Genomic DNA, 57,186 nt, shown 5'->3' with positions numbered 1-57,186 from the left:
CTGGCACGCAAGCGTCCAGTTTACCCATGGCCGCGGGACTCAATTGAGGGTCCTCGTCGATTTCGAGCCCCACGCCGTGTCCGGTCAGGACCGTGAGGCCCTCCGTGTACCCCGCGGAGTCCAGGACCTGACGGGCGGCGCGGTCGACGTCCCGGCAGGCGGCGCCGGGTACCAGGCTCTCACGCCCGGCCCGCTGGGCCGCGAAGACCAGGTTGTACAGCTCGATCTGCCAGTCCGCGGGAGCGGTGCCGATGACGAAGGTGCGGCCGATCTCGCAACGGTAGCCGCGGTACGTCGCGCCGAGGCAGACGGAGAGGAAGTCGCCCTCCTCGACCCGGCGGTCGGTGGGCCGGTGGCCGGGACGGCCGGCGTTCGGTCCGGTGCCGACGGACGTCGGGAAGGCGGGCCCGTCCGCCCCGTGGTCCACAAGTCGTCTCTCGAGCTCCAGGGCGAGATGGCGCTCGGTGCGGCCGACGAGGATCGACTCCAGCAGTTCGCCGAGGGCCTGGTCGGCGATCTCGGCGCCGATGCGCAGACAGGAGATCTCCTCCTCGTCCTTGACGACCCTGAGCTGCTCGACGGCGTTGCCGAGGTCGGCCAGGCGGAGCCGGGGTGCCACCGAGCCGAGGGCGCGGTGGCGGGCCACGGTGAGGTGGTGCTCCTCCACGGCGAGCGAGTCGGCGCCCTGGCCCGCGGCGAATCCTGCGGCCGCGACGGCCGGGTCACCGCCGCCGACTGCGGGCAGGGTCTGTACCCGCAGGGCCTCGTCGGGTCGCTCCTGCGTGGGGCGGTCGGCCGCCGTGACGGCACTGACCAGGAGGTCGTGCTCCTCGGTCCTGCCCAGCAGCAGAACGGCGCCCCGCGGGGCGGCGCCCGCGAGATAGCGCACGTTGGCGGGGCGGGAGACCAGCGCCGCCGCGCTGCCGCCCGCGTTGCAGTATTCCCTCAGACGCGTCCGGCGGGCCGCGTACACCTCTGACATGACCCGAGCGTATGAGCTCCGCCGGTTTGGCGCCGGTTGAGGGCGTCTGAGTGGGCGGTGCCTGGTGCAGCGTGCCGTTCGGGAGACGGGGTGCCGCGCGGGGTCGTATGCCGTCCGCGGCTGTGTGGGGGCTTGTCGCGCAGTTCCCCGCGCCCCTATGGGGCGCTCGGCTGAGGGGGGCTCACCACTGGGGCGGGCTGGCGATCGACCTGGCCAGGACGTCGTCCAGGATCCGCGCCGTCTCCGGGACGTCCAGCTGGGAGTTGTCGATGATCGGCAGCCCCGAGCCGTACCACCCGGCCATGCGGCCGTGGATGCGGGCGACCTCCTCGTCGGACAGCCGTCGGTTGCCCGAGCGCTCCGCGTTGCGCTCCAGGACGATCTCCAGGCCCGGCAGCAGCACGACCGGCAGCAGGCCCGGCCCCACGTGGCGCTTCCAGCCGCCGAGGCCGACGACCGGGCGGTCGGGGAAGACCGCGTCGTCGAGGATGCACGAGATGCCGTTGGCCAGGAAGTTCCGCGCGGCGAAGCCGCAGGTGCGGCGGGCCAGGCGGTACTGCGCTTCGGAGTTGTCGTTCCACCCGGACTGGGGGTCGGCGAAGCCGGAGCGGACCCACTCGCGTACGTCGTCGAGGCTGATGTGGGCCGTGGGGACCCGGCGGTGGTCCGCCCAGTACTTGGCGACGCTGGTCTTGCCCGCACCCGCGGGTCCGATGAGCAGCACCGCGAGCGTCGTGCCGGCGGGGTCGGGAACCGTCGCGGCGGGCGGAGCCATCGGCATGGCGACCGGGCCGCCGGGCGGCAGCGGCACGTGCCCGGTGGTCTCCGGCATCGACGGGGCGGAGACCGGGGCCGGTCCGGGGCCGGGCGGGGGCGCCGGATATCCCGGTGCCGGGGGCGGCGGGGGCACGGGCACGGAGCCCTGATGCGCACCCGCGTTCCGCGGGCCCGGGTGATGTGCGGCCGGCGACCAGCCCGTGGCCGGTCCGTGCCCCGGCTGATGGGGCGGCGGCAGCGGAGAACCCACTGCGTGCTGCATCCGGTGCCACTCCGTCTCGTACAGGCGATGGGCGCTGACAGCGGGGCGGGGCCCGCTTGCTACCGAACGGTACCGCCCCCGGTCGTCGATGTGTGAACGGCCGGGGGCGGCCCGAAGTGCCCGGCCCCGTAAGGCGATTTCGGGCGGAAGACGCGCCGGAGGACTTACTGCCCCACTTCGCCGTACGCGGCGAGCAGCACGGCCGGGTCGGGTCCCTCCAGGACGGTGGGCTTGGCCAGACCGTCGAGGACGATGAAGCGCAGCAGGTTGCCGCGGGACTTCTTGTCGACCTTCATGGTCTCCAGCAGCTTGGGCCACTGGTCGTACCGGTAGTGCAGGGGCAACCCGACCGCTTCGAGGATCGTGCGGTGGCGGTCGGCCGTCGCGTCGTCCAGCCTGCCCGCCAGGCGCCCCAGTTCGGCGGCGAAGTGCATGCCGACCGCGACCGCCGCGCCGTGGCGCCACTTGTAGCGCTCGTTCTTCTCGATGGCGTGGCCCAGCGTGTGGCCGTAGTTGAGGATCTCGCGCAGGCCGGACTCCTTCAGGTCCGACGACACGACGTCCGCCTTGACCCGGATGGAGCGCTCGATGAGCTCGGCGGTGTGCGGGCCGGCCGGGGTGCGGGCGGCCTCGACGTCGGACTCGATGAGTTCGAGGATCACCGGGTCGGCGATGAAACCGGCCTTGATGACCTCCGCGAGCCCGGAGACATAGTCGTTGACCGGCAGGGAGTCCAGTGCGGCCAGGTCGCAGAGCACCCCGGCGGGCGGGTGGAAGGCGCCGACGAGGTTCTTGCCCTCGGCGGTGTTGATGCCGGTCTTGCCGCCGACGGCCGCGTCGACCATGGCGAGCACGGTGGTCGGGATGGCGATCCAGCGCACCCCGCGCAGCCAGGTCGCGGCGACGAACCCGGCGAGGTCGGTGGTCGCGCCACCGCCGACGCCGACGATGACGTCGGTACGCGTGAACCCGGACCGGCCGAGCGCCTTCCAGCAGTAGGCGGCGACCTCGGCGGTCTTGGCCTCCTCCGCGTTGGGCACCTGGACGGCGACCACCTCGTAGCCCTGCTCGGCCAGGTCGGCACGGAGCGCGTCGCCGGTCTCGGCCAACGCCTCGGGGTGGAGGATCGCGACCCGCTGGGCCTTCTCGCCGATCAGCCCGCCGAGTTCACCCAGCAGTTGCCGGCCCACCAGGACCTCGTACGGGTCGGTCCCCGCGGTGCCGCCGACCTGGATCCGCGTCACTGCCTCGCTCATGCTTCCTTCAACTCCAGTGCGTCCAGGGCGGCTTCGGTGACCTCTTCGGGGGTCCGGCCGTCGGTGGCGACCACGGCTGTGGCGACCTCCTCGTACAGGTGGCGGCGGGCCTCCATGAGCTCGCGCCACTGCTTGCGCGGGTTGACCGCGAGCAGCGGGCGGGCCGCGTTGAGGCCGGTGCGCTTGACCGCCTCCTCGACGTCCATCGACAGGTACGCCACGCGCTGCCCGGCGAGCAGTGCGCGCGTGTCGGCGTCGAGGATCGCGCCGCCGCCGAGGGCCAGGACGCCGTCGTGCTCGCCGAGCGCCCGCCGCACCGCCGCCTTCTCGATCGCGCGGAAGGCGGACTCGCCCTCGTCGACGAAGATCTCGGCGATGGTCCTGCCCTGCTCGGCGACGATGTCGTCGTCGGTGTCCCGGTAGGAGACGCCGAGCCGCTCGGCCAGCAGCTGCCCCACGGTGGACTTGCCCACGCCCATCGGCCCGACCAGGACGACCAGCGGGCCGCTCATCGGATGGCGAGGTTGTCGAGGTACGACGTCACGTTGCGGCGGGTCTCGGCCACCGAGTCGCCGCCGAACTTCTCCGCCACCGCGTCCGCCAGCACCAGGGCCACCATGGCCTCGGCCACGATGCCCGCGGCCGGGACCGCGGACACGTCGGAGCGCTGGTGGTGGGCCTGCGCGGCCTCGCCGGTGGTGACGTCCACGGTCTGCAGGGCGCGCGGGACGGTCGCGATCGGCTTCATCGCGGCGCGGACGCGCAGCAGCTCACCGGTGGTCAGGCCGCCCTCGGTGCCGCCGGAGCGGCCGGTGGTGCGGCGGATGCCGTCGTCGGTCTTCACGATCTCGTCGTGCGCCTTGGAACCGGGCACCCGTGCCAGCTCGAAACCGTCACCGATCTCGACGCCCTTGATCGCCTGGATGCCCATGAGGGCACCGGCGAGGCGGGCGTCCAGCTTGCGGTCCCAGTGCACATGCGAACCGAGGCCGACGGGCACGCCGTACGCCAGGATCTCGACCACACCGCCGAGGGTGTCGCCGTCCTTGTGGGCCTGGTCGATCTCGGCGACCATCGCCTTCGACGCGTCCGCGTCCAGGCAGCGCACCGGGTCCTCGTCCAGCCGCGCGACATCGGCCGGGGTCGGGTAGACGCCCTTCGGCGCCTTGGCCGCGGCCAGCTCGACGACGTGGCTGACGATCTCGACGCCGGTCGTCTCCTTGAGGTACGACCGGGCCACAGCGCCCAGGGCGACGCGAGCGGCCGTCTCACGCGCCGAGGCACGCTCCAGGATCGGCCGGGCCTCGTCGAACCCGTACTTCTGCATGCCCGCCAGGTCGGCGTGACCGGGCCGGGGCCGCGTCAGCGGGGCGTTGCGGGCCAGCCCGTCGAGGATCTCCGGGTCGACCGGGTCGGCGGCCATGACCTGTTCCCACTTGGGCCACTCGGTGTTGCCCACCATGATCGCGACCGGGGAGCCGAGGGTGAGGCCGTGCCGGACGCCGCCCAGGAAGGTGACCTCGTCGCGCTCGAACTTCATCCGGGCACCGCGCCCATAGCCCAGGCGCCGCCTCGCGAGATGGTCCGCCACCATGTCCGTGGTGATCGGCACGCCGGCGGGAAGGCCCTCCAGCGTCGCGACGAGTGCGGGACCGTGGGACTCCCCCGCGGTCAGCCAGCGCAACCTGCTCAACGGTGCTCCTCAGTGCTCGCGCTCTGGTACTGCCCTGCGTACGCGCCTCGTCGCGTACGGCGACGGCGCGACCGGGTGCGCGGCCCGGTCCGCCATCTCCGATCCTCCCACGCCAGGGCCGTTCGCCCGGCGGCCGGTCCATCAAGCGGACGCGTTCGCGGACGGTCCGTCGCCCTGGCGCTGCTGGGGCGCGTACGCCCCGAGGAAGTCGGCACCGCTCGGCTGCTGCGCGGGCTCGGCCTGCCGCTGCGGGGCGTACGCCCCCAGGTGGTCGGCCCCGGTGCCCTGCTGCTGAGCCGGCTGCGTCTGCTGCGGTGCGTACTGGCCCAGGTAGTCCGCACCGCGTCCCTGCCCGTACTGGGCGGCGGCGTGGACCGGCTGCCCGGTGCGGACGGCGCGCCGGTAGGCGATCTTGCGCTTGATCTTGACGACCCAGGACGCCACGACGGCGAGCACGATCAGGGCGAGCACCGTGATCTGCACCCAGTCGGGCAGGAATCCGAGCAGGGACTCGAATATCTGGGACTTGACGGACGCCTGAGGCAGGCCTGCGGACATGACGGACGTTCCCCTCCCCTGTTCCGCCCCCTGCGGAACCGAGAGCGGATACTAGCGTTCGGCGAGCGCCTGTTCGCCCGCTTTTCGCATGGCCTCCAGGGGCGCCGGGGCCAGCCCCGTCATCTGCTCGACCTGGAGCACGGCCTGGTGCACCAGCAAGTCGAGACCGCTGACGACGGCACCGCCGTACGCCGACCAGCGGGCGGCCAGGTCGGTCGGCCAGGGGTCGTAGAGGACGTCGAACAGGGCCGCCGGGCGCTCCGGCACGGACCGGGCGAGGGCGTCGGTGACACCGGCCGGCGTCGTGCTGATCACCAGAGGGGCGCGCAGGGCCTGCTCGGCATCGGCCCAGTCGGCGATCCGGACGGCGACGTCGAGCCGCTCGGCCCACTGCCGCATCTCGGTGGCCCGGGCCTCGCTGCGCACGTACACGGCGATCTCTCCCGGGCAGATCCGGGACAGCGCGGCCAGCGCGGAGGAGGCGGTGGCACCCGCGCCGAGGACGGCGGCGGCGTCGACCTTGTCGATGCCGTGCTCGCGCAGCGCGGCCACCATGCCGGGGATGTCGGTGTTGTCGCCGACGCTGCGGCCGTCCTCGGTGCGGACGACGGTGTTGACGGCGTCGACCGAGGCGGCGGTCTCGCTGATCTCGTCCAGCAGCGGGATCACGGCCCGTTTCAGCGGCATGGTCAGCGAGAGCCCCGCCCACTCGGGGCCGAGCGTCTCGAAGAACGCGGGCAGCCCGGACTCGTCGACCTCGAACCTTTCGTACGTCCAGCCGGTCAGGCCCAACTCCCGGTAGGCGGTGCGGTGCAGGACCGGGGAGAGCGAGTGGGCGATCGGGGAGCCGAGTACGGCGGCCCGGCGTGGTGCGGCCATCAGGTTTTCCTCAGTTGTTCCGCGAGGCGTTGAACTGGTCGACCAGCTTCTGGTGTTCGGCGTTCGTCTTCGTGAACTTGCTGGTCTTGCCGTCGAGCGAGATGAAGTAGTACCAGCCGTCGTCCGTCGGCTTGAGAGCGCCCTTGATCGCGTCCTCACCCGGGTTGTCGATCGGGCCGGGCGGCAGGCCCTTGTGGAAGTACGTGTTGTACGGGTTGTCGTAGTTCCGCAGTTCGCTCAGGCTCAGGTCGATCTTGCTCTGGTTCTTGATGTAGTTGTAGGTGGAGTCGAACTCCAGCATGCCGTTGGTCTGCGGGTTGCCGGGCTTCATCCGGTTGTAGATGACCTCGGCCATTTTGCGGAAGTCACTGTGGCTCGTGCCTTCGGCCTGAACCAGGCTGGCGATGGTGACCAGTTGCCACGGGTCCTCGAGTCCGAGGCTCGCGGCCTTCTTCTCGACCCCGAGCTTCTCGTACGTCGCGGTGGCCCGGTTGACCATCTGCTTCAGGACGGCTTCGGGCTTCTGCCCCTCACTCACGCCGTAGCTGGAGGGGTAGAGGAAGCCCTCCAACGGGTCCTTGACGTCGGCGCGGTTCTGCGCCCAGGCAGGCAGTCCGAGCTGCTTGTAGTCCTTCTTGGCCACGGCGGCAGTGGTGCCTTCCTTGACCTTGAGGCGCTTGTCGATGAGCCGGTAGATGTCGGCGTTGCGTCGGCCCTCGGCGATGATCAGGTTGTCGCGGCTCTTCGGACTGAGCATCAGTTCGACCGCACTCGCGGCCGACATTTGCTTCTGCAGCGTGTAGACGCCGTCCTGGATGCCCTTGCCGTTCGGGTTGTCCTCCTGGGCGGCGACGAACGCGTCGACGCTCTTGACGACCCCCGCGTTCTTCAGCACCTGGCCGATCTTGTAGCCGAGCGCTCCCTCGGGGATCTCGACGGACACCTGCTGCCCGTTGCCGTCGCCCGCGAAGTCCGGGGCGTCGCCGAAACGATCCTGGTAGAACTGGTAGCCGAAGTAGCCCGCACCGGCCAGACCGCCGCCGAGGAGCACGACGACCAGCAGGCAGGCCATGCCACTGCGGCGCTTCTTCGGTTTGCCGCCCCCGCGCCCCCGCTTGTCCTCGCGCCCGCGACGCTCCCCCGGCTCGTCGCCGTCGTCATCGTCGTCGCCGCCCGCGAAGAAGGCGTGCTCGCCCTGATCGGGACCGGGGTCCCAGTCGGTCGCCGGTTCCTGCGCGGGCTCGACCCCGCGCCGGCCGGGCGGCTCGGGGGGTGGATACGCCTCGGGCGTGCCGTAGTAGTCCTGCTGACCGCCGCCGTAGGCACCGGCCTGCTGACCGTAGGGGTCTGCCGGGTCGCCGGGGTACGAGACCTGCTGGTGCGGGTCGTTGACCCAGCCGCCGGTGTCGTACTGCTGCTGCTGGTAGCCCTGGGACTGCTGATGTCCGGGGTCCTGCTGCCCCGGGTACTGCTGATGGCCGTGTGCCTGAGCCGCGTACTGCTGGTCGTACGGGTACTGCTGCTGCGCCTGACCGTATCCGGCCTGCTCACCGGTGCCCCAGTCGCCGTACTGCTGCTGCGGCTGCTGCGGCTGCTGCGGCTGCTCTGGATAGTGCTGCGGCTGGCCGCCGTAGGGGGACTGCTGACCCTGATGGGCCTGCTGTCCGTCCCATCCGCCGTCCCCGTACAACGGGTCCTCCGGATGCCACGGTTCGGAGCCCTGGCCCCGGCCATACTCAGTCATCGATCCCCTAGAGCCGCGAGGCGGCGGTCGCGCGGCTTCCGGCCCGGCTCCCGTCCCGCCTCTTGTTGTGCGGTGGCTGTTCGAATGCCGCCACATCGCGCGGAACGTTACCGTATCGCGATCAGATGACCACTTCGACGCCTTCGCCGGGTGCTTTACCTGACACCCGTTCGGATTCGAGGGCTTGTTGCAGGATGACCACGGCCGCTGCCTGGTCGATGACGGACCGGCCCTTCTTGGATTTCACGCCCGAGGCGCGCAGTCCCTGGCTGGCCGTCACCGTCGTCATGCGTTCGTCGAGGAGTCTCACCGGAACCGGTGAGATCATGCGGGCCAGCTCCTGGGTGAAGCCCCGGACCTTGACCGCGGCCGGGCCCTCGCCCCCCTTGAGGGAGCGCGGGAGACCGACCACGACCTCCAGCGGCTCGTACTCCTCGACGAGTTGCTTCAACCGTCGCTGAGCTGCGGGGATGTCACGCCCCGGGACCGTCTCCACCGGGGTGGCGAGGATCCCGTCGGGGTCGCACGAGGCGACCCCGATGCGGGCGTCCCCGACGTCGATCGCGAGTCGACGTCCTCTGCGCATGCTGTTCGACCCGTCTCTTACTTGGCCGTCTCGGTGACCAGGCGCTCCACGGCGTCCACGGCGTCACCGATGGCGGCCGGGTTCTGGCCGCCGCCCTGGGCGACGTCCGGCTTGCCCCCACCGCCGCCCCCGAGGGTCTTGGCGGCCGTGCGGACCAGGTCGCCGGCCTTCAGGCCACGCTCGCGGGCGGCCTCGTTGGTGGCGATGACCGTGAGCGGCTTGCCGTTCGCCACTGTGAACAGGGCGACCACCGCGGCCCGTCCGCCCTGGATGCGTCCACGCACGTCGAGGACCAGCTTGCGCAGGTCGTCGGCGCTCGTGCCGTCCGGGACCTGACCGGTCACGACAGCAACGCCGCGGATGTCCTTGGCGGACTCGGCGAGACCGGCGGCGGCCTGGAGGACCTTCTCGGCGCGGAACTTCTCGATCTCCTTCTCGGCGTCCTTCAGCTTGCCGAGCATGGCGGAGACCTTCTCCGGGAGTTCCTCCGGGCGCCCCTTGATCAGCTCCTGGAGCTGGGCGACGACCGTGTGCTCCCGGGCGAGGAAGTTGTAGGCGTCGACGCCGACGAGGGCCTCGATCCGGCGGACACCGGAGCCGATGGACGATTCGCCGAGCAGCTTGACCAGGCCGAGCTGGGCGGTGTTGTGCACGTGGGTGCCACCGCACAGCTCCTTGGAGAAGTCGCCGATGGTGACCACCCGGACGCGCTCGCCATACTTCTCGCCGAACTCGGCGATGGCGCCCTGCTTCTTGGCCTCGTCGATGCCCATGACGTCGGCGCGGACGTCGAGGTCGCGGGCGAGCACCTCGTTGATCTTCTGCTCGACGTCGGTCATCACGGCCGTCGGGACGGCGGACGGGGAGCCGAAGTCGAAGCGGAAGCGGCCGGGCTGGTTCTCGGAACCGGCCTGGGCGGCCGTCGGGCCGAGGGCGTCGCGCAGGGCCTGGTGGGTCAGGTGCGTGGCCGAGTGGGCGCGGGCGATGGCCTTGCGGCGGCGGTCGTCGATCGAGGCGTGGGCCTTGGCGCCGACGGTGACCTCGCCGACCTGGACGACGCCCTTGTGGACGTACACGCCCGGGACCGGCTTCTGGCAGTCGCGGATCTCGATGACGGCACCGGTGTCGACCTTGATCTTGCCGGTGTCGCCGATCTGGCCGCCGCCCTCGGCGTAGAAGGGGGTGCGGTCGAGGACGATCTCGACCTCGTCGCCCTCGGTGGCGGCCGGGGAGGAGGCGCCGTCGACGAGGATGCCGACGATCGTGGACTCGCTCTCGGTGTCGGTGTAGCCGATGAAGTCGGTGGCACCGGCCTGGTCGGCGATCTCACGGTAGGCGCCGGCGCCGGCGTGCCCGGTCTTCTTGGCCTGGGCGTCGGCCTTGGCGCGCTCCCGCTGCTCCTTCATCAGGCGGCGGAAGCCGTCCTCGTCCACGGAGAGGCCCTGCTCGGCGGCCATCTCCAGGGTGAGGTCGATCGGGAAGCCCCAGGTGTCGTGGAGCAGGAACGCCTTGTCGCCGGGCAGGACGGTGCCGCCGGTGGCCTTGGTGTCGGTGACGGCCGTGTCGAGGATGTTGGTGCCGGCCTTCAGCGTCTTGAGGAAGGCGTTCTCCTCGGCGAGAGCGACCTTCTCGATGCGCTCGCGGTCGGTGATGAGCTCGGGGTACTGCTGGCCCATCATCTCGATCACGGTGTCGATCAGGTCCTTCACGACCGGACCGGTGGCGCCGAGCAGACGCATGTTGCGGATGGCGCGGCGCATGATGCGGCGCAGCACGTAGCCGCGGCCCTCGTTGCCGGGGGTGACGCCGTCGCCGATCAGCATCACCGAGGTGCGCATGTGGTCGGTGACCACGCGCAGGGAGACGTCCGAGTCGTGGGCGTCGCCGTAACGGACGCCGGTCAGCTCGGTGGCCTTGTTGATGACGGCCATCGAGGTGTCGATCTCGTACATGTTCTGCACGCCCTGCAGAATCATGGCGAGGCGCTCGAGGCCGAGGCCGGTGTCGATGTTCTTGCTGGGCAGGTCGCCGAGGATCTCGAAGTTGTCCTTGCCGATGCCCTCGCCCCGCTCGTACTGCATGAAGACGAGGTTCCAGATCTCCACGTACCGCTCGTCGTTGACGGCGGGGCCGCCCTCGGCGCCGAACTCGGGGCCGCGGTCGTAGTTGATCTCGGAGCAGGGGCCGCAGGGGCCGGGGACGCCCATGGACCAGTAGTTGTCCTTCATGCCGAGGCGCTGGATGCGCTCCTTCGGCACGCCGACGACCTCGTGCCAGATGCGCTCGGCCTCGTCGTCGTCCTTGTAGACAGTGATCCACAGGCGCTCGGGGTCGAGTCCGTAACCGCCCTTGTCCTGGGCGCTGGTGAGCAGCTCCCAGGCGTACTTGATGGCGCCTTCCTTGAAGTAGTCGCCGAAGGAGAAGTTGCCGCACATCTGGAAGAACGTGCCGTGGCGGGTGGTCTTGCCGACCTCTTCGATGTCGGGCGTGCGCACGCACTTCTGCACGCTGGTGGCGCGCGAGAAGGGCGGCTTGACCTCACCCAGGAAGTAGGGCTTGAAGGGCACCATGCCGGCCGGGACGAGGAGCAGAGTCGGGTCGTCCGCGATGAGCGACGCCGAAGGGACGACGGTGTGACCGCGCTCCTCGAAGAAGCTCAACCAGCGGCGGCGAATCTCAGCCGACTCCATCAGTGGTCCTCATTCCGGTTGTACGGGTACGTCTGGTACGCCGAACCCTCGACGTACTTCGGGTTGTTGCGGTTCTCGATGGCGGCGAACCGCCGGGGCGCGGGGAGTTCGGGATTCTCGTTGATCCCGAGGGCGTCGCCCAGTTCGGCCTCCCGCACGGCCATGTTGTCCCGGACGTCGAGCGCGAAGCCGACCGCACGGTCCTTGATGCGGTGACCGGCCTCGATCGCCTTGTTGCCGGCGGTTCTGGCGAGGCTCTCGGGGGTCAGCTGCTTCAGCTTGCGATTGACCTTGGTGGTGGCCCACACACCGGCGGCGACGCCCGTGGTGAACCAGAAGGTGCGGCGGAACATCGCTGGCTCTCAGTCCCTCTTCCCTCGGGCGCTGCGCCGGGTGACCGTGCGGCCCACGATCACGGTACGCCTGGACGCCTTGGCGGGCACGTCCTCCTTGCGGCCGCCGAGGGCCCGGCGCACGCCGTAGCCGAAGGCCGCGACCTTGACCAGGGGGCCGCCGAAGGTGGAGGCGACGGTCGTCGACAGCGCCGAGGCGTTCGACGTGACCTCCTGGACGTCGGAGGCGATCGAGTCGACCCGGTCGATCTGGGTCTGCGCGGAGCGCACCGCCGTGGAGGCGTCTGCCAGCAGCGGGACGGCCTGGTCGGTCACGTCCGCCACGAGCTTGGTGGTCGCCTTGAGCGTCTGGGCCACCCTCGCCAGCGCGACGGCGAGGAAGGAGACCAGGATCGCCCAGAAGACGGCCACCAGGATCCCGGCAACCTCTCCACCGGACACTGTGTGCACCCGCTCCCTGAAACGTGCCTGAACATCGAAAAAGTCGTGCGACGAGCCTATCGCGACCACGACGGCACTCCGTACCGGATTTGGCTCCGGCGAGCGGGCGCGGCGCGGATTGTCCGGGGCGGGTCGGGGAAGCCGCCGGGCGTGAAAAACCCGCTGCCTCCCACCGTGGCGGTGGGAGGCAGCGGGCTCGGCGCGAGGCCGGTGGTACCGCGTCGCCGAGGAGGATCAGCGGGCGTAGTACTCGACGACGAGCTGCTCGTCGCAGATCACCGGGATCTCCTTGCGGTTCGGCTCACGGTCCAGGCGGAACGCCAGGCCCTTGAGGTTCACCTGGAGGTAGCGCGGGGTCTCACCGTCGGGGGCGAAGCCACCTTCACGAGCGATCGTGAAGAGGGTCTTCTCCTTGGAGCGCTCGCGGACCTGCACGACGTCGTCCGGACGGACACGGAAGGAGGGCTTGTCGACCTTCTTGCCGTTGACCGCGATGTGGCCGTGCACGACCATCTGGCGGGCCTGGTAGATCGTGCGGGCGATGCCCGAACGCAGAACCAGGGCGTCGAGACGGCGCTCCAGCTCGATGATCAGGGCCTCACCGGTCTTGCCCTGGACCTTGGAGGCACGCTCGTAGGCGCGGACGAGCTGGCGCTCGGACACGTCGTACTGCGCGCGCAGACGCTGCTTCTCGAGCAGACGGACCTTGTAGTCCGAGTTCTGCTTGCGGCCGCGGCCGTGCTCACCCGGCGGGTAGGGGCGGGCCTCGAAGTACTTGACGGCCTTCGGGGTCAGCGCGATGCCGAGGGCACGCGACTTCTTGACCTTGGGGCGGGACTGGTTCGCCACTGTTTTTCGCTTTCCTTGTATCGGCTTGTCAGGGTTGAGGGAGGTCGCATCCGCAGCCGGGGAAACCCGCCTCACGCCCTGATGGGCCTGGGGTGGGCAGCCGCTCCCCTGGTCTGGGCACATACGTGCAGCACGCGAGTGGCCCACCGACCGTTCCCGTAAGCGCCGGGTGGTGGTGGGCTGCCCGCGACACCGTTCGACGGTGCGCGACGCTCCTGGAGCCGATCCCGGGGGGTCGGGCTCCGGCCGACTGCCCCGTTCTGACTGCACGGGACGCGGCACTCCGGTCGAGTTTACAGGGTGCTCAGGACCGCTTTCGACCGAGGTTCTTCCGGGTCCACTCCACCGCGTCCGCGTAGCGGGCCTCCGCGCCGTGCCGGGTCGGCTCGTAGTACTCGCGGTCCTTCAGCTCGTCCGGGGCGTACTGCTGGGCCGCGATGCCCTCGGGCAGGTCGTGCGGGTAGACGTAGCCCTGGCCGTGGCCGAGCTTGGTCGCGCCCTTGTAGTGGCTGTCGCGCAGGTGGGCGGGGACGGGTCCGGCCAGGCCCTTGCGGACGTCCTCCAGGGCGGCGCCGATCGCGGTGGTCGCGGCGTTGGACTTGGGTGCCAGGGCGAGGGCGATCGTGGCGTGGCTGAGGGTGAGGGCGGCTTCGGGGAAGCCGATCATGGCGACGGCCTGGGCGGCGGCGACCGCCGTCTGCAGTGCGGTCGGGTCGGCCAGACCGATGTCCTCGCTGGCGGAGATCATCAGGCGGCGGGCGATGAAGCGGGGGTCCTCGCCGGCCTCGATCATCCGGGCCAGGTAGTGCAGGGCGGCGTCGACGTCGGAGCCGCGGATGGACTTGATCAGGGCGCTGGCCACGTCGTAGTGCTGGTCGCCGTCCCGGTCGTACTTCACGGCGGCCCGGTCGACCGTCTCCTCCAGGGTGGTCAGGCCGATCTCCGCCTCACCCTTGTCGAGGGCGGCTCCGGCGGCCGCCTCCAGGGCGGTGAGGGCGCGGCGGGCGTCACCGCCGGCGATGCGCAGGAGGTGGTTCTCTGTCTCCTCGGGGAGGGTGACGGCGTCCTTGAGGCCACGCTCGTCGGTGAGGGCGCGGCGGACGAGGCTTCTGATGTCCTCGTCCGTGAGCGGTTCGAGGGTGAGCAGCAGGGAGCGGGACAGCAGGGGGGAGATCACCGAGAAGTACGGGTTCTCCGTCGTCGCCGCGATGAGCGTCACCCAGCGGTTCTCGACGGCCGGGAGCAGTGAGTCCTGCTGGGCCTTGCTGAAGCGGTGGATCTCGTCGAGGAAGAGGACGGTCTCCTTGCCGTAGCCGCCGGCGGCGCGGCGGGCCCCGTCGATGACCGCGCGGACCTCCTTCACGCCGGCGGTGATCGCGGACAGCTCCACGAAGCGGGCGTCGGTCGCCTTGGAGACGACGTAGGCGAGGGTGGTCTTGCCGGTGCCGGGCGGGCCCCAGAGGAGTACCGAGGAGGGGCCGGCCGGGCCGGAGGCCTCCCCGACCAGTCTGCGCAGGGGTGAGCCCGGCTTCAGCAGATGCTGCTGGCCCACGACCTCGTCGAGGGTGCGCGGGCGCATCCGCACCGCCAGGGGGCTGCTGGACGGCTCCTTCTCCTGGCGTTCTTCGGCGGCTGCGGTGAAAAGGTCGGGCTCCACGTCAGAAACCCTAGTTCACGGCACCGACAGTCCGGCCGGGGCCGGGGACGGCCGGGCTCAGCTGAGCCAGAAGTCCCACCAGCGGGTCAGGATCAGCATGCCGATGATGCCGATGTGCAGCACGGGCATGACCCAGGTGAACTCGCCGAAGAAGCTCTTGAGCCAGTTCGGGGCGGGCAGGAAGCCCTTGCGGATGTTGAAGGACGTCACGTACCAGAACATCAGGATCGTGGCGACCCAGGCGAGGCTGCACCACAGGCAGAGCGCGTTGATCCGGTACAGGGACTGGAACATCAGCCAGGCGCAGAAGCCCACGCCGAAGAGGCAGCCGGCGTTGAAGGTGAGCCAGTACCAGCGCGGGAATCGGGCGCGGGCGAGCAGGGCCATGCCGACGCCGATGACGATGCCGTAGCAGACGATGCCGAGCATCGGGTTCGGGAAGCCGAAGACCGCGGCCTGCTTGCTCTCCATGACGCTGCCGCAGGAGACGACCGGGTTGAGGCTGCAGCCGGGCGTGTACGTGGTGCCCGCGACCTTGGCCTCGAGGATCTTGAACTTGTCGATCGTGATGACCCACGCGGCGAGCAGTCCGGCCGCGCCGGTGATCACCAGCAGCAGGGCGAGGGCCCGGCTGCCGCCCTCGGCGCGGGGCGCGATCTCGGCGCGCTCCGGCTCGGGCTCCGTGGAGACGTCCCTGACTGTCGTCTTGCTCATCACGCCGATTCCGTCACTTGAGACCTGAACATCTTCGGGCAGGGGCCATTGTGCCGCACCGGTGCCGCTCTCCACCGTTCAGTGAACATAAGGACGGCCACCCGGTCGTCCCCGGGGGGTGCATTCCGGCCGACGCTCGCCGCATGACGGCACAGGAGTGCGAACGCGCCGCGGATGTGCGGGGGCTGCGCGGGCGCTACGGGCGCCGGACCGCCGTCGACGGCCTCGGTCTCGGCATCCGGCGCGGCGAGGTTTCCGGCCTGCTCGGACCCGACGGCGCGGGCGGGAGCACCACGCCGGAGATCGTCCAGGGCGACCGGACCGGGACGCGCGCGAGGTGTCCGTGCCCGGGTAGGACCCGGCGAACGGCACGCGCGCGTGACGTTCCCGGGCCGGAATCGCCTGGAAGGGCGAATCGGCGCCCGCCCGGTTGACGGTCCGGGAGGCAGTACGGCTCTTCGCTCGCTCCTACCCCCTGCTGCGGAACCCGGGCGAGGTCATCGGCCTGGCCGGTCTGGAGCCGAAGGCGAACGGCCGGATCCATGCGCTGCCGGGCGGCCGGCGCAGGCGCCTGGACGCGGCACCCGGCGTGATCTCCGGGGGGCAACGGCTCTCGCTGGGCGAAACGGCCGTGCCGCGGCTGGTGGCCGGGGGCTGCGCGAGCGCGGAGTGCGGACGACTGCTGTTCGTCGGGGAGCCGACGGTGAATCGGGGAGCCGACGTTCAGGACGTATCCGCTGCGCGTCTTCGGCAATGAGGAAGGCGCCGGGGATCCGGCGCCTTCCTCTGTGGTGTGCGGGGTACTCAGCCGAGCCGCGCTTCCAGCTCCGCCACGATCTCGTTCACGCCCACCGCCGTCTGCTCGCCGGACTCCATGTCCTTGAGCTGGACGACGCCCTCGGCGAGGTCGCGTTCGCCGGCGACGACCGTGTAGCGGGCGCCGCTGCGGTTGGCGTTCTTCATCGCGCCCTTGAGCCCCTTGCCGCCGTAGGAGAAGTCGGCCGCGATGCCGTTCTTGCGCAGCTCGGTGACCTTGGCGAACAGGACGCGGCGGGCCTCCTCGCCGAGCGGGACGGCGAACACGCTGGTGGTGGCGGGCAGCTCCAGCTCGACGCCCTCCGCCTCCAGGGCGAGGACCGTGCGGTCGACGCCGAGGGCCCAGCCGACGGACGGCAGCGCGGGGCCGCCGATCATCTCGGAGAGGCCGTCGTAGCGGCCGCCGCCGCCCACCGCGGACTGCGAGCCGAGACCGTCGTGGACGAACTCGAAGGTGGTGCGGGTGTAGTAGTCCAGGCCGCGGACCAGCTTCGGGTCGTCCTCGAAGGAGACGCCCGCCGCCGTGATCAGCTCACGGACCTCCTCGTGGTACGCCTTGCACGCGTCGCACAGGTAGTCACGCAGCAGCGGCGCGTCCCCCAGCTGCTTCTGGACCGACTCGCGCTTGTCGTCCAGGACGCGCAGCGGGTTGATCTCGGCGCGGCGCAGGGTGTCCTCGTCCAGGTCCAGGCCGCGCAGGAACTCCTGCAGCGCCGACCGGTACACCGGGCGGCACTCCTGGTCGCCGAGGCTGTTGAGCAGGATCCGGAAGTTGCTCAGGCCCAGCGAGCGGTAGGCCTGGTCGGCCAGGATGATCAGCTCGGCGTCCAGCGCCGGGTCCTCCGCGCCGATCGCCTCGGCACCGACCTGGGAGAAGTGGCGGTAACGGCCCTTCTGGGGACGCTCGTAGCGGTAGTACGAGCCGGAGTACCAGAGCTTCACCGGGAGGTTGCCGGCCTTGTGCAGGTTGGCCTCCAGAGCCGCGCGCAGGACGGAGGCCGTGCCCTCGGGGCGCAGGGCGAGCCGGTCGCCGCCCTTGGTCTCGAAGGCGTACATCTCCTTGGTCACGATGTCGGTGGACTCACCGACCCCGCGCGCGAAGAGTTCGACGTTCTCGAAGCCGGGCGTCTCGATGTAGCCGTAGCCGGAGTTGCGCAGCGGAGCGGCGATCGCCTCACGGACGGCGAGGTACTTGGCGCTGTCCGGCGGGATCAGGTCGTACGTGCCCTTGGGGGCCTTGAAGGTGCTCACGGAAGGTCTCGTCACATTCCTCGTCGGGGAGCCTCGGCGGCTCCCTGGCCGGCGGCCACCTGCCGCAGATACGGGTTGGTGGAGCGCTCCTGGCCGATGGTCGTCTGGGGGCCGTGGCCGGACAGCACCACGGTCGAGTCGTCGAGCGGCAGGCACACGCGGGCCAGCGAGTCGAGCATCTCGGCCATGTCACCGCCGGGCAGGTCGGTGCGTCCGATGGAGCCGGCGAACAGCAGGTCGCCCGAGAAGAGGATCGGCGGGATGTCCGCCGCCTCGGGCATGCCGAAGGTCACCGACCCCTTGGTATGGCCGGGCGCGTGCGCGACGGACAGCTCCAGGCCCGCCAGCTCAAGCTTCGCCCCGTCGGCCAGCTCCTTGACGTCGTCGGGCTCCCCCACGGTCAGCTCGCCCAGCAGCGGCATCCCGATGGACCGGCCGAGCGCCTTCTCGGGGTCGCTCATCATGTACCGGTCGTCGGGGTGGATCCAGGCCGGCACGTCGTGCGCGCCGCACACCGGGACGACCGAGGCCACGTGGTCGATGTGGCCGTGGGTGAGGACGACGGCGACGGGCTTGAGCCGATGCTTCCTGACCGCTTCCGCGACGCCGTCGGCGGCCTGATGGCCGGGGTCGATGATCACGCACTCCTCACCGGCGGCGGGGGCGACGAGGTAGCAGTTCGTCCCCCAGGCCCCGGCGGGGAACCCGGCAATGAGCACGATCGTCCTTCGTTGTGTCGATACGGGCGGCTACGGCTGCTCACAGAGCCTACCGGCGCTGCCGATTCCTCAGCGAACCCATATACGGTACGGGGCACACGCAGGCGCTCGGCACACAGGACGCACGCGTATCGGTCGACGTATCAGACCCATGAGGAGAGAACCCGGTGGTCAGCCAGGAACAGCGGCGGCGTCAGCTCGCCCGGGAGAAGTTCTTGCGGCAGCAGCAGCGACGCACTGACGCGCGACGCAAGGCCCGTATCCGCAACTCCGTGATCGCCTCGGTTCTCGGCGTGATCGTGGTCCTCTCGGTGACGGTCTTCCTGACCAAGCCGTTCGAGGACGACGGCAAGAAGGAGAACGCGAACGCGGACGTCACGCCGAGCGCCACGCCCAGCAAGGCCCCGGACCCGTGTGAGAAGCCGGCCCCGGGCAAGGTCAAGTCGGAGACCTGGAAGAAGGAACCGGCGATGACCGTCGACGAGTCGGCGAAGTACACGATGAAGCTGGACACGACCTGCGGTGAGATAGACGTCGCGCTGAAGGCGTCGGCGGCGCCGCACACCGTCAACTCGTTCAACTTCCTTCTCGGCAAGGGCTACCTGGACCACAGCAAGTGCCACCGGCTCACGGACCAGGGCATCTACGTCCTGCAGTGCGGCGACCCGCAGGGCACCGGCATGGGCGGGCCGGGCTACACCATCCCGGACGAGAACCTCAAGGACAAGAGCCTCAAGGGCGGGACGTACCCGGCGGGCACGGTCGCGATGGCGAACCAGTACAACGCCCAGACGAAGAAGGGCCGCGACAGCGGCGGCAGCCAGTTCTTCCTCGTCTACCAGGACAGTCAGCTGCCGGCCGACTACACACCGTTCGGCACGGTGTCCGAGGCGGGCATGAAGGTCCTGAAGAAAATCGCGGACGCCGGAGCGCAGGCCCCCGACCCTCAGACGGGCAATACGGCGCCCAACGCGACGGTCGTGATCAACAAGGCCACGATCACCAAATCCTGACCCCCAACTGCGAAATTTCGGTCGCGCGGGATGCGGACAGGCCCCCCGCCGGTCGCCTATGTTGGCCGTGACGAAACTGTGGACGATGCCCGGGGGAGCTGAGGCCCCTCGCAGGCATCATGTGGAGGAGGCGCTGTGAGCAGCGACCCGTGGGGCCGCGTCGACGAGACGGGGACCGTGTACGTGCGTACGGCCGACGGCGAGCAGGTCGTCGGTTCCTGGCAGGCAGGCTCCCCCGAGGAGGCGCTGGCCTATTTCGAGCGCAAGTACGAGGGCCTGGTTGTCGAGATCGGCCTCCTCGAGAAGCGAGTGAAGACCACCGACCTGTCGGCGAAGGACGCCCACGCCGCCATCGACCACATCCGGGAGCAGGTCGACGCGCACCACGTGGTGGGCGACCTGGACGCACTGCGGGTCCGGCTGGACAAGCTCGTGGAGCTGGTGGAGGCGCGTCGCGAGGAGCGCAAGGCGCAGCGGGCGAAGCAGTCCGACGAGGCCCGTCACGCCAAGGAGGCGCTGGTCGCCGAGGCGGAGGAGCTGTCGCAGTCCGACCAGTGGCGGGCGGCCGGTGAGCGGCTGCGGGCCCTGGTGGACACCTGGAAGGGTCTGCCGCGCCTGGACCGCAAGTCCGACGACGAGCTGTGGCACCGCTTCTCGCACGCCCGGTCGGCGTTCTCCAAGCGGCGCAAGCAGCACTTCGCGCAGCTGGACGCGCAGCGCGAGGAGGCCCGCAAGACCAAGGAGCGGCTGGTCTCCGAGGCCGAGGCGCTGTCGAACTCGACGGACTGGGGCGTGACGGCGGCGCGCTACCGCGAGCTGATGTCCGAGTGGAAGGCCGCGGGCCGCGCTCAGCGCGAGCACGAGGACGATCTGTGGAACCGCTTCCGCGGCGCCCAGGACGTCTTCTTCGCGGCCCGCAGCTCGGTCTTCGCCGAGCGGGACGCCGAGCAGTCGGAGAACCTCAAGCTCAAGGAGGAGCTGGCCGAGGAGGCCGAGAAGCTCCTGCCGATCACGGACCTCAAGGCGGCCCGCGCCGCGTTCCGGAACGTGAACGAGCGCTGGGAGGCCATCGGCCATGTGCCGCGCGATGCCCGGCCGAAGGTCGAGGGCCGGATGCACGCGGTCGAGCGGGCCATCCAGGAGGCCGAGGAGGCCGAGTGGCGCCGGACGAACCCGGAGGCACGCGCGCGTGCCGAGGGTCTGACCGGCCAGCTCCAGGCCGCGGTGGACAAGCTGCGGGGTCAGATCGAGCAGGCGCGGGCGCAGGGCAACAACGCCAAGGCCGACAAGCTCCAGCGTGAGCTCGACGGCCGCCAGGCGCTGCTGGACCAGGCGCTGAAGGGCCTGCACGAGTTCGGAGGCTGAGCAGTCCGTCGAAAGGGGCTCCCGTACACGGTGTACGGGAGCCCCTTTCGTGTGGTCGTGAGCGACTTGTCCGTGGTCGTGCGCGACCGGCCTGCTAGGACCTGCTGCGCGCCGACGTCACCCGGTACACGTCGTAGACGCCCTCCACGCCACGGACCGCCTTCAGCACATGGCCGAGGTGCTTCGGGTCGCCCATCTCGAAGGTGAAGCGGGAGGTGGCGACGCGGTCGCGGGAGGTCTGGACGGCCGCGGAGAGGATGTTGACGTGCTGGTCGGACAGCACGCGGGTGACGTCCGAGAGGAGCCGTGAGCGGTCCAGGGCCTCGACCTGGATGGCGACCAGGAAGACCGAGGACTGGGTGGGCGCCCACTCGACCTCGAGGATCCGCTCGGGCTCACGGGACAGCGAGTCGACGTTCACACAGTCGCTGCGGTGAACCGATACACCGCTGCCGCGGGTGACGAAGCCGATGATGGGGTCGCCCGGGACGGGTGTACAGCAGCGGGCCAGCTTGACCCACACGTCCTCGACGCCCTTGACGACGACGCCCGGGTCGGCACTGGAGCGGCGCTTGCGGCTGCGGCCGCGGGCCGGCGGCACCGACTCGTCGATCTCCTCGGTGGCGGCCTCCTCACCGCCGAGCGCCTGGACCAGCTTCTGCACGATGTTCTGTGCGGAGACATGGCCCTCGCCGATCGCCGCGTACAGCGCGGAGATGTCGGCGTAGCGCATCTCGTGCGCGAGGGTCACCAGGGAGTCGCCGGTCAGGATGCGCTGGATCGGCAGGTTCTGCTTGCGCATCGCGCGGACGATGGAGTCCTTGCCCTGCTCGATCGCCTCGTCGCGGCGTTCCTTGGAGAACCAGGCCCGGATCTTGTTGCGGGCGCGCGGTGACTTGACGAAGCCGAGCCAGTCGCGGGAGGGGCCGGCTCCGGCCGCCTTGGAGGTGAAGACCTCCACCAGGTCGCCATTGTCGAGGGTGGACTCCAGCGGGACCAGCCGGCCGTTGACCCGGGCGCCTATGGTGCGGTGGCCGACCTCGGTGTGCACCGCGTAGGCGAAGTCCACCGGGGTGGCACCGGCGGGGAGCGCTATGACGTCGCCCTTGGGGGTGAAGACGAAGACCTCGTTGCGGGACAGGTCGAAGCGCAGGGACTCCAGGAACTCGCCGGGGTCCTCGGTCTCCTTCTGCCAGTCCAGGAGCTGGCGCAACCAGGCCATGTCGTTGAGGTGGTCGTCCTTGCCCTTGCCGGACGACTTGGGGGCGTCGGAGCGCACCTTCGAGGCGCCGGCGACGGCCTCCTGCTTGTACTTCCAGTGCGCGGCGATGCCGTACTCGGCGCGGCGGTGCATGTCGAAGGTGCGGATCTGCAGCTCGACCGGCTTGCCGCCGGGGCCGATGACCGTCGTGTGCAGCGACTGGTACATGTTGAACTTGGGCATCGCGATGTAGTCCTTGAACCGGCCGGGGACCGGGTTCCATCGCGCGTGCACCGTGCCGAGGGCCGCGTAGCAGTCGCGGACGGTGTCCACGAGGACGCGGATGCCCACCAGGTCGTAGATCTCCGCGAAGTCCCGGCCGCGGACGATCATCTTCTGGTAGACGCTGTAGTAGTGCTTCGGGCGGCCGGTGACGGTCGCCTTGATGCGGGCCGCGCGCAGGTCCTGCTGGACCTCGTCGGTGACGATGGCCAGGTACTCGTCACGCTTCGGTGCCCGCTCGGCCACCAGCCGGACGATCTCGTCGTACATCTTGGGGTAGAGGATCGCGAAGGCGAGGTCCTCCAGCTCCCACTTGATGGTGTTCATGCCCAGGCGGTGGGCGAGCGGCGCGTAGATCTCGAGGGTCTCGCGCGCCTTCTTCTCCTGCTTCTCGCGCTTGAGGTAGCGCATGGTGCGCATGTTGTGCAGGCGGTCGGCGAGCTTGATGACCAGGACGCGCGGGTCCTTGGCCATGGCGACGACCATCTTGCGCACGGTCTCGGCCTGCGCGGCCTCGCCGAACTTGACCTTGTCCAGCTTGGTGACGCCGTCGACGAGCAGCGTGACGACGTCGCCGAAGTCGCGGCGCAGGTCGTCCAGGCCGTACTCGGTGTCCTCGACCGTGTCGTGCAGCAGGCCGGCCATCAGCGTGGCCGGATCCATGCCCAGCTCGGCGAGGATGGTGGTGACGGCGAGAGGGTGCGTGATGTACGGGTCGCCGCTCTTGCGCTTCTGGCCGCGGTGCCAGCGCTCGGCGACCTGGTAGGCGCGCTCGATCTGGCGGAGCGTGGCCGTCTCGATCTTCGGGTCGTTGCTGCGCACTATCCGCAGCAGCGGCTCCAGCACCGGGTTGTACGGGTTCGCGCGCTGCACACCGAGCCGGGCCAGACGGGCGCGGACGCGGTTGGAGGAGCCGGAGCGGGCCGGCTGTCCGGCGGTCTGGCGTACCGCGGGCGGCGGGGTGGGCTTGGGCCGCGCCTGCTCGGCGGGCTTGTCGACCGGTGCGGCCTGGGCATGCTCGACCGGCCCGCGGGTGTCGTTCTTCGCGTGGGGCGCGTTCGGCGCGGGCTTCGCCGCGGCTGCCGAGGCGGACTCGGGCTTGGCGGCGGTCAGGTGCTGGGCCTCGTCTGGCAAGAGGGCTCCTCGTGCGCGATCCGGGTCCCCCGGTCAGGTTCCGGAGCACCCATGGTAGCGATCCTGAGCTCCAGGATCGCCTTCAGGCCAATGTGAGGACCGTCTACCCGGCAGAACGCGGGAGGCGGGCGCCGGATTCCTCCGGGCCCGCCTCCGCGGTGTGGTGCCGGTGTCCGCCCGGCCGTCGCGGTCGCTAGACCGTGAGCAGCGCCTCCAGCGGGGCGCCGTTCAGCGCCGGCTCCAGGCGGGCGCGACCGCTCAGGAAGCCGAGTTCCATGAGGACGGCGAGACCCGCGACGTCGGCGCCGGCCCGGCGGATGAGCTGGACCGCGGCCTCGGCGGTGCCGCCGGTGGCGAGGACGTCGTCGACGATCAGCACGCGGTCCCCGGCGGTGAGGTCCTCGGCGTGCACCTCGATCTCCGCCGAGCCGTACTCCAGGTCGTAGGCCTGGGCGAGGGTCGCTCCGGGGAGCTTGCCCGCCTTGCGTACGGGGATGAAGCCGAGCCCCGCGCGGACGGCGACCGGGGCGCCGAGGATGAAGCCGCGGGCCTCCAGGCCGATGACCTTGGTGGCACCGGTGCGCTCGGCGATCTCGGCGAGGGCGTCGGTCAGGGCGGTGAACGCCGCCGGGTCCGCCAGGAGCGGGGTGATGTCCTTGAACATCACGCCCGGCTCCGGGTAGTCGGCCACGTCACGGATGCGGCTGAGCAGCAGCTCCTTGATGTCGGTCACCGGCGCTTCCCCGAGGGGCGGCCGCGGCCGCGCGTGCGCGAGGCGGGCTGGTTGCGCGGCCCGACCACCGCGGGTGCGGCGTCCTCGGGCTCGTCGGTGTACGACTCGTCGCCGCCCTCGGTCCCGGTCTCGCCCTTGGCCGCGGCCTGGGCCCGCTTGGCGAGGACGCGCTTCTTCAGAGCCTTCATCGCCGGCTCGCGCTCCTTGAGATCGGCGACGAGCGGCGTGGCGATGAAGATCGAGGAGTACGCACCGGCGGCGAGGCCGACGAACAGCGACAGCGAGATGTCGTTCAGCATGCCGGCGCCGAGGACACCGCCACCGATGAACAGCAGGCCCGCGACCGGCAGCAGCGCGACCACCGTGGTGTTGATGGAGCGGACCAGGGTGCTGTTGATCGAGCGGTTGGCGACGTCGCTGTAGGTCCAGCGGGTCTGCTTGGTGAGGTCCCTCGTCTGTTCCTTGAGGCTGTCGAACACCACGACCGTGTCGTAGAGCGAGTAGCCGAGGATGGTCAGCAGACCGATCACCGTGCCCGGTGTGACCTCGAAGCCGACGAGGGCGTAGATGCCGACCGTGATGGTGATGTCGTGGATCAGCGCGACGAACGCGGCGACCGCCATGCGCCATTCGAAGGCGATCGCCAGGTAGATCACCACGAGCACCAGGAAGATGCCGAGGCCCTGCCATGCCTTGTTGGCGATCTGCTCACCCCAGCTGGGGCCGACCAGCTCGGCGTTGATCTGCTCCGAGTCGATCTTGAGGTCGTCGGCGAGCGTGCTCTTGATCTCGTTGGCCGCGCCGGTGTCGATGCCGGCGACCTGGATGCGCAGGCTGCCGTCACCGAGCTTCTGGACGATCGCGTCGTGGCCGGAGGCCGCTTCCGCGTACTCCTCCGCCTGGGACACCGAGGCGGTGGTGTTCTTCGGGGTGTTGAAGACGGCACCGCCCTGGAACTCGATGCCCATGTTCAGCCCGCGTACCGCCAGGCCGGCGATGGCCAGGATGGTGATCAGGATGGAGAGGCCGTACCAGATCTTGCGGTTCTTGACGAAGTCGTAGCCGATCTCGCCACGGTGCAGTCGGGCGCCGAGGGTACCGAGTTTCGACATCTCAGGCCTCCTTCGGGTCGACGGGGGCGGCGGGGCGGCGGGTACGGCGCAGCGGCGGCTGGGCGCCCAGGCTCTTCGGGTCGAGGCCGGACCACTTGTGGCCGTTCGCGAAGAACGGGCGACGGGCCATCAGGGTGAGCAGCGGCTTGGTGAAGAGGAACACGACGACCACGTCGAGCAGGGTGGTCAGGCCGAGCGTGAACGCGAAGCCCTGGACCTTGCCGACCGTGACGAGGAAGAGCACCGCGGCGGCCAGGAACGACACGAAGTCGGAGACCAGGATGGTGCGCCGTGCGCGCGGCCAGGCCCGCTCGACGGCGGGGCGCAGCGAACGGCCCTCGCGGATCTCGTCACGGACGCGTTCGAAGTACACGATGAACGAGTCCGCCGTGATGCCGATGGCGACGATGGCGCCGCAGACGGCCGGCAGGTTCAGCGCGAAGCCGATGGCCGGGCCGAGCAGAGCCATGAGCGTGTAGGTGAGGGCGGCGGAGACCAGCAGCGAGAGGATCGCGATGAACGACAGGCCGCGGTAGTAGGCCAGCAGGTAGATGACGACCAGCGCGAGACCGATCGCGCCGGCGATCAGACCGGCCTGCAGCTGGTCACCGCCCAGCGCCGCGGTCACGGTCGTCATGCTGTCCACCTTGAAGGTGAGCGGCAGCGCGCCGTACGACAGCATGTTGGACAGGTCCTGGGCGGACTGCTGGTTGAAGTTGCCAGAGATCTCGGCGTTGCCGCCGGTCAGGGCCTGCCGGACGTACGGGTCGGAGACGACGTCGCCGTCCAGGACGATCGCGAACTGGTTCTGCGGGGACTGGTTCTGCGCCAGCTTGCCGGTGATGTCCGCGAACTTCTTGGCTCCGCCGTCCGTGAAGTCCATCGTGACGGTCCAGCCGGCACCGGTCTGGGTGTTCAGGACGGCCTGGGCCTTGTCGACGTCCGTGCCGTCGACCTCGGCGGGGCCGAGGATGTACTTCTGCCACTGGCCCTGCGAGTTCTTGCCGCACGCCAGCGTCGGCTCGGAGGCCTTGATGCCGTCACCGACGGTGGAGCGGGTCTTCTCGTCGGTGCAGTCGAGCGTGGCGTACTTCGCCTGCAGCGCGCTCGCGTCGGCCTCGGCGGTGCCGCCGCTCCCCGACGGGGAGGGGCTGGCCTTGTCGCCCTTGTCCGAGGCGCTCGCGGAGGGCGTCGCGTCGGCCTTCAGCGCGTCAGTGACCGCACGGCCCTGCGTGGTGGGAGAGCCGGACGGGGACGCGGATCCCTTGTCGGTGGCCTCGGGCTTGTCGGTGGCCTTGCCGGACGGCTTGTCCGTGGGACTGCCGGTGGGGCTCGGGGAGGGGCTGGCCGTGCCCTTGCCGCCGGCGATCTCGGTGGCGAGGACCGGGCGGAAGTAGAGCTTGGCGGTGGTGCCGACCTGCTTGCGGGCCTGCTCCGAGTTGGTGCCCTTGGGAATGTTGACGATGATGTTTTCCCGGCCCTGCGTCTGGACCTCGGACTCGGAGACGCCCAGACCATTGACACGGCGCTCCATGATGGAGACGGCGGTGTCCATGTTGGTCTTGTTGATCGCCGCCTCGTTGCCGGCCTCGGGGACCGCGCGGAGCGTGATGCTCGTACCGCCGGCAAGGTCGATGCCGAGACGGGGCTTCGTGTGCCCCGAGGCGAACATCCCCCCGGTGAGCGCCGCGATGGCGATCAGGATCAGGGCCAGCGAGCGCCCCGGCTTGCTCTGGGCGCTCGCGTTCCTGCCCTTTTTAGGTGTGGCCACCTTCTCGTACTCCCTCTCGGGCCACCTCGCTCCGGATCGGCGGACGGGCGGCCATGACATGGTGTCGGGATTCCGTGCGAGCTGGGCGTGTCCCGGGGTGCGCGGGCCGGGCCCGCGCACCCCGGGACACGACTACTTCGCCTCGGAGTCGCCGTCGGTCTTCTTCGGCTCTGCGTCCGTCTTCGCCTCGGCGGTCTCGTCGGCCGGCTCGTCGGCCACGTCCTTCTTGCCGAGGTCGACGGCCTTGTCGTCGGCGGAGGCGTCGGAGGCGGAGTCGTCGGTCGCGGTGAGGGAGGAGGCGTCGTCCGGGACGATGTCGGCGTCGGACTTCAGGTCGTGCTCGATGCCGTGAACGATGCGGTTGTACTCGTCGTCGGTGAGGACGGCACCGATGGCGTTCTTGGCGAAGAGGAGATCGACGCCGGGACCGGCGTCGACGAGGACGGTGTCCTCGTTCACTTCCTTGACCGTGGCGTACATGCCCCCGATGGTGCGGATACCGCTGCCGGGCTGCATCTGGTTCCGCATGTCTGCGGCCTGCTGCTGCTTCTTCTTGGCCGACCGGGTCATCAGGAACATGGCCCCGATGAGCACGATGAACGGGAGGAGGGTCAGGAGACTCACGGGTCGGTACTTCCTTCACACGACCGCGCTGTGAGCGGCCAGCTGGTTGGGGGTATGTACGCCGCCGACAAAGGCGGCATCGGCGGAGTCTAAGCGAGTCCGCGCGCATGGAACAACGCTCAGCATGGCACCGGGGTTCCCCTTGCGGCCACTGACCTCGCCGCCCCGCAGGCGTGACGGAGGCATCACGCCCCGAACAGGTCCCCTTGTCCGTTTCCGGCGCTCTGGGAGCGGGGCGGGGTGAGGCCGAGATGCGCCCATGCGGCGGGTGTGGCGACCCGGCCTCGGGGAGTCCGGGCCAGCAGGCCCTCCCGCACGAGGAAGGGCTCGGCGACCTCCTCCACGGTCTCACGCTCCTCCCCCACCGCGACAGCGAGCGTGGAGAGACCGACCGGACCGCCGCCGAACAGCTTGAGCAGGGCTTCCAGCACACCGCGGTCCAGGCGGTCGAGGCCACGCGCGTCCACCTCGTACACGGCGAGGGCGGCGGCGGAGATGTCCCGGGTGATCAGGCCGTCGGCCTTGACCTGCGCGTAGTCGCGGACGCGGCGCAGCAGACGGTTGGCGATGCGGGGCGTGCCGCGGGAGCGTCCGGCGATCTCGGCGGCGCCCTCCGGGTCGATCTCGACTTCGAGGAGGCCGGCCGAGCGATGGATGACCCGCTCCAGTTCGGCCGGTTCGTAGAACTCCATGTGCGCCGTGAAGCCGAAGCGGTCGCGCAGCGGGGGCGGCAGCAGGCCGGCCCGGGTGGTGGCGCCGACCAGGGTGAAGGGGGGCAGCTCCAGCGGGATGGCCGTGGCGCCGGGGCCCTTGCCGACGATGACGTCGACGCGGAAGTCCTCCATCGCCATGTACAGCATCTCCTCGGCGGGCCGGGACATGCGGTGGATCTCGTCGAGGAAGAGGACCTCGCCCTCCTGGAGGGAGGAGAGGATGGCGGCGAGGTCGCCGGCGTGCTGGATGGCGGGGCCCGAGGTGATGCGGATCGGGGCGCCCATCTCGGCCGCGATGATCATCGACAGGGTGGTCTTGCCGAGACCCGGGGCGCCGGAGAGCAGCACGTGGTCGGCGGTGGCCCCACGCGCGCGTGCGGCGCGCAGCACGAGGTCGAGCTGTTCGCGGACCTTCTCCTGGCCGATGAACTCGTCCAGGTCCTTGGGGCGCAGGGCGGCCTCGACGGCCTGGTCCTCACGGTCGGCGACGGAGTCGACCAGCCGCTCGGCGGCGTCGGCGTCGGTCGTGTCGTCCCAGTTCATGGAGTGTGCCTCGGAATCTCGGTACGGAGGTGCGGACGGCTCGGACTAGCGGGCGCGGTTCAGCGTCTGCAGGGCCGCCTTCAGCAGTCGGCCCACCTGGGGCGTGCCCTCGGTGGCCTCGGCCTGCGGGGCCACGGCGGCCACCGCCTCGTCGGCCTCCCGGGTCGCGTACCCGAGGCCGATCAGGGCCGCGTGCAACTGGTCGCGCCAGCCGCTGCTGACCGGCGCGCCCACGGCGGGGGCGCCGACCGGCGCGCCGAGCCGGTCCTTCAGCTCGAGGAGCAGCTTCTGCGCGCCCTTCTTGCCGATGCCGGGGACGGCGGTGAGGGCCTTCTCGTCGGCGGACGCGACGGCCCGGCGCAGGGCGTCCGGGCTGTGCACGGCGAGCATGGCCTGGGCCAGCCGGGGGCCGACGCCGCTGGCAGTCTGGAGCAGCTCGAAGACCTGCCGCTCGTCGTCGTCCGCGAAGCCGTACAGAGTGAGGGAGTCCTCGCGGACGACCAGGGAGGTGTGCAGCTTGGCCGGCCGGCCCATGCGGAGCGTGGACAGCGTGTTCGGCGTGCACTGGACGGCCATGCCGACGCCGCCGACCTCGACGACCGCGGCGTCGGGGGCGAGCGCGGCGACCGTGCCGCTGACGAAGGCGATCATGCCGTCCGGCCTTTCGATGTGTGCAGGGCGACGGCCTGCTGGAGACGGTTCTGCGCGGGGGCGCGCCAGATGTGGCAGATGGCGAGGGCGAGGGCGTCGGCCGCGTCGGCGGGCTTGGGCGGTGCGCTGAGCCGGAGCAGGCGGGTCACCATGGCGCCCACCTGCGCCTTGTCGGCCCGGCCGCTGCCGGTGACGGCGGCCTTGACCTCGCTCGGGGTGTGCAGCGCGACCGGGATCCCGCGGCGGGCGGCACAGAGCATGGCGACGGCGCTGGCCTGGGCCGTGCCCATCACCGTACGGACGTTTTGCTGGCTGAAGACGCGCTCGACGGCGACGAACTCGGGCCGGTGCTCGTCGAGCCACTGCTCGATGCCCTGCTCGACGGCGACGAGACGGTGGCCGAGGTCGGCGTCCGCCGGTGTGCGGACGACGCCGACGCCGATCATCGTGAGCGGCCGTCCGGCGACGCCCTCGACCACGCCGACACCGCACCGGGTCAGTCCTGGGTCCACCCCCAGTACGCGCACGCGCCCCTCCCCTCTTTGCGGCTAGACCGCCGCCGCTCTCGCGGACCTGGCTGAGCACCGTCGTGGTTCCTCAATTGAGGGTCGCGGTCCGTGGACGGTGATCTTTGGCTACGCCAGGCTATCCGCTGCCACCGACAACGACAGCGGGCCGGGGGACATATGTCCCCCGGCCCGCCGAGATCGCGGCGCGTTACGCGTCGACCTTCTCCATGACCTCGTCGCTCACGTCGAAGTTGGCGAAGACGTTCTGCACGTCGTCGCTGTCCTCCAGCGCGTCGATCAGCTTGAAGATCTTCTTGGCGCCCTCCTCGTCCAGCTCGACCTGCATGGTCGGGACGAAGTTGGCGTCGGCGGAGTCGTAGTCGATGCCGGCGTCCTGGAGGGCGGTGCGGACCGCGACCAGGTCGGTGGCCTCGCTGAGCACCTCGAAACTCTCGCCGAGGTCGTTGACCTCCTCGGCGCCCGCGTCGAGCACGGCGGCCAGCACGTCGTCCTCGGACAGCTCGCCCTTGGGGACGATCACGACGCCCTTGCGGTTGAAGAGGTACGACACCGAACCGGGGTCGGCCATGGAGCCGCCGTTGCGGGTCATGGCGACGCGGACCTCGGAGGCGGCGCGGTTGCGGTTGTCGGTGAGGCACTCGATGAGCACCGCGACACCGTTGGGGCCGTAGCCCTCGTACATGATCGTCTCGTAGTCGGCGCCGCCGGCCTCGAGGCCGCCGCCGCGCTTGACGGCGGAGTCGATGTTCTTGTTCGGGACCGACTGCTTCTTGGCCTTCTGGATGGCGTCGTAGAGAGTGGGGTTGCCCTCGATGTCGACGCCGCCCATCCGGGCAGCCACCTCGATGTTCTTGATCAGCTTCGCGAAGAGCTTGCCGCGCTTGGCGTCGATCACGGCCTTCTTGTGCTTCGTCGTAGCCCATTTAGAGTGGCCGGACATCTGCCTGTCTCCTTCGCGTAACCCATCTCAGCAACGAACGCAGGAATCCTACAAGGATCCGGCTGTCCGGTTCGCCCGCACCATGTCGACGAACAGGGCGTGGACGCGGTGGTCGCCGGTCAGTTCCGGGTGGAACGACGTGGCCAGCGCCGTGCCCTGACGGACGGCGACGATGTGACCGTCGTGCTCGGCGAGCACCTCGGCCCGGGCGCCGACGGACTCCACCCAGGGGGCGCGGATGAAGACGCCCTCCACCGGTGCGCCCTCGATGCCCTGGATGGCGACGGCCGCCTCGAAGGACTCGTTCTGCCGTCCGAAGGCGTTGCGGCGCACGATCATGTCGATGCCGCCGAGGGTCTCCTGGCCCGAGCGGGGGTCGAGGATCTTGTCGGCGAGCATGATCATGCCGGCGCAGGTGCCGTAGATGGGCATCCCGGCCCGCACGCGCGCGCGGAGAGGCTCCATCAGGCCGAACAGCACGGCCAGTTTGGAGATGGTGGTGGACTCGCCGCCGGGGATGACGAGGCCGTCGACCTCGGCGAGTTCTTCGGGGCGCCGCACCGGCCTGGCCACGGCATCGGCCGCGGCCAGGGCGACGAGGTGCTCCCGTACGTCGCCCTGGAGGGCCAGGACGCCTATGACGGGGGTGTCGCTCATGGGTTTCTGTGCCTTACCAGCCGCGGTTGGCGTAGCGCTCGGCCTCGGGGAGGGTGTCGCAGTTGATGCCGACCATGGCCTCGCCGAGGTTGCGGGAGGCGTCGGCGATGATCTTCGGGTCGTCGTAGAAGGTGGTGGCCTTCACGATGGCGGCGGCGCGTTTGGCCGGGTCGCCGGACTTGAAGATGCCGGAGCCGACGAAGACGCCCTCGGCGCCGAGCTGACGCATCAGGGCCGCGTCGGCCGGGGTGGCCACGCCGCCGGCGGAGAACAGCACCACGGGGAGCTTGCCGAGCTCGGAGACTTCCTTGACCAGCTCGTACGGGGCGCGCAGCTCCTTGGCGGCGGCGTACAGCTCGTTGTTGTCGTAACCGCGCAGGCGGGCGATCTCGTTCTTGATCTGGCGCAGGTGACGGACGGCCTCGACGACGTTGCCGGTGCCGGCCTCGCCCTTGGAGCGGATCATCGCGGCGCCCTCGGCGATGCGGCGCAGAGCTTCGCCCAGGTTGGTGGCGCCGCAGACGAAGGGGGTCGTGAAGGCGAACTTGTCGCTGTGGTTGACCTCGTCGGCCGGGGTGAGGACCTCGGACTCGTCGATGTAGTCGACGCCGAGGGACTGCAGGACCTGGGCCTCGACGAAGTGGCCGATGCGGGACTTGGCCATGACCGGGATCGAGACGGCGTCGATGATGCCCTCGATCATGTCCGGGTCGGACATGCGGGCGACGCCGCCGTCCTTGCGGATGTCGGCGGGGACCCGCTCCAGGGCCATGACGGCCACGGCGCCCGCGTCCTCGGCGATCTTGGCCTGCTCCGGCGTGACGACGTCCATGATCACGCCGCCCTTGAGCTGCTCGGCCATGCCGCGCTTCACTCGGGCGGTGCCGGTCTCGGGAGCCTGGTTTTCGGAGATGGACACGGGTGACCTCGCTGATGGGAAAGAGGGTTTCTGCAGCACTGAGGAAACGTGAGAGAACCAGGCCACAGCAAGGGCCAATGGGAACGCTGTGGATCCTTTTGCGACGGACGGCCGAAGAACGGCAGGTGAACGGGGCTCAGGAGGCCCGGTCCACCAGGGCTGCCGGAGGCTCGTCGTCCATTTCGAAGGCCATCGGGAAGGGCGCGTGACCGGCCAGGCGGAACCAGCGCACCTTGCGGTGCCGGCGCAGGGCCCGGGCCGCGCGTACGGTGTCGTTGTGGAAGCGCCGGGCCATCGGCACCTTGCGGACGGCCTCGGTGAGTTCCCGGGCGGCCTCCTCTCCCCCGGGCGCCTCCCGCACCGCCTCCACCTGCGGGGCCTCTCCGAAGACGGCCCGCAGTGCCTGGCTCAGGTCGCTCTCGGCGACCTCCCGCTGCTCCTCCTCGGCCTGCCGGGCGGCGTGCGCGGCCTCGTACAGCACGATCGAGGCGGCCGGGTCGAGGACCCCCGACGTCGCCAGTTCCTGCGCCACCGAGGCGCGCCGCAGCAGCTGGGCGTCGAGGGCCGCGCGGGCGGCGTCGATCCGGGCGTGGAGACGGTCGAGCCGGCCCGCGGTCCAGCTGAGATAGAGCCCGATCGCGACCAGGGCGACGGCGATCCAGATGAGAGTGGTGGTCACGGGCGGCAAGGCTAGCGGCCCACGCGACCACGCTGTTCACCCCGCCCCGCCCGTGGCCGGGCGGCCACGGCGGACTCCGGGCGGCCCGGCCCTCGGTCCGGGCCGGAGGGGGCGGCTGCCCGACGGCCAGACCTGCCCTCGGACCAGGGCGCACCCGGTCGCCCCCCCCCCGGCCCAGCCGTCACAAGCGGCCGCTCCGGGCGTCGTTGACTCGGCCCTCGCAACCGGCCGATCCGTGCGGCCCGCGGCCCGGCTCTCACAGCCGCCCAGTCCCGGCGCCCCACCGCCCGGCCCTCACAAGCAGCCCATCCGGACAGCGCCGACCCAGCCCCAGCACCCGACGGGCCCGGGCGGCCCACCGACCCAACCCTCAAACCGCCCAGTCCGCCCGCCACCGCACCAGCCCTCGGCACCGACCGACCCGGGCGGACCGCCGCCCCATCCTCAGTCCCGGGCGAATCCCAGCCGCCCCCACAGCCCGGTCGTCCGTTCGTCCTCGGCCACCGCCACCGCTCCGGCGGTCACCGTCTCGTAGACGGACAGGATGTCCGCGCCGACGGTCGACCAGTCGAAGCGCCGCACATGGGCGCTCCCCCGCTCGCGCAGCTCCGTCAGCCGCTCCGGGTCCGCCAGGAGCCGTACGGCCGCGTCGGCCAGAGCATCGGCGTCCTCGTTGGGGAACAGTTCGCCGGCCGCTCCGCGGTCCAGGACCTGGGCGAAGGCGTCCAGGTCGGAGGCGAGGACGGGGGCTCCGGCGGACATGGCCTCGACGAGGATGATGCCGAAGCTCTCGCCACCGGTGTTGGGCGCGACGTACAGGTCGACGCTGCGCAGGAAGCGGGCCTTGTCCTCGTCGCTGACCATGCCGAGGAACTCGACGCGGGCACGCAGCTCGGCCGGCAGGGACTGAACGGCCTCCTCCTCGTCGCCGCGCCCGGCGACCAGCAGCCGGGTCTGCGGGCGCGCGGCGAGGATCTTCGGCAGGGCCTTCATCAGCACCGGGAGTCCCTTGCGGGGCTCGTCGATACGCCCTATGAAGCCGATCGTGTCGCCCTGCCACTCGGCCTTGGGCTCGGCCTCGGCGAAGAAGTCGACGTCGACGCCGTTGGGGATCACGACCGCGTCGCCGCCGAGGTGCTCCACCAGCGTGCGGCGGGCGTACTCGCTCACCGCGATCCGGGCGCTGATCTTCTCCAGGGCGGCCTGGAGGATCGAGTAGGCGGCGATCATCGCGCGGGAGCGCGGGTTGGAGGTGTGGAACGTCGCCACGATCGGCCCCTGGGCGGCCCAGCAGGTCAGCAGGCCCAGCGACGGGGAGGTCGGCTCGTGGATGTGGATGACGTCGAAGGCGCCGTCGTGCAGCCAGCGGCGCACCCGGGCGGCGCTCAGGAAACCGAAGTTCAGCCGGGCCACCGAGCCGTTGTACGGCACCGGCACCGCTCGCCCGGCCGAGACGACGTACGGCGGCAGCGGGGTGTCGTCGTCGGCCGGGGCCAGGACGGACACCTCGTGGCCGAGGCGGAGGAAGTACTCGGCGAGGTCACGGATGTGGAACTGGACGCCGCCCGGTACGTCCCAGGAGTACGGGCAGACGATGCCGATCCTCACGGGCGCCCCTTCTCGGGGTCGAGGTCCGCGAGCCACAGGCGCTGCAGCATGTGCCAGTCCTCCGGATGGTCGGCGATGCCGGTGGCGAAGGCGTCGGCCAGCGCCTGCGTCATGACCGACGTCTTCTCGGCGCGGGTGCCCGACTCGGGGACCCCGACGGGCGGGTGGACGCGGCCCCGCATCACGGGCGAGTCGTCGTACCAGAGGGTCACCGGCAGCAGCTGGGCGCCGGTCTGCTGGGCCAGCAGGGCCGGTCCGGCCGGCATGCGGGCCGTGTCGCCGAAGAAGTCCACCTCCACGCCCGAGGCGGACAGGTCACGGTCGGCGACCAGGCAGACCAGGCCGCCCTCGCGCAGCCGCCGGGCCAGGGTGCCGAAGGCGGTGCCGCCGCTGTGCGGCAGGACCTCCATCCCGAGACCCTCGCGGTAGGCGACGAACCGGTCGTAGAGCGTCTCGGGCTTCAGGCGCTCGGCGACCGTGGTGAAGGGGATGCCGAGCTTCGTGGTGACCCAGGCGCCGGCGAGGTCCCAGTTGGCGAGGTGTGGCAGGGCGAGTACGACGCCCTTGCCCGCGGCCAGGCCCTCGGTGAGGTGGTGCAGGTCCTTGGGCTCGAAGCCGCCCTTGATCCGCTCCTTGCTCCAGGCCGGGAGGCGGAAGGACTCCATCCAGTAGCGCAGATAGGACCGCATGCCCGCGCGGGACAGCTCGGCGAGGGCTTCAGGACTCGCGCCGGGCACCACGCGCGCGTAGTTGCTCTCCAGACGCTGGACGCCCTTGCCGCGCTGCTTCCAGGTGAGGTCGGCGATGGTCCGGCCGAGGCGTACGGCGGCCGGCTCGGGGAGCTTCTTGACCGTGCCCCAGCCGAGGCCGTACAACGCGTCCGTCAGCCTGTCCTGTGCGCTCATGTGGCCGCCTCGCTCCCGTGAGAGGCGTTCTGCTGCTCGTCCTCATCATCCTGCTCGCCCTGTGCGGCCGCCTCCGCCTCCGCGGACTCCCTGCGGACCGTGACAACCCGCTGGATCAGCGTGACGAGGCTGCCCACGGCGACGATCCACAGGGCGACAGGCAGCAGGTACTGGATGCCGGGCACACCGAACGCGTGCAGGCCCGCCAACCCGGCCGCCACCAGCGAGATCACCAGGCGCTCGGCGCGCTCGACGAGCCCGTTGACCGCGACCGGCAGGCCGATCGACTCGCCCCGGGCCTTGGTGTACGACACCACCTGGCCGCTGGCCAGACAGAAGATCGAGACCGCGCACAGGACGAGGTCGTCGCCCCCACCGGCGTACCAGAGGATGAAGCCGCCGAAGATCGCGCCGTCGGCGACGCGGTCGAGCGTGGAGTCCAGGAAGGCGCCCCAGCGGCTGGAGCGGCCGAGCTGACGGGCCATGTTGCCGTCGACGAGGTCGGAGAACACGAACAGCGTGATCACGACCGTGCCCCAGAAGAACTCGCCCATGGGGTAGAAGACCAGCGCGCCCGCGACCACACCGGCGGTGCCGATGAGCGTGACCGTGTCGGGGCTCACGCCCCGGCGGATGAGAAACGCGGCGAACGGTGTGAGGACACGCGTGAAGAATGCACGCGCGTACTTGTTCAGCATGGCCTTCCCGAGGGTCGGTGTCGCCGTCTGGCCCCTGCTGGCCACCGGCTGGCCCATCGTAGTCACGCGCGCGCGTGGGCGAGGTGCGGGCACCCTGACCCCTTTCGGGGGAACCCGCGGGCCGCTGGTGGGCGGTGGGATCGCGTCGTTCGTATGGACGCACCGTGACGAGAGTGGGAAGGTCGAATGACCGCGGGCGTCGCCGGAGCCGCCACCGCTGGGGGTACCCCCGGACGGAGTCTGGGGGAGGATTCCGCGTGTCCGCGCCCACAGTGACCTCACCGTGCACGGGAGGCAGGATCATGGGCGACAAGGCACAGACACACCCTGGGGCCGCCGGCAGGGCACGAGCGGCCGACCACCCTCAGTCCGTACGGAATGTGGTGCTGGTCGGCCACTCCGGATCGGGAAAGACCACGTTGGTCGAAGCCCTCGCGCTCACGGCGGGGGCGGTGAACCGGGCGGGCCGCGTGGAGGACGGCGGCACCGTCTCCGACTACGACGACATCGAGCACCGGCAGCAGCGTTCGGTACAGCTCTCCCTGGTGCCCGTCGAGTGGGACGGCATCAAGGTCAATCTCCTCGACACCCCCGGATACGCCGACTTCGTCGGTGAGCTCAGGGCCGGTCTGCGCGCGGCGGACGCGGCCCTCTTCGTCGTCTCGGCCTCGGACGGTGTGGACGGTTCGACCCGCACGGTGTGGGAGGAGTGCGCGGCCGTGGGCATGCCCCGGGCCATCGTCGTCACGCACCTGGAGTCGGCGCGCGCCGACTTCGAGGGGATGACCCGGACCTGCGCGGAGGCCTTCGGCGCGGACGACCCCGACGCGGTCCTGCCGCTCTACCTGCCGCTGCGCGGCCCCCAGGCACCCGACGGGCACGCGCCCGTGACCGGGCTGATCGGGCTGCTGTCGCAGAAGCTGTTCGACTACTCAACCGGCGAGCGCAAGGAGTCCGAGCCGGGCGAGGACCAGCTGCCGCTGATCGAGGAGGCCCGCAACCGGCTCATCGAGGGGATCATCTCGGAGAGCGAGGACGAGACCCTCATGGACCGCTACCTCGGCGGGGAGCCCGTCGACGTCAAGACGCTCATCGAGGACCTGGAGCGGGCCGTCGCCCGCGGGGTCTTCTTCCCCGTCCTGGCCGCCGCCCCCGCCGGTGAGGGCGCCCGTCAGGGGCTCGGCACCCAGGAGCTGCTGGAGCTGATCACGCGGGGCTTCCCGACGCCGCTGGAGCACGAGACGGTGCGGGTCACGACCATCGACGGCAAGCCGCGCGAACTCAAGCCGTGCGACCCGGACGCCCCGCTCGTCGCGGAGGTCGTGAAGACCTCCTCGGACCCCTATGTGGGCCGGCTGTCGCTGATCCGTCTGTTCTCCGGCACCCTGCGCGCCGACCAGACGGTCCACGTCTCCGGGCACGGGCTGGCCGACCGCGGACACGAGGACCACGACGTCGACGAGCGGATCGGCGCCCTGTCCACGCCGTTCGGCAAGCAGCAGCGTCCGGTGTCGCACGTCATCGCGGGCGACCTGGCCTGCGTGGCGAAGCTGGGCCGCGCCGAGACCGGCGACACCCTGTCCGCCAAGGACGACCCGCTGCTGATGGAGCCGTGGCGGATGCCCGACCCGCTGCTGCCGCTGGCCATCCAGGCGCACAGCAAACCGGACGAGGACAAGCTCTCCCAGGGCCTGGCCCGGCTGGTGGCCGAGGACCCGACGATGCGGCTCGAGCAGAATCAGGACACCCACCAGGTGGTCCTGTGGTGCCTGGGCGAGGCACACGCCGACGTCGCCCTGGAGCGGCTGCGCAGCCGGTACGGCGTCCAGGTCGACGTCGTCCCCCACCGGGTGTCCCTGCGCGAGACGTTCGCCACCAAGTCGGCGGGGCGGGGCCGGCACGTCAAGCAGTCCGGCGGGCACGGGCAGTTCGCGATCTGCGAGCTCGAGGTCGAGCCGCTGCCCGGCGGGTCCGGCATCGAGTTCGTCGACAAGGTCGTGGGCGGCGCGGTGCCCCGGCAGTTCATCCCGTCGGTGGAGAAGGGCGTACGGGCCCAGGCGGCCAAGGGAGTCGCGGCCGGGTACCCGCTCATCGACGTACGGGTGACCCTCCTGGACGGCAAGGCGCACTCGGTGGACTCCTCCGACGCCGCGTTCCAGACGGCCGGGGCGCTGGCTCTGCGGGAGGCCGCGGCCGACGCGAGGATCCATCTGCTGGAGCCGGTGGCCGAGGTGTCGGTGCTGGTCGGTGACGACTTCGTGGGCGCCGTGATGAGCGACCTGTCGGGGCGGCGCGGCCGGGTGCTCGGCACCGAGCAGACCCCGGGCGGGCGCACCCTGATCCGGGCCGAGGTGCCGGAGATCGAGATCGGCCGGTACGCCATCGATCTGCGGTCGATGTCGCACGGCACGGCGGGGTTCAGCCGCCGGTACGCGCGGCACGAACCGATGCCGCAGCAGGTCGCGGACCGGGTGCGTGAAGAGGAGCGCAAGGCCTCGTAGTTGGCGCCGGGCGCCTCCAAGTGCCCTTGTGGGAGCTCCTCTCCGCGGGGGTGGGCGGCTTGACGGGCCGCCCGCCCCCGCTCGCCGGTGTGGACGGATACGCTGATGACCTGATCAACAGGTGTGCGGAGCGCGGAAGTCGGGAAGGCCGCAGATGCGGATGCGGCAGCGATGGGGGCGGCAGTGACGGACGGATTCGACTTCAGCCCGGGAGCCCAGGTGCCCCTGGCGGGTGCGAGCGGCCAGACGGCGGCGACCTATGCGCTGGCCGCGGCGGCGTACCGGGACGACGAGGTCACCAAGATCCTGAACGCCGACAACGAGTGGCACCAGTCGAAGGTGACTCCCCCGCGGTCCTGGGCGAAGATCTTCCGTCCCAGGTTCGGCGAGGCGTTCTCCCGTGCGGTGATCGACCGGATGCTGGGTGCCGGGCGCAAGCCGGTCATCCAGTCCTTCGGCATCGAGCCGCAGGTCGTCGTGGAGCACTGCCTGGCGGCCCACCGCATCCGTCGCGACCGTGACAACTGGCTCTCGGCGATCACGGTGATCTGCGGGGTGCTCTTCCTGCCCGGCTTCCTGGTGTGGCTGCTGGTGTTCACGCTGCGCACCACCATGGCCAAGCGCGAGGACAAGCGGGCCGGCGCCCTCGCCACGACGCTGTTGGTCGCGGTGGGCGCGCTGGCCGTGCTGTTCCTGATCCGCATGCCGTTCACGGGCTTCTGGGCCCTGTACGGACGCGCGGCGGTGATCATGCCGGTCGTCGGCTGGTTCTGGGCCAAGCAGATCTGCGAGCGGACCGCCCGGGACCTGCGGGAGCGCTGGTCGAGTCTGCTGTCGGGTGGCGGTGTCGGCGCCAAGATCCCCGAGGCCGTGCCCGGCAACCCCGGTGACGCGGCCGAGCAGGTCCGCAAGGAGCTGGCCCGTCTCGCCGCCGAGCAGCGGTCCAACTCGGTCTTCTACGCCGGCCCCAAGGGCATACTCGGCATGGGGACGCGGTGGGGCAGCTGGCAGCTGGCCGAGGAGCTGGTCTCCGCCGAGCCGGGCAAGGAGTTCCACCCCTTCCGCAGCTGGGACGTGATCGTGGCGATCCAGGGCGGTCTGGGCATGCTGGAGCGCACGTCGATCAACACCGGCGGCTTCCCCAAGCCGTCCATCACGCACTGGATCGTCACTCCGATCGGCGAGAAGGCGACGGACGTGTCCCGGCCGAGCGGCACGGACGTCGACGCGTACACGGTCCGGACGCACGCCATCCAGGACATCTGCAACAAGCAGCAGTTCGGCGGCGGCGACCGGCACTACCTGGGCGTGCAGTGGACCCTGTGGGACGGCCACCTGGTGATCACGATGCTGATCACGGTGACCGTGCTGCACGACACCCTGCGCATCGAGGTCACCGGGCACGCGCTGGGGCCGGTCAACCCCCTGTTCAACGAGAAGCCGGCGGCCAAGGAGAAGGCGGTGCAGAAGGCTCTGCGGTTCTGGGAGACCCGCACCGTGAAGCTGCCGCTGATCGACGCCGACGAAGTGGTACGACTGGCCGCGCGCGCCCCGCTGACCTGGTACCCGCCGCTGCTGAACTGGCTCGGCGGCAGTCTGACGCTGCCCGAGCCGTTCGGTCTGCGGCACGCGTGGGCCGACCAGCCGTGGCGGCACCGGTTCATGGCCGACGACGCGCTGCGGGCGGCCACGCCCGTGCTGCGGGTGGTGCACACGGCGGCGCTGAAGGTGCTGCGGGAGAACGGCGTGGACGTGGAGAAGTTCGGGTCCAGGTCGGCGGCGCTGAGTGGGGCCGTGCAGGAGGCTTCGCCCAAGAAGGCGGATGTGTACGACGCGTAGGCCTCCGGCGGTCGAGCCGATCAGCCGCGGGCCGGCTGTGGCTGGTGTCCCTGGGGGCTGCGCCCCCAGGCCCCCATCGGCCTGAACGGCCTCGTCCTCAAACGCCGGACGGGCTGAGAAGGGCCCGACCCCGCCGAAGTCAGCTGGCCGGCCAGGCCTCCGCCAGCATCTTCCTCGTGTCCGCCAGCAGTTGCGGCAGCACCCGCGTGTGCCCCACCACCGGCATGAAGTTCGTGTCCCCGCCCCAGCGCGGCACGATGTGCTGGTGCAGGTGCGCGGCGATGCCCGCGCCGGCGACCGTGCCCTGGTTCATGCCGATGTTGAAGCCGTGCGCGCCGGAGGCCGTGCGCAGGGCCGTCATCGCCTGCTTGGTGAGTTCGGCGAGTTCGGCGGTCTCCCCCGCCGTGAGGTCGGTGTAGTCGGCGACGTGCCGGTAGGGCACGGTCATCAGGTGGCCGCCGTTGTACGGGTAGAGGTTGAGCACCGCGTAGACCTGCTCGCCGCGCCGGACGACGAGCCCGTCCTCGTCGGACTTGGCCGGGATCGAGCAGAAGGGGCAGCCGTCGCCGGCGCCCGGGCCGGTCGGCTTGTTCTCGCCCTGGATGTAGGCCATCCGATGGGGCGTCCACAGACGCTGGAACGCGTCCTGCGTGCCTACTCCCAGCTGCTGCTCCGGCTCACTCGTCATGCAGTGCAGCATATGGCGTCGAGCTGGGGGGACGGCAAAGGCCCCCGGGATCTCCCCGGGGGCCCCTGCACCGTGTGATCAGACCTGAGCGCGCTCCTCGACGACCTTGAGGATCTTCGCGATGGCCTCGTCGAAGGGGATGCCGTTCTCCTGCGAGCCGTCGCGGTAGCGGAAGGACACGGACTCGTTCGACATGTCCTCGTCGCCCGCGATGACCATGAAGGGCACCTTCTGCTTCTGGGCGTTGCGGATCTTCTTCTGCATGCGGTCGGAGGAGGAGTCGACCTCGACGCGCAGGCCCTTCTTCTTGGCCGCGGCGGCGAACGTCTCCAGGTACTCCACGTGCGCGTCGCCGATCGGGATGCCGACCGCCTGGACCGGGGCCAGCCACGCCGGGAAGGCACCCGCGTAGTGCTCCAGGAGGACCGCGAAGAAGCGCTCGATGGAGCCGAACAGCGCGCGGTGGATCATGACGGGGCGCTGCTTGGCGCCGTCCGGACCCGTGTACTCCAGGTCGAAGCGCTCCGGCAGGTTGAAGTCGAGCTGGATCGTCGACATCTGCCAGGTGCGGCCGATGGCGTCCTTGGTCTGCACGGAGATCTTCGGGCCGTAGAAGGCGGCGCCGCCCGGGTCGGGGACGAGGGGAAGGCCCTGCTTCTCGGCGACCTGGCGAAGCGTCTCCGTGGCCTCCTCCCATGCCTCGTCCGAGCCGACGAACTTCTCCGGGTCCTTGGTGGACAGCTCCAGGTAGAAGTCGGTCAGGCCGTAGTCGCGCAGCAGGCCGAGGACGAAGGTGAGCGTTTTGTCGAGCTCCTCCGACATCTGCTCGCGGGTGCAGTAGATGTGCGCGTCGTCCTGGGTGAAGCCGCGGGCGCGGGTCAGGCCGTGCACGACGCCCGACTTCTCGTACCGGTACACCGTTCCGAACTCGAAGAGGCGCAGCGGCAGTTCACGGTAGGAACGCCCGCGCGCGTCGAAGATCAGGTTGTGCATCGGGCAGTTCATGGGCTTGAGGTAGTAGTCCACGCCCTCGTCGAGCTGCATGGGCGGGTACATGCCGTCGGCGTACCAGTCCAGGTGGCCCGAGGTCTCGAAGAGCTTCCCCTTGGTGGCGTGCGGGGTGTAGACGAACTCGTAGCCCTCTTCCTCGTGGCGGCGCCGCGAGTAGTCCTCCATGACCCGGCGGATGATGCCGCCCTTGGGGTGGAAGACGGCGAGGCCGGAGCCGATCTGCTCCGGGACGGAGAACAGGTCGAGCTCGCTGCCGAGCTTGCGGTGGTCGCGCTTCTCGGCCTCGGCGAGGAACTCCAGGTGCGCCTTGAGCTCGTCCTTGGTGGGCCAGGCGGTGCCGTAGATGCGCTGGAGCATCGGGTTCTTCTCGCTGCCGCGCCAGTAGGCGGCCGCGTTGCGCATCAGCTTGAACGCCGGGATGTTCCGGGTGGTGGGCAGGTGGGGACCGCGGCAGAGGTCCTTCCAGCACAGGTCACCGGTCTTGGCGTCCAGGTTGTCGTAGATCGTCAGCTCGCCGGCACCGACCTCGACGTCCGCGCCGTCGTCGTGCGAGGCGGAGCCCTTGAGGCCGATCAGCTCCAGCTTGTACGGCTCGTCGGCCAGTTCCTCGCGGGCCTCGTCGTCGGTGACGACACGGCGGGAGAAGCGCTGGCCGCGCTTCTGGATCTCCTGCATCTTCTTCTCGATGGCCTTGAGGTCATCGGGGTGGAAGGGCTTCTCGACGTCGAAGTCGTAGTAGAAGCCGTCCTTCACGGGCGGGCCGATGCCGAGCTTGGCCTCGGGGAAGAGCTCCTGCACGGCCTGCGCCATGACGTGCGCGGTGGAGTGGCGCAGGATGTTCAGGCCGTCCTCGGAGGAGATCTCGACGCCCTCGACCTCGTCGCCCTCGGACAGGGGGTACGACAGGTCCCTGAGCTCGCCTGCCACGCGTGCGGCGATGATCGAGCGCTCGCCGGCGAAGAGCTCGGCGGCCGTAGTGCCCGTCGTCACCACGCGTTCTTCCCGCTCGGAATCGCGCTGGATGATCACACGGACGTCTGACACCGGTCTCTCCTGACTGAAGGGGGCTGCGGCGCCATACCCGAGCGCGCGCACGAGTAAGGATCGTACCGACCCGGGACCGCCCTACGCGAAATCAGTCCCCGCGGTCCCCTCCCCGGGCCGCCGCGGCGCTCCTCCTCGGACGGCCGGGGGCCCTTTCCACAGGCCGCGTCAGTCCCCTCCGCAGGCCTCCTCGAAGAAGTCGACGTTCTCGTGGAGCTCCTTCATCAGCCGGTCCCGTTCGGCGTCGTCGACCTGGACGGGGACGACGCCGTGGGCCCCGGTGAGGCGCCGGAAACCGCCCCGGCTCTCCAGCCGCCCCTGCACCCGTACCGGGAGTCCGACCAGGTGGGCGTGCCCGGCGATCCGGTAGCCCTCCTCGTCGAGGGTGATCCGGACGTTCGGCACGTCGGCCCCGGCCAGCACGCGCAGCCGCACCGTGCCGTCGCCGCGCGGCCCGGACCTGCGCAGCCGTACGACCGCTCCCGTGATCCGCACCGGGACGGCGGGTTCCTCGCGCAGGTAGCGGGCGCCCGCCTCGCGCAGCACGGCCAGGTCGCCCGGTGAGAACTCGACGGGCTCGGCGGAGGGCGCGCAGCCCTCGGGCACTCCGGCCGCCGGGGCCCACTCGACGGCGATCCGGGCGCCCTCCGTGCCCCGGACGAGGGCGACGAGGGCCTCGGTGAGCTCATGGCTCACCCCTGCCTCGACGGCGGCGTCGAAGGCGTCCATCCCGCCGGTGGCCCGCTGGTAGTCGATGGCCTCCCGGGCGGCGAACAGGGCCTGGTGGAGGCGGACGGCCAGGGGACGGCCGCCGGCGACCGGGACGAAGGCCGTGAGACGGCCGTCGGTGGCGGAGCCGACGAGGACGTTCTCCAGGGCCGCGGCGGCGGAGCGGCGGTGGCGGGCGCCGTGGTAGCCGGCCCGGGCGCGGGTGGCGAGGGCCGCTGCGAGCAGCATCCGGCGGCCGGCGCCGCGCAACCGGTCCTCGACGGTCCAGGAGGCCGCGCCGGCGGGTCCGGCGGGGACGTCGTGCCACCAGCGGATCTCGTCGCTGGGCACGGCGAGGGAGACGAGGACCTCGCGGGCGGAGGGCGAGCCGCTGCGGGACAGGGCGAGCAGGGCCTCGCCGAGCAGGTCGTCGCTGTCGGGGAAGGCGCGGCTCTCGGGCACCAGGAGGCTGGTGCCGCTGCCGCCGGGGCCGGGCGGGGTCCAGCGGCCGTAGCGGCCTGGGGCGCCGCCGCGCCGCTGCCAGCCGTGCCGGCGCAGCAGGGCGCTCAGCACGGCCGGGTCGACGTCGACGGGCTCGGGCGGCGGGTCGCTCCAAGTGGTGTCGGCGGGGTGCGGCCGGAGCTGCCTCAGTGGCTCCTCGGTCGGGCGGTGCGTCACGGTTTCCCTCCCGTCCCGACCCGCGTCATGATCTCGCAGAGGGCCCGGTCGTCGAAGATGCGCGAGGTCGGTATCCGCACGGTGGTGCGGCGGCGGCCGGTGATCGGCTGTCCGGCGAGGTTGGTCCAGTAGCAGCAGTGCCTGAGGTCGAGCCGGTCGTGGCCGGCACGCAGCCAGTCGTCCGGGGAGCGCGGCACCAGCATCACCACGAGGATCTTGTGCACCGACACGGGGGTGCGGGCGAGCTTCGCCAGGTGGTCGTTGTCGAGCGTGAAGGAGAAGGTGCGCCCCGGTGGGTTGGGCGGCACCTGGTAGGTGGCCTTGAGCTGCACCTTGATGGTGACCTCGTCGTCGACCGTGTGCCCGGGGGCGCTGTGGCTGACGTGCCAGTCGATGCCGTTGTCGGGAAAGGGCTGGGACAGCGAGCAGCCGGCGGCCGCCGCGACGGCGTGCAGATAGCCGACCTGCAGTGTCTCCATGCAGGCGGTGGTGGCGAGAGTGCCGCGAGAGGGAGCCGTGCGCTCGGGCAGCAGCCCGCCCCGTTCGGGCTGCGCAATGGCCATGGCCAACAGCCTTCCAGAACAAGTGATTCCCCACTGCGGGCCGCTGAACTGCAACAACCCGTACTCCTGTTGTCTCCTTCCGGCGTACGGCGCAAACAGCCCGGGTATCACCGGATCGGGCAGCGGACGGTGCGTCAACTGCCGAAGGTGAACGAGGGGTTGTGTGGCTATGACGACGTGCTGGTACGAGGGGCCGCTGGCCGCCTTCGACACGGAGACGACGGGCGTCGACGTCGAGACCGACCGGATCGTGTCGGCCGCCGTGGTCGTCCAGGATGCGCCGGGCGTCCGGCCGCGGGTGAGCCGCTGGCTGGTGAACCCGGGGGTGCCGGTGCCCGCCGAGGCGACGGCGGTGCACGGGCTGACGGAGGAGCACCTGCAGTGCAACGGCCGGTGGCCGGCGCCGGTGATGTACGAAATAGCGCAGGCACTGGCCGAGCAGGCGCACGCCGGGCGCCCGGTCGTGGTGATGAACGCGCCGTTCGATCTGACCCTGCTGGACCGGGAGTTGCGCCGTCATCGCGCCTCGGCGCTCGGCCGCTGGTTCGAGTCGGCGCCGCTGGCCGTGCTGGACCCGAGAGTCCTGGACAAGCATCTGGACCGCTACCGCAAGGGCCGCCGCACCCTGACGGACCTGTGTGCGCACTACGGCGTCTCCCTGGAGGGCGCGCACGACGCGGGCGCCGACGCCGTGGCGGCGCTGGAGGTCACGCGGGCGGTGGGCCGCCGGTTCGCGTCCCGGCTGGAGCGGCTCGCCCCGGGTGAGCTGCACACCCTGCAGGCGGTGTGGCACGCGGCGCAGGCGCGGGGGCTGCAGGCGTGGTTCGCGCGCAGCGGTGTGGACGAGTCGGTCGATCCGGCGTGGCCGCTGCGTCCGGAGCTGCCTGCGGCCGCCTGAGCACCTGGCGCGGGGCCCGCGAGGGCATGAAAAAACCGGTCCGTCTGTGACGGACCGGCTGTTTCCGGTGGGCGATACTGGGTTCGAACCAGTGACCTCTTCGGTGTGAACGAAGCGCTCTCCCACTGAGCTAATCGCCCGGGAACGCACTGAACCATACAGGCCCGGGCACGCTTCCTTCAAACCGCTCGGAGGTGCCTGAGGAGTCCGCGCCGCCCGGAGCGCATCATCAGCGCGTGGTTGGCGCGGAAGACGGGCCGTCCGGGTACGGCGAGCCGTCGCAGCAGCGGCTTGTGCACGCTGACGACCTGGTCGTACCGCGCGAGACTGCCCGTCCCGCGCGGCGTGACCGTCCAGCGCGCCCAGCCCTCGATGTCCCCGGACAGGACGGTCTCCAGCACACCGGCGGCGCGGTCGCGCCGCACCTCGCGCGCCGTGAAGGTCATGTCGTACGGCAGGAGGGAGCGGATGCGGATCACCCCGGTGGTGTCGTCCAGCCGGATCACCTCGCGGACCTGGCGCCACCAGCGCGGGTAGTCCTCGGGGCGTTCCAGCACGTCGTACACGGTGGCGGGGGGTGCGGGCAGGGGCCACAGGCTGCGGAAGCGGTACTGGTTCCAGTCCATCCCGGCAGTCTGCCCACTCGCTGCTCGGACTGTCTGAGTACGCGCCTGAGTACCGGCACTCATGCCGTGCCGGGTGACGCGGACCACACTGCGATCCATGACCCACTTTCCGCCCCCGGCCGAGGAATTGCGTCTCCTCGATGCCGAACTCCGGCAACTGGACGCCCGGCGTTCCCAGTTGCTGACCCGTCGCGCCTGGCTGGTCGCGGCCCTGCAGCAGACGCAGCAGCAGTCGCGGCCGTGGGCCTCGGCACAGCCCCCGGTCACCGCATCGCCGCGGCCCGAGACGGCGGCGCCCAGCGTGCAGAACGTGCTGCTGGTCCTCGGCGGTGTCCTGCTGACGCTCGCGGCGGCGGTGTTCACGCTGGTCAGCTGGGGACACATGGGAATCGCCGGGCGCGCCCTGGTGCTCGGCGCGGTCACGCTGGCCACGCTCGCCGCGCCGGTGGCCCTGCTGAAGCGGGGGCTGCGGTCGACGGCCGAGTCCGTGGCGGGCCTCGGACTCGCGCTGACCGTCCTGGACGCCTACGCGCTGCACGCGGCGGCCCTCTCCGGGACGGCCGGGACCTTGTACGCGGCCGCGGCGTCGGCGGTGCTGGCGGCGATCTGGTCGGCCTACGGCTTGCTGCCGGCCACCTCCGCGCTGCGGCTGCCCCTGCCTTGCGCCCTGTCCGCGGCCCAACTCCCGCTGTTGCTGTGGGCCCTGGCGGCCGACGCGAGTCCGTACATGATCACGGCCGCGCTGCTGGTGACGGCCGGGCTCGACGCGGTGGCGGTGGCGCGGTTGACGGCCGGGGCGGTGCGGATCACCGCCGTCGTCGGCGCCTACGGCATGGGCGGCTGGGGTGTTCTGGGTGCCGGCTGGCTGTCCTTGACGGCAGGCGGTCCGGGTGACGCCTCCCGCGCCGGGGCGCTGCTCCTGCTCGCGGCGGCGATCGCCCTGGGCGCGGCTCTTCGGGGGCCGGGCGTCGGGCATGCCTTCGGTCTCGCGATCACGGCCGGGCTGCTCGTCGTGGGCGCGTTCGGCGGGGTGGCGCGTTCCGGGCTGCCGTCGGAGTGGGTGGTTCCCGCTCATCTGACGCTCGGTGTGGCCCTGTTGGCGGCCGAGCGGGCCGGACGGCTGCCGGACGCGATGCGGACGGGCTTCGTCTGGGCCTCCGGTGCCGTGCAGGCACTGGCGGTGCTGTGGACGCTGCCCGTCGTCGCCGTGGTGCTGCTGGGCCCGGCCGGATGGCTGGGCCGGGTGTGGAGCGGAGCGCCGTCGGATGCCCGTGCGGCGGTCGTCGTCGACGCCCCCTGGCCGCCGGACGCGGTCGCTGCTCCTGTCGTGCTGGTGATCGTGGCGGGAGTGCTCGCCCTCGCGGTCCGTGCGGAGGAGTGGCGCCCGCGGGCCCGGCTCGGTGCTCTCGGGCTGCTCTGGGCCACGGCGCTGATACTCCCGGCGGTCCTGGAGATCCCGTACGCCGCCGGACTGCTGGTCCTGGGCGTCATGACGGCGGCGGCGCTGTGCGCGTGCCGGGTCACGGCGTCGGCCGCGCAGGTCACGGCTCTCGTCCTGGCCCTGGTCACGGCCGCCGGCCTCACCCTGGTCTCCCTGGCGTCCCAGTCCGCGACCCTCGTCGTGCTGTCCGCGCTGACGGTGCTGTTCGGCGCGGGCTCGTGGCGGGCGGGTGTCGCGCCCTTCACGGCTCCGGCCGCTCTCGTGTACGCCGCCGCCCTGGCCTCGGCGTCCGGTGCCGCCGCGGACTGGCCGACGGCCCGAACCGCCCTGCTGGTCCTGCTGGTTCCCGCTGCCGCCGCCCTGCTGGCGGCGCGCCTCGGCCCGTCCCGGGCGACGGTGCCCGTCGAGGCCGCGGGAGCCGCCCTCGGGCTGTTCGCCGTGGCGCTCGCCGTCACCGACCCGCCGCTGCTCGCGCTGGTGCTGTCCCTGTGCGGAGTGATCGCCGCGGGCACGGCCCTGCGCGCCGACCGCCGTCCCGTCGGCTACGCGGCCACGGCCCTGTTCGTCCTCGCCGCCTGGGTGCGCCTGGCCGCCTGGGACGTCGGCACGCCCGAGGCGTACACGCTCCCGGTGACCGTCCCGGCCCTGTTCCTCGGAGCGCTGCGCCGGCGCCGTGACCCGCGGGCCTCCTCCTGGACGGCGTACGGCCCCGGGCTCGCCGCCACCCTGGTGCCGAGCCTCGTCGCGGCCTGGGCCGATCCGCACTGGACGCGCCCGCTGCTGCTCGGCCTGGCGGCGCTGCTGGTCACCCTGCTGGGCGCCCGGCACCACCTCCGGGCGCCGCTGGTGCTCGGCGGCGCGGTGCTGGCCCTGGTCACGCTGCACGAACTCGCCCCGTACGTCGTGCAGGTGACGGGTGCCCTCCCCCGCTGGGCGCCTCCCGCCCTCGCCGGGCTCCTGCTGCTCGCACTCGGGGCGACGTACGAGCAGCGGATCCGGGACGTGCGGCGGGTGCGGGAGGTCCTGGGGAGGATGAACTAACCCGCGGTCAGGGCATCTTGTCCCCGAGCAGGGCCAGGTTCTCGATGGCGGCGAGGCCGTACAGCGCGGTGTCGTTGGTGGACACCCAGGTGGCCTCGCTGCCCGGCACCAGCGCGACCGGGCCGCTCAGCTTCTCCGTCCTCCAAGGCGCGGACTCCTTGTAGCCGTCGGAGTTGTAGAACTTCTCCCAGGCCCGCTTGGCGAGCTTCTCGTCGCCGGTCTTGACGGCCGCGTACGCGTCGAGGCGTGAATGGCCCTGGAACAGCAGCAGGCTGCCGAAGTCGGAGCCGTAGCGGGCCTTCTGCTCCGCCTTGGTGGCGTTGAAGAAGCGGCAGTAGTCGAAGTACGCCTCGTTGAACTTCGGCATGTCGACCAGGTCGATGAGCTCGGCGCACAGCTCGTTGAGGCCGAAGACGGCCGAGAGGTGCGAGACCTCCACCTTGGCGGCCCCGGCGACGGCGAACCTGCCGGTGTCGAGGTCGTACAGGCCGCTGCCCTGGACGAAGCCGTTGGGCTGGGCGGCGATGGTCTCCATCGTGGACAGCACGCGGGCCTTGGCCTTCTCCCACTTGGGGCCCTTGCGCTCCCACTCCGTCAGCCAGGCCGAGACCAGGCCGCTCCAGTCCGTGCCGAAGCCGATCGACAGGGCGTGCCGGTCGGGGGTGTACGGCTCGGTGCGGATCTTGCGGAGCGGGTCGAGAGCGAGGAACGTCTCGTCGGAGTCGACGTTGGCGTGCATGAGGTCGCCGACGCGTTCGTCCGCCGTGAGGAAGTAGTAGTAGCGCCGGTAGGTGGTGTTGGCGATGCGCTGCTGCTTGGCGCTGTCGGCGAAGTGCTGCACCCCGTGGCGGGTGCCGAGGCCCGCCCATTTGCCCAGGTGGTAGACGTCGACCTCGCCGGTGTGCCGCGTCATCGCCTCGGCGAAGCGGAAGATGTCGGAACGACCGGAGCGCAGGTAGGCGAACCAGAGCCACAGATCCGGCGACAGCTCGGAGTTGTCCCAGGCGTAGCCGCCGATGTCGTACCGCCACTGGTGCCGGAACGTGTCGTAGGTGTGCATGATGTCGCCGTAGTCCCAGAAGCCGTACCAGCGGCGCTGCTCCACCTGGTCCTTGTAGTAGGTGAAGAGGAAGTCGAGGTGGTCCTCGATCTTCGCCTTGGCCGGGGTGGAGCGGTCGGGCTCGGAGTACAGGTTCGGTCCGAAGACCTTGGCCTCGATGAGCTGCTTGGGCGGCGCGGCCAGCTGCGGCAGCACGCGGACGGCCTCGACCTGTTCGGCGAACCGGTCGGGACTCGGGGTCGATTCGTTGGCCCAGAAGAGGAGTTCGGAGGTGCGGGCGATGCCGTACGGGGTGCCGAACTCCGGCTCGTAGTCCTCGTAGGTGATGTTGAGGCCTTCGAGCTGCTCCGGGAAGGTGTCCTGGCCCATGCCGTCGTGGTAGAAGCGCATGTCCATGGGCTGTGCCTCGGGCGACCAGAGCCAGAGGGTCACCTCGGCCTCGTCGGTCTGGGCGTCCCGGATGTCGAGCTGGGCGGGGAACTTCTCCCAGAAGTCGCGCAGCCCGAAGGAGAACCCGCCGCTCGCCCCGCCGACGTAGCCGAACCCGCAGGCGCGCCGGCCGCCGCCCGCGGCGACCCAGCCGTGCCCCTTCTTGGTGCGCTTGCGAAGCGTGAAGCCGTCGGCGGAGAGCTGGGAGAGGGTGTAGTCGCCCCACTCGGGGATGTACTGCAGCCGGGTCGTCACCCGCTGGTCCCAGGTGGCGGGGTCGGGCAGCTTCCTGCCCTCGAACTGGGCGGCCTGCACGGCAGCGCCCGGGTCCCGGCGCAGTCCGGTGATGCCCTTGACGGCCTCGCGCAGCAGTCCGGTGCCGTCTCCGCCGATGCGGATGTGGCGGTCGTACGACTCGTCCCGCAGGGGCACGGTGAAGCGGACGCCGAGGCCACGGATGAAGTCACCACTGGCCTTGCCGGGCTCCTGCTTTCCGTCGTAGGTGATGGTGTGCACCATGCGGAAGGAATCGGCGCCGGCGTAGAAGTAGAGCCTGATCGAGAAGGGCAGCCAGCTGCGGCCGCCCTTGCGGTGCTTGCCGTCGATGCGGACGACGGCGCGGACCGGACCCGCCTGCTCGACCTCGACCTTGGAGATCGCGCCGTCGAAGCGCTCGGTCCTGACCGCCCCCTGGTCCTCGTCCTCGATCTCGGGCTGGCGGATCAGCACGAGCCGGCCGTTCCTCGCGATCTCCGTGGAGCCCCGGGTGACGGACTTGACGAGTGTGGAGCCGGACGTGCCGATCCTCGCGGTGATGACACCGGTCGAGATGTCGATGGTGCCGCCGCGCTTGCCTACGGTGACCTTCTTCTCGGGTGCGGCGGGCGTCCCGGCGGCGAGGGTGAGCTTGCCGTCGCCCGAGGCGACCGCGTGCGCGGTCCACTTGAGGGAGCCGTCGGGCCAGTAGGCGATCGGCCAGGACTGCACAGGCACGGCCTTGCCGCCGGCGTCCGTCAGCGCGAAGGTCTGGTCCTTCTGGTACGCGCCCTTGGGCCAGGGCACACCGACGGTGGAGCCGGGGGCGGCGCCGAGGCCGCCGTCCTCCAGCCAGTCCAGGGTCACCGGGTCGGCGTCGGCGGCTTCGGCTCCGGGCGCGGCGTGGGCGTCCTGCGCCCCCAGCGCCCAGCTGAACTGGGCGGCGGCTCCGGTGACGGCGGCCGCTTTGAGGAGGGACCTGCGGGGGATGGGAGACATGACGATGCTGCCTTTCCTCGTCCGTGCGGGAAGCGAATCCGTACGCTGATCAGGGGCATGACAGAGAGAGGTGCGGCGCCGGCGCGCCGACCTGGAACGCGGGGGGAACCGCCGTTCAGCGGTGCCGGTACCGCTCCTCCACGGCGACGGCCGCCGCCGCGACGGCCCCGAGGACGGGGAGTGCCAGCGGCGCGGCGAACCAGGCGGACACGGCGACCACGGCCAGCCCGCCGACGATCAGGAAGGACCCGGCCGGGTCGAGCACGGTGCGACGCCCGGCATGCGCGAGGAGCGTCCGCCAGCGTGCGCCCGGCTCCCAGACCGCCGCCGCACGCAGCCCCGCCACGACGAGCCCGATGAGCGCGACGACCCCGAGGGCTCCGACGAGCGGCCCGCCGGGAATCCCCGCCCGGGCCGCCCGCACGTCCACCCAGACCGCGGCCGCCGCGGCCCACCCGGCGAGCCCGGCGAGCCACCCGCCGCGCAGAGCGGTGCGGAAGTCGGCGACGAACTCCCGCCGGCCACCGCCCTGATGGGTGGTGCGGCGCCGCAGGTGCCGCGCCCCGGCAGCGAATGCGGCGGGGTAGGTGACGACTCCCAGCGAGGCCACCGCGATCCACACACCGGTCAGCAAAGACTCGGCGAACACCGCGAACCTCTCGGCGAACACCGACTCGCCCCGTGCCTTCACCCGTGTCCCGGCCATGTCCGCCTCAGCCCTTCAGACCCGACGTGGCCATGCCGTCGATCAGATAGCGCTGGAAGGCGAGGAAGAAGGCGAGCACCGGCAGCAGCGCGACCAGTGACATGGCGATCATGCCCCCGTAGTTGGCCAGCCCCTCCTGGTCGACGAACATCTTCAGGCCGAGCGAGACCGTGTACTTGTCGGGCTCGTTGAGGTAGATCAGCGGGCCCATGAAGTCGTTCCACGAGTTGATGAACGTGAAGATCGCACTGGTGATCAGGGCCGGCCGGCTCAGCGGCAGCACGATCGACCAGTAGATCCGGAAGTGCCCGCAGCCGTCGAGACGGGCCGCCTCGTCCAGCTCCTTGGGCATGTTGCGCATGAACTGCACCATCAGGAAGACGAAGAACGCCTCGGTGGCCAGGTACTTCCCGAGCAGCAGCGGCGTGTAGGTGTTGATCAGCTCCAGGTTGCGGAACAGCACGTACTGCGGGATCAGCAGCACGTGGTAGGGCAGCAGGAGTGTGCCGATCATCAGCGTGAACAGCAGATTCCGCCCGGCGAACCGGATCCTGGAGAAGGCGTACGCCGTCAGCGAGCAGGACACCAGGATGCCGATGACGGAGCCGACCGCGAGGAAGAGCGAGTTGTAGAAGAAGGTGGAGACGGAGATGTCGGCGATGCCGTCGGCGAGGCTCTTGTAGTTGGCGACGACGGGGTCGCTCGGCAGAAGATCCAGGCTGCCGACGATGTCCTCGCTCTTCTTGAAGGACCCGCCGACGACCCAGACCACCGGATAGAGGATCACCGCGAGGACCAGCAGGGACCCGAGGTGCCAGGCGAGGGAGCCGGGCAGCTTGTGCCGGAGCGTCCCGGAGCCGGACGGCTTGACGTCGGTGGTGGCCTGCGCGCTCATCGGGCGCCCTCCTCGTAGTGCACCCAGCGCTTCTGGGACCAGAACAGCACCGCCGTCACCAGGGCGACCGCGACGAGCAGCAGCCAGGCCATCGCGGAGGCCAGACCCATCCGGCTGTTCTCGAAGCCCTGGACGTAGAGGTAGCAGGTGTAGACCATCGAGCCGTCGGCGGGACCGCAGGCGTTGCCGCCCGCACCGCCGCCGACGATGTACGCCGAGCTGAAGATCTGGAAGGAGTGGATCGTCTCCAGCAGGACGTTGAAGAAGAGGACCGGCGAGATCATCGGCAGCGTGATGTTCCAGAACCGGCGGAACTTGCCCGCCCCGTCGACCTCGGCCGCCTCGTAGAGCTCACGCGGGACCTGCTTGAGACCGGCCAGGAAGATGACCATGGGGGCGCCGAACTGCCAGACGGTGAGCGCCACCAGACTGTAGATGATCATGTCCGGGTCGCCGGTCCAGCCGCCGACGTCGATACCGAAGATCTTCTGCGTACGGTCGACGATCGCGTCGTCCGAGAAGATCGCCTTCCAGACGATCGCGACGGAAACGCTCGCACCGATGAGCGACGGCGCGTAGAAGGCTGCCCGGTAGAAGGCCTGCCCGCGCCGGCTCTGCGCCAGCAGCAACGCCACGCCGAGGGCGGCGATCAGCTTGAGCGGTGTGCCGACGGCGACGTACCAGAGCGTCACCTGCACCGAGTGGCGCCAGCGCGGATCGCCGAACATCTCGGAGAAGTTGTCGAGGCCGATCCACTTGGGCGCGTCGAACAGGTTGTAGTCGGTGAAGGCGTAGTAGAGCGAGGCGATCATCGGGCCCGCGGTGAGCAGCAGGAACCCGGCGATCCACGGGGACATGAAGAGATAGCCGGCCAGGTTCTCCCGGCGCCGCCGCCGCTTGAGGGCGGCGGGGCGCTCGGGCTTCACCGGACCGTGCCGCGGCTCGGAGTCCTGGGACAGGCCCTCCATCGCAGGGGCGTGTGTCACGGTGGTTCCCATCAGGTGCCGAGAGCCGTCTTCGACTCGGTGAAGAACTGCTTGACGGCTTCCGCCACCGAGCGCTTGCCCAGGCCGAGTTCCTCGCCGATGCGAAGGAAGGCGGACTCGCAGACGTCCGCACCGTTCGGGTGCGGGGTGATGGGCTCCAGGACCCCCGCCTTGACGAGGGACTCCTCGTAGGCGGCGATCGCCTTGTTCACCTCGTCGGTCGGCTTGTACGCGTCGTACTGCGCCTGCGTCGCGGGCACGCCGCGGTCGTAGCCCATGATCTTGGCGACCTCGGGGTCGTGCACCATGAAGTCGATGAACTGGGCGACCTCCTTGGGGTGCTGGGTGCGCTTGGAGGCGCTCAGCATGAGGGAGCCGAGGTACTGGCCGGTCTTCTTGCCGTCCGTGGTCGGGATGGGGGCCAGGCCGTACTCGCTCTTGCCCTCGGAGGTGTAGCGGACGGTGAAGTTGTCCCAGGTGAACTCACCGCCGGAGATCTCCCCGGCGACCGCCGACTTGGGCTTGATCTGGGCGACCTTCTTCTGGTTGGCGTAGCTGCCGTCCTCGACGCCTTCCTTGGCCTTCGTCCACCAGTCCGTCAGATCCGCCTCGGTGAAGCCGAGCGCGTCCTCGGTGAAGAACGCCTTGCCGCTCTGGCGCAGGTAGAGGTCGTAGAGGTACATGATGTTGTACGGGCCCGTGTCACCGGCACGCCCCGTCTTCTCTCGGATCTTCTTCATCGCCGCGTGGTAGTCGTCCCAGGTCCAGCCCTGCTCCGGCTTCACCCCGGCGCGGGTGTAGACGGGCTTGTCGATGACGAGTGCCATCGAGTTGGAACCGACCGGAACGCCGAGGAGCTTGCCGTCGATCTCGCCGAACTTCTCGAGGCCCGCGCGGAATCCCTCCATCCGGAGGTGGCCGGCCTCGGCCTGCTCGCTGAGATCGAGCAGGATGTTCTTCGCGTCGTATTTCCGGAGGAAGCCGATCGCATTCTGGAACACGTCCGGCGGATTTCCCCCGGAGGCCTGGGTGTTGAACTTCTTCCAGAAGTCGAGATAAGGCTGGAAGTCCGTTTTCACCTTGATCTTCGGGTACTTCTTGTGGAAGAGCTCGATCGTCTTGTTGATTCTCTCGGCACGGTCCTCCGCACCCCACCACGCGTAACGGATCGTCACCGTCCCGTCCGCGGAGGCCCCTCCGTCACCGCCGCACCCGGTCGTCGCGGCCAACCCCAGCGTGGCTGCCGTGGCTCCGGCCGCCTTCAGGATCGTACGTCTCTCAACATTCCTGCCGTTCACCACGGTTGGACCTCCCCGCACGTCGTGCCGCTCGCATGAATCGTTTCAAGTAAGCGCTTGCTGGCACAAGGTACGGAGGGGCTGAGAGTGCGTCAATGATTCGGACAAGAATTTCTTGCCGAAGGGGTGGGTGACGGAGGGGGCCGAGGAGGCGGGGTCCGGGACGGGGGCCGACGATGTCGCTGGTGGTGGTCGGGTGACCGGAACGCCGAACGGGGCAGGGCGAGTCGGACCGCTTTCGGGCGTGACCGAAAGTCGACGGTGGGGGTGGCGGGAGGAGTTGCCGGGGCGAGGGTTCGTTCCGGCCATGCGGCGTCGGGGGTGGGGTGTCGGGGGCCGGGTGCCCGGGAGTGGTGGAGGGCCTGGCCGGGGCGGCCGACGGGGGCGGTGTCGCGCCCGGGCCGGCATCCGGGACTCGGCCGTCGGGCGGGCCGACCGGCACGGCCCGGCCCCGGCGTGGTCACCCCGCGAAGGCGCTCCCCGGGCCGTCACGGCACCAGCCAGTCCGAGGGCGGTACGAGCGTCGCCCCCTCGCCCGGTGCTCCCGGCACGGCCCGTCCGGCAGGGGCGCCACAGCACTCGGCGGGCGGAACTCTGCGTCACCGGGCAGTCGCGAACGCCCGGCGGACCGTTACGGTCGGACGCCTCGAAGCCCCGACCTCACGGAGCCCGGAACACGACGGCCTGGCGGACACAACGCCGACGGCCCACCTGCGCCTGCGCAGATGGGCCGTCGGTCCGGGTGGGCGATACTGGGTTCGAACCAGTGACCTCTTCGGTGTGAACGAAGCGCTCTCCCACTGAGCTAATCGCCCGGACGCAGGAAGAACATTACCCCATGTCAGGGGGTGCCTGTGACGCTCACTGGTCCTTGATCTTCCACGGCATGACGATGCCGAACTTCCACAGGTAGAAGCCGACGAGTGCGCCGATGATCACCAGCCCGACCGACGTCAGGATGATGTTGCGGCGCCGCACCCTGGGGTCGAGGGCGCGCTGGGCCGCTTCGGTGACCTTCCGCTTGGTCCAGCGGAGCACCAGCTGGGCCCAGACGAACTCCGTCGCCCAGATCGCCATGCCGCCGAAGATCACGACCCAGCCCGGCCCGGGAAGGGGCAGCATGATGATGCCGGCCACGACGACCGCGAGCCCGATGATGAAAACGCCGACCTGCCAGCTGACGTGCAGCGCCCGCCGGGCCTTGATGAATTCCGG

At 70.7% G+C, this 57,186-nt stretch carries 50 protein-coding genes and 2 tRNA genes (2 of these 52 running past the window's edge); 7 read left to right on the top strand and 45 right to left on the bottom strand.

Annotated features, from left to right (window positions below; all coding sequences use genetic code 11):
• The 15 genes from BJ965_RS31990 to BJ965_RS31920 form a co-directional block, all read right to left on the bottom strand.
• On the bottom strand, nt 1-982 hold the 5' portion of the coding sequence (locus BJ965_RS31990; RefSeq protein WP_184913559.1) for an aminopeptidase P family protein. The gene continues 134 nt to the left of window position 1, outside the view; 982 of the gene's 1,116 nt are visible here — the first part of the coding sequence; the start codon lies at nt 980-982; its stop codon lies beyond the left edge, outside the window.
• 181 nt (nt 983-1,163) lie between these two features.
• Complete coding sequence (locus tag BJ965_RS31985) at nt 1,164-2,021, bottom strand: Pro-rich N-terminal domain-containing protein (RefSeq protein WP_184913557.1); 858 nt, start codon at nt 2,019-2,021, stop codon at nt 1,164-1,166.
• Nucleotides 2,022-2,185: 164 nt separating this feature from the next.
• Entirely contained in the window at nt 2,186-3,277 is a 1,092-nt protein-coding gene (aroB, locus tag BJ965_RS31980) for a 3-dehydroquinate synthase (RefSeq protein WP_184913555.1), read from the bottom strand.
• On the bottom strand, nt 3,274-3,789 hold the full coding sequence (locus tag BJ965_RS31975) for a shikimate kinase (protein WP_184913553.1): 516 nt from the start codon (nt 3,787-3,789) through the stop codon (nt 3,274-3,276). The genes aroB and BJ965_RS31975 overlap by 4 nt, the downstream gene beginning before the upstream one ends.
• Nucleotides 3,786-4,970: a chorismate synthase gene (gene aroC / locus BJ965_RS31970; protein WP_184913551.1), complete on the bottom strand. Its 1,185-nt coding sequence runs from the start codon at nt 4,968-4,970 to the stop codon at nt 3,786-3,788. The genes BJ965_RS31975 and aroC overlap by 4 nt, the downstream gene beginning before the upstream one ends.
• A 141-nt stretch (nt 4,971-5,111) precedes the next feature.
• A complete protein-coding gene (locus BJ965_RS31965; RefSeq protein ID WP_184913549.1) occupies nt 5,112-5,528 on the bottom strand; it encodes a hypothetical protein in 417 nt (138 codons plus the stop codon).
• 51 nt (nt 5,529-5,579) lie between these two features.
• Nucleotides 5,580-6,407 carry a shikimate dehydrogenase gene (locus BJ965_RS31960; RefSeq protein WP_184913547.1) on the bottom strand — a complete coding sequence of 276 codons (828 nt, stop codon included), beginning with the start codon at nt 6,405-6,407 and terminating at the stop codon, nt 5,580-5,582.
• 10 nt (nt 6,408-6,417) lie between these two features.
• Nucleotides 6,418-8,151, bottom strand: a complete 1,734-nt coding sequence (gene mltG / locus BJ965_RS31955) for an endolytic transglycosylase MltG (protein ID WP_184913545.1) — start codon at nt 8,149-8,151, stop codon at nt 6,418-6,420.
• 121 nt (nt 8,152-8,272) lie between these two features.
• A complete protein-coding gene (gene ruvX / locus BJ965_RS31950) occupies nt 8,273-8,737 on the bottom strand; it encodes a Holliday junction resolvase RuvX (RefSeq protein WP_030843120.1) in 465 nt (154 codons plus the stop codon).
• A 17-nt stretch (nt 8,738-8,754) separates the two neighbouring features.
• Nucleotides 8,755-11,427: an alanine--tRNA ligase gene (alaS, locus tag BJ965_RS31945; RefSeq protein WP_184913543.1), complete on the bottom strand. Its 2,673-nt coding sequence runs from the start codon at nt 11,425-11,427 to the stop codon at nt 8,755-8,757.
• Nucleotides 11,427-11,780 carry a hypothetical protein gene (locus BJ965_RS31940; protein WP_030843112.1) on the bottom strand — a complete coding sequence of 118 codons (354 nt, stop codon included), beginning with the start codon at nt 11,778-11,780 and terminating at the stop codon, nt 11,427-11,429. The genes alaS and BJ965_RS31940 overlap by 1 nt, the downstream gene beginning before the upstream one ends.
• Before the next feature lie 9 nt (nt 11,781-11,789).
• Nucleotides 11,790-12,230, bottom strand: a complete 441-nt coding sequence (locus tag BJ965_RS31935; protein ID WP_051715496.1) for a DUF948 domain-containing protein — start codon at nt 12,228-12,230, stop codon at nt 11,790-11,792.
• Nucleotides 12,231-12,455: 225 nt separating this feature from the next.
• The gene (gene rpsD, locus BJ965_RS31930; protein WP_031104240.1) at nt 12,456-13,070 is read right to left on the bottom strand and encodes a 30S ribosomal protein S4; all 615 of its coding nucleotides are present in this window, start codon (nt 13,068-13,070) and stop codon (nt 12,456-12,458) included.
• A 304-nt stretch (nt 13,071-13,374) separates the two neighbouring features.
• On the bottom strand, nt 13,375-14,727 hold the full coding sequence (locus BJ965_RS31925; protein ID WP_184913540.1) for a replication-associated recombination protein A: 1,353 nt from the start codon (nt 14,725-14,727) through the stop codon (nt 13,375-13,377).
• Nucleotides 14,728-14,784: 57 nt separating this feature from the next.
• On the bottom strand, nt 14,785-15,441 hold the full coding sequence (locus BJ965_RS31920) for a vitamin K epoxide reductase family protein (RefSeq protein ID WP_184913538.1): 657 nt from the start codon (nt 15,439-15,441) through the stop codon (nt 14,785-14,787).
• 430 nt (nt 15,442-15,871) lie between these two features.
• On the opposite strand from BJ965_RS31920, the gene BJ965_RS40520 reads away from it, so the two are divergent.
• Nucleotides 15,872-16,198: a hypothetical protein gene (locus BJ965_RS40520; protein ID WP_184913536.1), complete on the top strand. Its 327-nt coding sequence runs from the start codon at nt 15,872-15,874 to the stop codon at nt 16,196-16,198.
• A 47-nt stretch (nt 16,199-16,245) separates the two neighbouring features.
• Here the strand turns inward: BJ965_RS40520 and hisS are convergent, their stop codons facing one another.
• Together hisS and BJ965_RS31905 are read right to left on the bottom strand one after the other, a co-directional pair.
• Nucleotides 16,246-17,508 carry a histidine--tRNA ligase gene (gene hisS / locus BJ965_RS31910; protein WP_184913534.1) on the bottom strand — a complete coding sequence of 421 codons (1,263 nt, stop codon included), beginning with the start codon at nt 17,506-17,508 and terminating at the stop codon, nt 16,246-16,248.
• 11 nt (nt 17,509-17,519) lie between these two features.
• Nucleotides 17,520-18,227: an MBL fold metallo-hydrolase gene (locus BJ965_RS31905; protein ID WP_184913532.1), complete on the bottom strand. Its 708-nt coding sequence runs from the start codon at nt 18,225-18,227 to the stop codon at nt 17,520-17,522.
• Between the two features lie 167 nt (nt 18,228-18,394).
• Here BJ965_RS31905 and BJ965_RS31900 point away from each other — a divergent pair, with 167 nt between their 5' ends.
• On the top strand, nt 18,395-19,240 hold the full coding sequence (locus tag BJ965_RS31900) for a peptidylprolyl isomerase (RefSeq protein ID WP_184913530.1): 846 nt from the start codon (nt 18,395-18,397) through the stop codon (nt 19,238-19,240).
• 135 nt (nt 19,241-19,375) lie between these two features.
• On the top strand, nt 19,376-20,605 hold the full coding sequence (locus BJ965_RS31895; protein ID WP_184913528.1) for a DUF349 domain-containing protein: 1,230 nt from the start codon (nt 19,376-19,378) through the stop codon (nt 20,603-20,605).
• Between the two features lie 94 nt (nt 20,606-20,699).
• On the opposite strand, the gene relA is transcribed toward BJ965_RS31895, so the two are convergent.
• The 15 genes from relA to pgsA all read right to left on the bottom strand — a co-directional run bounded on the left by relA (nt 20,700) and on the right by pgsA (nt 36,362).
• Entirely contained in the window at nt 20,700-23,222 is a 2,523-nt protein-coding gene (relA, locus tag BJ965_RS31890; protein WP_184913526.1) for a GTP pyrophosphokinase, read from the bottom strand.
• A 193-nt stretch (nt 23,223-23,415) separates the two neighbouring features.
• A complete protein-coding gene (locus BJ965_RS31885; RefSeq protein ID WP_184913524.1) occupies nt 23,416-23,955 on the bottom strand; it encodes an adenine phosphoribosyltransferase in 540 nt (179 codons plus the stop codon).
• Nucleotides 23,952-25,067, bottom strand: a complete 1,116-nt coding sequence (secF, locus tag BJ965_RS31880; RefSeq protein WP_184913522.1) for a protein translocase subunit SecF — start codon at nt 25,065-25,067, stop codon at nt 23,952-23,954. Before secF ends, BJ965_RS31885 begins: the two co-directional genes overlap by 4 nt.
• Before the next feature lies 1 nt (nt 25,068).
• Entirely contained in the window at nt 25,069-26,838 is a 1,770-nt protein-coding gene (gene secD / locus BJ965_RS31875; protein ID WP_184913520.1) for a protein translocase subunit SecD, read from the bottom strand.
• 132 nt (nt 26,839-26,970) lie between these two features.
• The gene (gene yajC / locus BJ965_RS31870) at nt 26,971-27,462 is read right to left on the bottom strand and encodes a preprotein translocase subunit YajC (protein WP_184913518.1); all 492 of its coding nucleotides are present in this window, start codon (nt 27,460-27,462) and stop codon (nt 26,971-26,973) included.
• A gap of 185 nt (nt 27,463-27,647) precedes the next feature.
• A complete protein-coding gene (gene ruvB, locus BJ965_RS31865; protein WP_184913516.1) occupies nt 27,648-28,718 on the bottom strand; it encodes a Holliday junction branch migration DNA helicase RuvB in 1,071 nt (356 codons plus the stop codon).
• A gap of 45 nt (nt 28,719-28,763) precedes the next feature.
• Entirely contained in the window at nt 28,764-29,369 is a 606-nt protein-coding gene (gene ruvA, locus BJ965_RS31860) for a Holliday junction branch migration protein RuvA (protein WP_184913514.1), read from the bottom strand.
• Nucleotides 29,366-29,896 (bottom strand): crossover junction endodeoxyribonuclease RuvC, encoded by a 531-nt coding sequence (gene ruvC / locus BJ965_RS31855; RefSeq protein ID WP_184913511.1) that lies wholly within the window; start codon nt 29,894-29,896, stop codon nt 29,366-29,368. The genes ruvA and ruvC overlap by 4 nt, the downstream gene beginning before the upstream one ends.
• 190 nt (nt 29,897-30,086) lie before the next feature.
• Nucleotides 30,087-30,839 (bottom strand): YebC/PmpR family DNA-binding transcriptional regulator, encoded by a 753-nt coding sequence (locus BJ965_RS31850; RefSeq protein ID WP_097215555.1) that lies wholly within the window; start codon nt 30,837-30,839, stop codon nt 30,087-30,089.
• Between the two features lie 48 nt (nt 30,840-30,887).
• A complete protein-coding gene (pdxT, locus tag BJ965_RS31845) occupies nt 30,888-31,496 on the bottom strand; it encodes a pyridoxal 5'-phosphate synthase glutaminase subunit PdxT (RefSeq protein ID WP_184913509.1) in 609 nt (202 codons plus the stop codon).
• A 13-nt stretch (nt 31,497-31,509) separates the two neighbouring features.
• Nucleotides 31,510-32,415, bottom strand: coding sequence for a pyridoxal 5'-phosphate synthase lyase subunit PdxS (pdxS, locus tag BJ965_RS31840; RefSeq protein ID WP_030843057.1), 906 nt, complete (start codon nt 32,413-32,415; stop codon nt 31,510-31,512).
• A 136-nt stretch (nt 32,416-32,551) separates the two neighbouring features.
• Entirely contained in the window at nt 32,552-33,094 is a 543-nt protein-coding gene (locus BJ965_RS31835; protein ID WP_184913507.1) for a hypothetical protein, read from the bottom strand.
• Between the two features lie 444 nt (nt 33,095-33,538).
• Nucleotides 33,539-34,702 (bottom strand): glycosyltransferase family 4 protein, encoded by a 1,164-nt coding sequence (locus BJ965_RS31830; protein WP_184913504.1) that lies wholly within the window; start codon nt 34,700-34,702, stop codon nt 33,539-33,541.
• Entirely contained in the window at nt 34,699-35,607 is a 909-nt protein-coding gene (locus BJ965_RS31825) for a phosphatidylinositol mannoside acyltransferase (RefSeq protein ID WP_184913502.1), read from the bottom strand. Before BJ965_RS31825 ends, BJ965_RS31830 begins: the two co-directional genes overlap by 4 nt.
• On the bottom strand, nt 35,604-36,362 hold the full coding sequence (gene pgsA / locus BJ965_RS31820) for a phosphatidylinositol phosphate synthase (RefSeq protein ID WP_078615157.1): 759 nt from the start codon (nt 36,360-36,362) through the stop codon (nt 35,604-35,606). Before pgsA ends, BJ965_RS31825 begins: the two co-directional genes overlap by 4 nt.
• 245 nt (nt 36,363-36,607) lie before the next feature.
• Between pgsA and BJ965_RS31815 the strand changes: the two genes are divergently transcribed.
• Both BJ965_RS31815 and BJ965_RS31810 read left to right on the top strand, forming a co-directional pair.
• Nucleotides 36,608-38,806 carry an elongation factor G-like protein EF-G2 gene (locus BJ965_RS31815; RefSeq protein ID WP_184913500.1) on the top strand — a complete coding sequence of 733 codons (2,199 nt, stop codon included), beginning with the start codon at nt 36,608-36,610 and terminating at the stop codon, nt 38,804-38,806.
• A 171-nt stretch (nt 38,807-38,977) separates the two neighbouring features.
• Nucleotides 38,978-40,645: a hypothetical protein gene (locus BJ965_RS31810; protein ID WP_184913498.1), complete on the top strand. Its 1,668-nt coding sequence runs from the start codon at nt 38,978-38,980 to the stop codon at nt 40,643-40,645.
• Between the two features lie 139 nt (nt 40,646-40,784).
• Here the strand turns inward: BJ965_RS31810 and BJ965_RS31805 are convergent, their stop codons facing one another.
• The 4 genes from BJ965_RS31805 to BJ965_RS31790 form a co-directional block, all read right to left on the bottom strand.
• Nucleotides 40,785-41,345 (bottom strand): HIT family protein, encoded by a 561-nt coding sequence (locus BJ965_RS31805; RefSeq protein WP_184913496.1) that lies wholly within the window; start codon nt 41,343-41,345, stop codon nt 40,785-40,787.
• Between the two features lie 66 nt (nt 41,346-41,411).
• Nucleotides 41,412-43,388, bottom strand: coding sequence for a threonine--tRNA ligase (thrS, locus tag BJ965_RS31800; protein WP_184913494.1), 1,977 nt, complete (start codon nt 43,386-43,388; stop codon nt 41,412-41,414).
• A gap of 168 nt (nt 43,389-43,556) precedes the next feature.
• On the bottom strand, nt 43,557-44,774 hold the full coding sequence (locus tag BJ965_RS31795) for a hypothetical protein (protein WP_184913492.1): 1,218 nt from the start codon (nt 44,772-44,774) through the stop codon (nt 43,557-43,559).
• The gene (locus BJ965_RS31790; protein ID WP_184913490.1) at nt 44,771-45,337 is read right to left on the bottom strand and encodes a DUF4365 domain-containing protein; all 567 of its coding nucleotides are present in this window, start codon (nt 45,335-45,337) and stop codon (nt 44,771-44,773) included. Before BJ965_RS31790 ends, BJ965_RS31795 begins: the two co-directional genes overlap by 4 nt.
• Nucleotides 45,338-45,506: 169 nt before the next feature.
• On the opposite strand from BJ965_RS31790, the gene BJ965_RS31785 reads away from it, so the two are divergent.
• Nucleotides 45,507-46,235 carry a 3'-5' exonuclease gene (locus BJ965_RS31785; protein WP_184917735.1) on the top strand — a complete coding sequence of 243 codons (729 nt, stop codon included), beginning with the start codon at nt 45,507-45,509 and terminating at the stop codon, nt 46,233-46,235.
• Nucleotides 46,236-46,303: 68 nt separating this feature from the next.
• Here BJ965_RS31785 and BJ965_RS31780 read toward each other — a convergent pair.
• Nucleotides 46,304-46,375: transfer RNA gene (locus BJ965_RS31780), tRNA-Val, on the bottom strand.
• Between the two features lie 39 nt (nt 46,376-46,414).
• Nucleotides 46,415-46,861: an SRPBCC family protein gene (locus tag BJ965_RS31775; protein ID WP_184913488.1), complete on the bottom strand. Its 447-nt coding sequence runs from the start codon at nt 46,859-46,861 to the stop codon at nt 46,415-46,417.
• A gap of 61 nt (nt 46,862-46,922) precedes the next feature.
• On the opposite strand from BJ965_RS31775, the gene BJ965_RS31770 reads away from it, so the two are divergent.
• The gene (locus BJ965_RS31770; protein ID WP_184913486.1) at nt 46,923-49,343 is read left to right on the top strand and encodes an SCO7613 C-terminal domain-containing membrane protein; all 2,421 of its coding nucleotides are present in this window, start codon (nt 46,923-46,925) and stop codon (nt 49,341-49,343) included.
• Nucleotides 49,344-49,350: 7 nt separating this feature from the next.
• On the opposite strand, the gene BJ965_RS31765 is transcribed toward BJ965_RS31770, so the two are convergent.
• The 7 genes from BJ965_RS31765 to BJ965_RS31735 all read right to left on the bottom strand — a co-directional run.
• Nucleotides 49,351-52,086, bottom strand: a complete 2,736-nt coding sequence (locus tag BJ965_RS31765) for an exo-rhamnogalacturonan lyase family protein (RefSeq protein ID WP_184913484.1) — start codon at nt 52,084-52,086, stop codon at nt 49,351-49,353.
• A gap of 115 nt (nt 52,087-52,201) precedes the next feature.
• On the bottom strand, nt 52,202-52,792 hold the full coding sequence (locus BJ965_RS31760) for a hypothetical protein (RefSeq protein ID WP_184913483.1): 591 nt from the start codon (nt 52,790-52,792) through the stop codon (nt 52,202-52,204).
• 7 nt (nt 52,793-52,799) lie between these two features.
• Nucleotides 52,800-53,687 carry a carbohydrate ABC transporter permease gene (locus BJ965_RS31755; RefSeq protein ID WP_184913481.1) on the bottom strand — a complete coding sequence of 296 codons (888 nt, stop codon included), beginning with the start codon at nt 53,685-53,687 and terminating at the stop codon, nt 52,800-52,802.
• Complete coding sequence (locus tag BJ965_RS31750) at nt 53,684-54,685, bottom strand: carbohydrate ABC transporter permease (protein ID WP_184913478.1); 1,002 nt, start codon at nt 54,683-54,685, stop codon at nt 53,684-53,686. Before BJ965_RS31750 ends, BJ965_RS31755 begins: the two co-directional genes overlap by 4 nt.
• On the bottom strand, nt 54,685-55,974 hold the full coding sequence (locus BJ965_RS31745; protein WP_184913476.1) for an ABC transporter substrate-binding protein: 1,290 nt from the start codon (nt 55,972-55,974) through the stop codon (nt 54,685-54,687). The genes BJ965_RS31750 and BJ965_RS31745 overlap by 1 nt, the downstream gene beginning before the upstream one ends.
• A gap of 740 nt (nt 55,975-56,714) precedes the next feature.
• Nucleotides 56,715-56,786 (bottom strand) — tRNA-Val (locus tag BJ965_RS31740).
• A 46-nt stretch (nt 56,787-56,832) separates the two neighbouring features.
• A protein-coding gene (locus tag BJ965_RS31735; protein WP_030843008.1) for a TIGR02611 family protein crosses the window boundary here: on the bottom strand, nt 56,833-57,186 show its 3' portion. 105 nt of this gene lie beyond the right edge of the window; the window shows 354 of its 459 coding nt (coding positions 106-459); the start codon falls outside the window, past its right edge; the stop codon is at nt 56,833-56,835.

This window comes from Streptomyces luteogriseus (assembly GCF_014205055.1).
Lineage (GTDB): Bacteria > Actinomycetota > Actinomycetes > Streptomycetales > Streptomycetaceae > Streptomyces > Streptomyces luteogriseus.
Note: the sequence above shows the minus strand (reverse complement) of the source record. Positions and strands in the feature narration are given on the sequence as shown.

What these genes read in the sequence shown, in the direction of transcription:
- BJ965_RS31985 (WP_184913557.1), bottom strand. Translation starts at nt 2,021, where the DNA reads ATGCAGCACGCAGTGGGTTCTCCGCTGCCGCCGCCCCATCAGCCGGGG.
- aroB (WP_184913555.1), bottom strand. Translation starts at nt 3,277, where the DNA reads ATGAGCGAGGCAGTGACGCGGATCCAGGTCGGCGGCACCGCGGGGACC.
- BJ965_RS31975 (WP_184913553.1), bottom strand. Translation starts at nt 3,789, where the DNA reads ATGAGCGGCCCGCTGGTCGTCCTGGTCGGGCCGATGGGCGTGGGCAAG.
- BJ965_RS31965 (WP_184913549.1), bottom strand. Translation starts at nt 5,528, where the DNA reads ATGTCCGCAGGCCTGCCTCAGGCGTCCGTCAAGTCCCAGATATTCGAG.
- BJ965_RS31960 (WP_184913547.1), bottom strand. Translation starts at nt 6,407, where the DNA reads ATGGCCGCACCACGCCGGGCCGCCGTACTCGGCTCCCCGATCGCCCAC.
- mltG (WP_184913545.1), bottom strand. Translation starts at nt 8,151, where the DNA reads ATGACTGAGTATGGCCGGGGCCAGGGCTCCGAACCGTGGCATCCGGAG.
- ruvX (WP_030843120.1), bottom strand. Translation starts at nt 8,737, where the DNA reads ATGCGCAGAGGACGTCGACTCGCGATCGACGTCGGGGACGCCCGCATC.
- alaS (WP_184913543.1), bottom strand. Translation starts at nt 11,427, where the DNA reads ATGGAGTCGGCTGAGATTCGCCGCCGCTGGTTGAGCTTCTTCGAGGAG.
- BJ965_RS31940 (WP_030843112.1), bottom strand. Translation starts at nt 11,780, where the DNA reads ATGTTCCGCCGCACCTTCTGGTTCACCACGGGCGTCGCCGCCGGTGTG.
- BJ965_RS31920 (WP_184913538.1), bottom strand. Translation starts at nt 15,441, where the DNA reads ATGAGCAAGACGACAGTCAGGGACGTCTCCACGGAGCCCGAGCCGGAG.
- secF (WP_184913522.1), bottom strand. Translation starts at nt 25,067, where the DNA reads ATGTCGAAACTCGGTACCCTCGGCGCCCGACTGCACCGTGGCGAGATC.
- ruvB (WP_184913516.1), bottom strand. Translation starts at nt 28,718, where the DNA reads ATGAACTGGGACGACACGACCGACGCCGACGCCGCCGAGCGGCTGGTC.
- ruvA (WP_184913514.1), bottom strand. Translation starts at nt 29,369, where the DNA reads ATGATCGCCTTCGTCAGCGGCACGGTCGCCGCGCTCGCCCCCGACGCC.
- BJ965_RS31850 (WP_097215555.1), bottom strand. Translation starts at nt 30,839, where the DNA reads ATGTCCGGCCACTCTAAATGGGCTACGACGAAGCACAAGAAGGCCGTG.
- pdxT (WP_184913509.1), bottom strand. Translation starts at nt 31,496, where the DNA reads ATGAGCGACACCCCCGTCATAGGCGTCCTGGCCCTCCAGGGCGACGTA.
- BJ965_RS31825 (WP_184913502.1), bottom strand. Translation starts at nt 35,607, where the DNA reads ATGAGCGCACAGGACAGGCTGACGGACGCGTTGTACGGCCTCGGCTGG.
- pgsA (WP_078615157.1), bottom strand. Translation starts at nt 36,362, where the DNA reads ATGGGCCAGCCGGTGGCCAGCAGGGGCCAGACGGCGACACCGACCCTC.
- BJ965_RS31815 (WP_184913500.1), top strand. Translation starts at nt 36,608, where the DNA reads ATGGGCGACAAGGCACAGACACACCCTGGGGCCGCCGGCAGGGCACGA.
- BJ965_RS31810 (WP_184913498.1), top strand. Translation starts at nt 38,978, where the DNA reads ATGGGGGCGGCAGTGACGGACGGATTCGACTTCAGCCCGGGAGCCCAG.
- BJ965_RS31805 (WP_184913496.1), bottom strand. Translation starts at nt 41,345, where the DNA reads ATGCTGCACTGCATGACGAGTGAGCCGGAGCAGCAGCTGGGAGTAGGC.
- BJ965_RS31790 (WP_184913490.1), bottom strand. Translation starts at nt 45,337, where the DNA reads ATGGCCATTGCGCAGCCCGAACGGGGCGGGCTGCTGCCCGAGCGCACG.
- BJ965_RS31785 (WP_184917735.1), top strand. Translation starts at nt 45,507, where the DNA reads ATGACGACGTGCTGGTACGAGGGGCCGCTGGCCGCCTTCGACACGGAG.
- BJ965_RS31775 (WP_184913488.1), bottom strand. Translation starts at nt 46,861, where the DNA reads ATGGACTGGAACCAGTACCGCTTCCGCAGCCTGTGGCCCCTGCCCGCA.
- BJ965_RS31770 (WP_184913486.1), top strand. Translation starts at nt 46,923, where the DNA reads ATGCCGTGCCGGGTGACGCGGACCACACTGCGATCCATGACCCACTTT.
- BJ965_RS31765 (WP_184913484.1), bottom strand. Translation starts at nt 52,086, where the DNA reads ATGTCTCCCATCCCCCGCAGGTCCCTCCTCAAAGCGGCCGCCGTCACC.
- BJ965_RS31760 (WP_184913483.1), bottom strand. Translation starts at nt 52,792, where the DNA reads ATGGCCGGGACACGGGTGAAGGCACGGGGCGAGTCGGTGTTCGCCGAG.
- BJ965_RS31755 (WP_184913481.1), bottom strand. Translation starts at nt 53,687, where the DNA reads ATGAGCGCGCAGGCCACCACCGACGTCAAGCCGTCCGGCTCCGGGACG.
- BJ965_RS31750 (WP_184913478.1), bottom strand. Translation starts at nt 54,685, where the DNA reads ATGGGAACCACCGTGACACACGCCCCTGCGATGGAGGGCCTGTCCCAG.